Source organism: Streptomyces sp. NPDC039430 (assembly GCF_055639435.1).
In genome coordinates this window covers 57,672-115,342 of sequence record NZ_JBVKAK010000019.1, presented here as the reverse complement: position 1 = coordinate 115,342, position 57,671 = coordinate 57,672, and the positions used below count along the sequence as shown (strand labels likewise).

The following is a 57,671-nucleotide window of genomic DNA, read 5'->3' as shown; positions in this document are numbered from 1 at the left end:
CCGGCCACGTCCGGCAGCATCCCGGACTCGACGCCGAGGACATCGGATTCTCGCTGGCCACCACCAGGACGGCACTGGAACACCGCGCGGTGGTGGTCGCCGAGGACCGCGCCACCGCGGTCCGCGGCCTTTCCGCGATCGCGGACGGAACCGTGGCCACGGGCGTGGTCCGGGGCGAGGCGACCGCCGGAAAGCTGGCCATGATGTTCTCCGGCCAGGGTGCGCAGCGGGTGGGCATGGGCAGGGAGTTGTGCGGCGCGTTCCCTGTTTTCGCCGGGGCATTCGACGAGGTGTGCGGGCGGTTCGACGGGTGTGCGGGCGGGCCGCTTCGTGAGGTGGTGTTCGGTGGTCCGGGGTCGCTGGATGAGACCGCGTTCACCCAGGCGGGACTGTTCGCTTTTGAGGTGGCGCTTTTCCGCCTGATGGTGTCGTGGGGTGTGCGTCCGGATTTTCTGCTGGGGCATTCGGTGGGTGAGGTGGCGGCGGCTCATGTCGCCGGGGTGTTCTCGTTGGACGACGCGGTGGCGCTGGTGGCCGCGCGCGGGCGGTTGATGCAGGCGTTGCCCCGGGGCGGGGCGATGGTGGCGGTCGAGGCGAGTGAGGCGGAGGTTGTGCCCGGTCTCGGTGATCGTGTCGCGGTCGCGGCGGTCAACGGTCCGCGTGCGGTGGTTGTTTCGGGTGACGCGGACCGGGTGGAAGAGATCGCCGGGCACTGGGCGGCGCAAGGCCGCCGTACCCGGCGGTTGCCGGTTTCGCATGCTTTCCACTCGCCCCGGATGGATCCGATGCTGGACGGTTTCCGGGAGGTGGCCGCGGCGGTCGACTACGCCGAGCCGCGGATTCCGGTGGTGTCGAATCTGACGGGACGGCCGGCGGGTCCCGGTGAACTGGTCTCGCCGGAGTACTGGGTGCGTCATGTCCGTGAACCGGTCCGTTTCCACGACGGCGTGCAGTCCCTGCGCGAGCGGGGCGCCGACCGCTTCCTCGAACTCGGCCCCGACGGCACACTCACCGCACTCGTGCGCAACACCGCCGGCGGCCGGCCACCCGCCCTGGTGATCCCCGCCGTACGCCGCGACCGGCCCGAACCCCACGCGCTGCTGACCGCGATCGGCGAGCTGCACGCCCACGGCGTCCCGACCGACTGGGCCAAGGTGTTCGCCGGCCGCGACGCCCGGCGGGTCGCGCTGCCCACCTACGCCTTCCAGCGCCGGCGCCACTGGATCACCGGAACCACCCAGCGGCCGGCACCGCGAACACCCACGGCACAGCACAGCGCGGACACCGGGACGACGGACAGCCGCACCCCCCAGGAACTGGTGGACACCCATGTCGCCGCCGTGCTCGGCCACGCGCCGGGAACGGTGGTCCAGCGCACCTGGCCGTTCACCGAACTCGGCTTCGACTCCCTGTCCGCCGTGGAACTGCGCAACACCCTGAGCTCCGCCACCGGCCGCGACCTCCCGCAGACCCTGCTGTTCGACCACCCCACCCCCGCGGCCCTGGCCCGCTACCTCGCCGGGAAGGACGACGCCCGCGAACCGGCCCCGGCGGCCCCGGCCCTGGCAGCCCCGGCCCCGGTGGCCGACGAGCCGATCGCCGTCGTCGCCATGAGCTGCCGCCTGCCGGGCGGAGCGAACGACCCCGAAGGCCTGTGGGACCTGGTCGTCTCGGGAGGCAGCGGACTGTCCCCCTTCCCGGCCGACCGCGGCTGGGACCCCGACCCGCGGGCCTCCTACGCCAGGATCGGCGGCTTCCTGCACGACGCCGCCGACTTCGACGCCGGATTCTTCGGCATCTCGCCCCGCGAGGCCGCGGCGCTCGACCCCCAGCACCGCCTGCTGCTGGAAACCTCCTGGGAGGCGGTCGAACGGGCCGGCCTCGACCCGGACACCCTGCGCGGCGGACGCGGCGGGGTCTTCGTCGGCGTCACCTCACTGGACTACGGCCCACGCCTGCACGAGGCCCACGGCCGTGCCGAAGGCTTCGTACTGACCGGCACCACCGGCAGCACCGCCTCCGGCCGGATCGCCTACACCCTCGGGTGGGAGGGCCCCGCGATCACCGTGGACACGGCGTGCTCCTCCTCACTGGTCGGCCTGCACCTGGCCGTCCAGGCACTGCGCGCCGGCGACTGCGACCTGGCACTGGCCGGCGGAGCCGCGGTGATGGCCACCCCGGGCATGTTCACCGAGTTCAGCCGGCAGGGCGGCCTGGCCCCGGACGGGGTGTGCAAACCCTTCTCCGCCGAGGCGGACGGCACCGGCTGGTCGGAAGGCGCCGGGATGCTCCTGGTGGAACGGCTGTCCGACGCCCGGCGCCACGGACACCCGGTCCTGGCGGTGATCCGCGGCACGGCGGTGAACTCCGACGGCGCCTCGAACGGACTGACCGCACCCAACGGCCCCGCCCAGCAGCGCGTCATCCGGCAGGCACTGGCCGCCGCCGGCCTCGAACCCTCCGAAGTGGACGCCGTGGAGGCGCACGGCACGGGCACCGCACTGGGCGACCCGATCGAGGCACAGGCACTGCTCGCCACCTACGGACAGGACCGCGAACGCGACCTGTGGCTGGGCTCGCTGAAATCCAACCTCGGACACACACAGGCCGCCGCCGGGATCGCCGGAGTGATCAAAATGGTCATGGCGATCCGCCACGGCGTCCTGCCGAAAACCCTGCACGCGGACCGGCCGTCGCCCAAGGTGGACTGGCACTCCGGCGCCGTCTCGCTGCTGACCCGCAACGAGACCTGGCCGGACACCGGACGCCCGCGCCGGGCCGGGGTGTCCGCCTTCGGAATCTCCGGGACCAACGCCCACACCATCATCGAACAGGCCCCGGAAACCCCGGCGGCCGAGCCCCCGGCCGACCGCGCCACCCCCACGGCCTGGCTGCTGTCCGGCAAGAACCCGTCCGCGCTGCGGGACCAGGCACGCCGGCTGCTCGACAAGCTGACGGCGCGACCGGAACTGCCCACAGCCGACATCGCGCACTCCCTCGCGACCACCCGGACGGCTTTCGGCCACCGGACCGTCCTCATCGGACAGCGCGACGCACTGATCGAAGGGCTGCGCGCGACTGCCGAGCAGCGCCCCCACCCCACGGCGATCGACGGCATCGCCGCGGACGGCGGAAAGCTGGCCATGATGTTCTCGGGCCAGGGTGCGCAGCGGCCGGGTATGGGGCGTGAGTTGTATGAGTCGTTCCCGGTGTATGCCGGGGCGTTCGATGAGGTGTGTGCCGCGCTTGAGGCCGGGTGGGGGGAGTCTCTTCGCGAGGTGGTTCTCGGTGGCCGGGAGTCGCTGGAGGAGACGGTGTTCGCTCAGTGTGGTCTGTTCGCCATGGAGGTTGCTCTTTTCCGGTTGGTTTCCTCGTGGGGTGTGCGGCCGGATTTCGTGCTGGGTCATTCGGTGGGTGAGCTGGTGGCGGCTCATGTGGCGGGGGTGTGGTCGCTTCCTGATGCGGCTCGTCTGGTGGTGGCGAGGGGGAGGCTGATGCAGGCGTTGCCCCGGGGTGGGGCGATGGTGGCGGTCGAGGCGAGTGAGGCGGAGGTTGTGCCCGGTCTCGGTGATCGTGTCGCGGTCGCGGCGGTCAACGGTCCGCGTGCGGTGGTTGTTTCGGGTGACGCGGACCGGGTGGAAGAGATCGCCGGGCACTGGGCGGCGCAGGGCCGCCGTACCCGGCGGTTGCCGGTTTCGCATGCTTTCCACTCGCCCCGGATGGATCCGATGCTGGACGGTTTCCGGGAGGTGGCCGCGGCGGTCGACTACGCCGAGCCGCGGATTCCGGTGGTGTCGAATCTGACGGGACGGCCGGCGGGTCCCGGTGAACTGGTCTCGCCGGAGTACTGGGTGCGTCATGTCCGTGAACCGGTCCGTTTCCACGACGGCGTGCAGTCCCTGCGCGAGCGGGGCGCCGACCGCTTCCTCGAACTCGGCCCCGACGGCACACTCACCGCACTGGTCCGCCAGACCGACCCGGACAGCATCACGGTCCCGGCCACCCGCAAGGGCCGTCCCGAGACCGGCACGGCACTGGCGGCCGTCGCACGGCTGCACACCGAAGGCACCCCCGTCGACTGGCGGGCCGTACTCGCCGGCCACGGCCGCGTGACCGACCTGCCGACCTACGCCTTCCAACGGGAGCGGTACTGGCTCGAACCCGCGCCCGGACACCGGCAACCCGCGGCGGACGACCGGCACTACCGCGCCGTATGGCGCCCCGGCACCACACTGCCCCCACCGGCGCCCGGCGACCACTGGCTCCTGATCGCCCCGGACACCGGCCACCCCCTCGTGACCACCGTCGAACAGGCACTGGCCCACCACGGAGGCCAGGTACTCCGACTCGACGTGGACACCACCCGCCTCGACCGGCCCGCCCTCGCCCGGCTCCTGCGCACAACCGCGCCGACCCCGCCGACGGCCGTACTGTCCCTGCTGGCACTGGACGAACGCCACTTGCCGGACGAACCCGCGGTACCGGCCGCACTCGCCGCCACCACCGCACTGGTCCAGGCACTCGGCGACGCGGACATCGGCGCACCGCTGTGGTGCGCCACCCAGGGCGCGGTGTCGACCGGCACCACCGACAGCGCACCGAACCCGTCACAGACCCAGCTCTGGGGCTACGGCCGGGTAGCCGCGCTGGAACACCCCGAGCGCTGGGGCGGACTCGTCGACCTGCCCGCCGAACCGGACGAGAACACCGCGCACCCGCTCGCCTCGCTGCCGGCGTCCCAGGACGACCAGCTCGCCATCCGGGCATCCGGCGTGTACTCCCGCCGGATCGTGCGCACCCCCCGCGCCCGGCCCGCCGCGAAAAGCCGCCTGTTCGACGGCCTGACGCGGGGCACCGTCCTGGTGACCGGCGGCACAGGCGCCCTGGGCGGACACCTCGCCCGATGGCTGGTGGCCGGCGGCGTCCGCGACCTCCTGCTGACCGGACGGCGCGGCCCGGCCGCACCCGGAGCCACCGGACTCCAGGCCGAACTCGCCCGGTCCGGCGCCAGAGTCACCGTGGCGGCCTGCGACGCCGCGGACCGCCCCGCGCTCGCCGGCCTGCTCGGCAGTCTCCCCGAAGACCGGCCGCTGTGCGCCGTGTTCCACGCCGCGGGCGCGCTCGCCGACGGCATGGCCGGCGCGCTGACCCCGGCCCAGCTCGCCACAGCACTGCGGCCCAAGGCCCTGGCCGCACAGAACCTGCACGAGCTGACCGCCCACCAGGACCTCGCCGCCTTCGTACTGTTCTCCTCGGTCTCCGGCACCTTCGGACTGGCGGGCCAGGCCGCCTACGCCGCCGCGAACGCCCACCTCGACGGCCTCGCCGAGCAACGCCGCGCCGCCGGCCTGACCGCCACCTCGATCGCCTGGGGCCCCTGGGCCGGCAGCGGCATGGCCGCGGACGAACGAGCCGCGGCACGGATGCGCCGGGACGGCCTGCGGACGATCACGAGCACCACCGCGCTCGAAGCACTGCGGGAGGCGGTCGACTCCGGCGAGGCGACCGCCGTGGTGGCCGACGTGGACTGGCGGCGGTTCACGCGGACGGTCCGCTCCCCCCGGGCCGTCCGGGTATTCGGCGACCTCCCCGAGGCCGCCGGGCCGGCCGCCCCCGCGACGGGGACACACCCCCTCGCGTCCCGGCTCGCCGGACTCCCCGCGGCCGAACAGGACCGGACCGTAACGAAACTGACCCTCGATCAGATCGCGGCGGTGCTGGGACACGCCTCCGCGGCAGGCATCGACCCCACCGCGTCCTTCCGCGACCTGGGCTTCGACTCGCTGACAGCCGTCGAACTCCGCAACGCCCTCCAGGAACTGACCGGCACGCCCCTGCCCTCGACCGTCGTGTTCGACCACCCCTCACCGGGCGCGCTGGCAGGGTTCCTGCGGTCCGAGCTGACCGGCGGGGACGAACCGGCCGGTCCGCCCGGCCAACCGGCCGGCCAGCCCGGCCCGCCCGCCGCGGCCACCCCCGGGGACCCGGTGGTCATCGTCGGAATGGGCTGCCGCTTCCCCGGGGACATCCGGTCGCCGGAAGACCTGTGGGCGCTGGTCCAGGCGGCCGGCAACGGCATCACGGACTTCCCCCGGGACCGCGGCTGGGAGCCCGCCGCCGGCCCGGTGCCGCACCGGGGCGGATTCATCGAGGACGCCGCCGACTTCGACGCCGGATTCTTCGGCGTGTCACCACGCGAGGCCCTGGCGATGGACCCGCAGCAGCGCCTGCTCCTGGAGGTGTCGTGGGAAGCGCTGGAACGGGCCGGCATCGATCCGCTCTCCCTGAAGGGCAGCCGGACCGGCGTCTTCGCCGGGACGAACGGCCAGGACTACGCCTCGGTGCTGGCCGACGCGGCCGAGGACGTCCACGGTTACGTGATGACCGGCGTCGCGGCCAGCGTGCTGCCCGGCCGAGTGGCCTACGTACTCGGACTGCAGGGCCCGGTCGTCACCACCGATACCGCCTGCTCCGCCTCGCTGGTGGCACTGCACCAGGCCGTGCGGGCGCTGCAGGCGGGTGAATGCGATCTCGCGCTCGCCGGCGGCGTGACCGTGATGTCCACACCCGGCAACTTCGCCGAGTTCGCCCGGCAGGGCGCACTGGCACCGGACGGACTGTGCAAGGCGTTCTCCGCCGACGCCGACGGCACCGGCTGGTCCGAAGGCATCGGCGTGCTCGTCGTGGAACGGCTCTCGGACGCGCGACGCCACGACCACCCCGTGCTGGCGGTGGTCCGGGGCAGCGCGGTCAACTCCGACGGCGCCTCCAACGGACTGACCGCGCCGAACGGCCCCTCGCAGCAGCGGGTGATCCGGCAGGCCCTGACCGCCGCCGCTCTCGGACCCTCCGAGGTGGACGTGGTGGAGGCACACGGGACCGGCACCAAGCTCGGTGACCCCATCGAGGCACAGGCACTCCTGGCGGCCTACGGCCAGGGCCGGGACACCACGAACCCGCTGTGGCTCGGCTCGGTCAAGTCCAACATCGGCCATACCCAGGCCGCCGCCGGCGTGGCCGGCGTGATCAAGATGGTCATGGCGATGCGCCACGGGACCCTGCCGCGAACCCTGCACATCACGGCACCTTCGTCACACGTCGACTGGACCACCGGAGCGGTCGAGCTGCTGACCGAAGCCCGGCCCTGGCCCGCCACCGGGCGCCCGCGCCGCGCGGGCGTGTCCTCGTTCGGCATCGGCGGCACCAACGCCCACACGATCCTCGAACAGGCACCACCGGCAGCGGCCGTCCCCCCGAAGGCCCGCCCCCTGCCGTCCGTCCCGGTGACGGTGTCCGGCAAAACCGCGCCCGCGCTACGACACCAGGCGCGCCGCCTGCTGGAGGCCATGACGGCCGCGCCCGGCTGGGACCCGGCGGACATCGGCTTCTCCTCGGCCCGGCGCCCCGCACTTGAGCACCGGGCGGTACTCGTCGGCGGTTCACGCGCGGAACTGCTCGCCGGACTCACCGCCCTCGCCGCGGACGAACCCGCCCCCGGCGTCCGCTCCGGCACCGTCTCGCCCGGCCGCCTGGCCATGATGTTCTCGGGCCAGGGTGCGCAGCGGCCGGGTATGGGGCGTGAGTTGTATGAGATGTTCCCGGTGTATGCCGGGGCGTTCGATGAGGTGTGTGCCGCGGTTGAGGCCGGGTTGGGGGAGTCTCTTCGCGAGGTGGTTCTCGGTGGCCGGGAGTCGCTGGAGGAGACGGTGTTCGCTCAGTGTGGTCTGTTCGCCATGGAGGTCGCTCTTTTCCGGTTGGTTTCCTCGTGGGGTGTGCGGCCGGATTTCGTGCTGGGTCATTCGGTGGGTGAGCTGGTGGCGGCTCATGTGGCGGGGGTGTGGTCGCTTCCTGATGCGGCTCGTCTGGTGGTGGCGAGGGGGAGGCTGATGCAGGCGTTGCCCCGGGGCGGGGCGATGGTGGCGGTCGAGGCGAGTGAGGCGGAGGTTGTGCCCGGTCTCGGTGATCGTGTCGCGGTCGCGGCGGTCAACGGTCCGCGTGCGGTGGTCGTTTCCGGGGACGAGGCCGACGTTCTGCGACTGGCCGGGCACTGGGCGGCGCAAGGCCGCCGTACCCGGCGGCTGCCGGTTTCGCATGCTTTCCACTCGCCCCGGATGGATCCGATGCTGGACGCCTTCCACGACGTCGCCGCCACGATCGACTACGCCGAGCCCAGGATCCCGGTCGTGTCGAACGTGACCGGCCGGCCCACCCCCGACATCGCCTCCGCCGCGTACTGGGTCCGCCACGTCCGCGCGGCAGTCCGCTTCCACGACGGGATACGGCACCTCGCCGGCGAAGGCGTCGGCCGCTTCCTCGAACTGGGCCCGGACGCCGTCCTCACCGCCATGGTCGCCGATATCCAGGCAGAGGCGACGGCGGTCGCCGCCACCCGGCGCGGCCGCGCCGAATCCGAATCCGTACTTTCCGCGGTCGCCGCCCTGCACGTCGAGGGAACGGCCGTGGACTGGCCCGCGGTGTTCGCGGGCCGCGGCGCGCACCTGCTCGACCTGCCGACCACCGCGTTCCAGCGGAAACGCTACTGGCCGCGCACCGCGCCCCGGCGCGGGGACCCGGCAGCCTGGGGCCTGTCCGGTTCGACGCACCCGGTACTCGGCGCGGCCGTCGTACGGCCCGACGAGTCGGGCGTGGTGTGCACCGGCGTGCTGTCACTCGCCACGCAGCCCTGGACAGCCGGACACGTGGTGTTCGACTCGGTGACGGTGCCCGGCACCGCACTGGTCGAATGGGCCGTTCACGCCGGCGACCAGGTCGGCTGCGGCCGGATCGAGGAGCTGACCCTGACAGCTCCGCTGACGCTTCCCCAGCACGGCGCGGTACGGGTGCAGATCGGGGTCGGCGCCCCGGACGGGGACGGACGGCGCGCCGTGACCCTGCACTCGTGCCCCGACGGCACCGACGGGCCGTGGACCGAGCACGCCACCGGCCTGCTCGGCCCCGCCTCCGCCGTACCGCCGCGGCCGCTGACCAACTGGCCGCCGGCCGCGGCACACCCGGTTGACCTGGACGGCTTCTACGACCGGTTCGCCGGGACCGGGATCGCCTACGGCCCGCTGTTCCGCGGGGTACGCGCGATCTGGCGTTCGGAGACCGACGTCTACGCGGAGGTGGCACTGCCCGAGACGGACGACGCCGGCGCGTTCGCCCTGCACCCGGCCCTCTTCGACGCCGCCCTGCACCCGTCCCTCCTGCACGGACAGGAAGACGGGCGGGCCGCCCTGCCGTTCTCCTGGAGCGGGGTCCGCCTGTACGCCACCGGCGCCACCACCCTGCGCGTGCGGATCAGCCCGGCGGGCCCCGGCACCGTCAGCGTGCTGCTCGCCGGCCCCGACGGCAGTCCGGTGGCCACGGTGGACGGACTGACGCTCAGGCCGGCCACCCGCCCCGGGGGCGGCGGTCTCGGCTCGCTGTTCCAGCTCGACTGGATCCCGCTGCCCGCCGGACCTCCCGCCGGGCCTTCCGCCGGGGACGAACCGGTCCTCTACCGGGTGCCGTCCGTGCCGGCCGGGCAAGCGGACCGGCCGGCCGCCGTGCGCACGGTGCTGTCGCAGGTCCTGGCCGTGATCCAGGACTGGCTGTCCGCACCGGAACGGGCCACCGGACGTCTGGTGCTGGTCACCCGTGGCGCGGTGGCCGTGTCGCAGGGCGAGGACGTGCGCGACCTCGCGCAGGCAGCCGTCTGGGGGCTCGTGCGCTCGGCCCAGACGGAGAACCCGGACCGCTTCGTACTGGTGGACCTGGACGGGGGAGAGGAGCTGACGGCGCTCGCCGCGGCCTGCGGCGAGCCACAGGTGGCGGTGCGTGCCGGTGCCCTGCTGGTACCGAGGCTGGGCCGGGCGGCCGGCTCCGGCACGCTGGTACCGCCGCCCGGGCCGGCCTGGCGGCTCGCCGTGACCGAGCCGGGCACCCTGGAGAACCTCGTTCTCGCGCCGGCCCCGCAGGCCGGCACGCCGGCAGCGGGACAGGTCCGTATCTCCGTGCGGGCCGCCGGCCTCAACTTCCGCGATGTGCTGACAGCACTGGGGCAGTACCCCGGCCCGGCCGGACAGCTGGGAGCCGAGGCCGCCGGCGTGGTCACCGCGGTCGGCCCCGGGGTCGCCGGGCTGCGTGCCGGCGACCGGGTGACCGGAGTGTTCGAGGGCGCGTTCGGACCGGTGGCCGTCACCGACCAGCGGCTGCTGACCCGTATTCCGGAGGACTGGTCGTTCACCGAGGCCGCGTCCGTACCGATCGTGTACCTGACCGCCTACTACGCACTGGTCGATCTCGCCGGGCTGCGGGCGGGCGAGAAGGTGCTCATCCATTCCGCCGCGGGCGGGGTCGGCATGGCCGCGGTGCAGCTGGCACGGCACCTGGGCGCGGAGGTGTTCGCCACCGCCTCTCCCGCCAAACAGCGGGCCGTGGGGGAGATGGGCCTGCCGGAGGACCGGATCGCCTCCTCCCGGACCACCGGCTTCGAGGCCGCGTTCGGCGCCGTCACCGGCGGCCGCGGGGTCGACGTCGTACTCAACTCGCTGACCGGCGAAGCGCTGGACGCCTCGCTCCGGCTGCTCGGCACAGGCGGCCGGTTCATCGAGATGGGCAAGAACGACCTGCGCACCTCGGTGCGGCCGGACGTGTCGTACCGGGCCTTCGACCTGATGGACGCAGGCCCCGACCGCATCGCCGGACTGTTCGGCGCCGTGATGGACCTGTTCGCGCGCGGGGTGCTGCGGCTGCCGCCGGTCCGGGTGTGGGACGTCCGGCGGGCGCCGGAGGCCTTCCGGTTCGTCAGCCGGGCCCGTCACACCGGCAAGGTGGTACTGCGGATTCCGCGAGAGCCGGGCGACGGGGTCGTGCTGGTGACCGGCGCCTCGGGGGCACTGGGCGGGCTGGTGGCCGAACGCCTGGTGGCCGCGCACGGGATACGGCGGCTGGTGCTGGCGGGCCGTCGCGAGACGGCACTGCGGGAGACGGCGAAACGCCTGGCGGAGCTGGGCGCGACGGCGCACGTCGCGGTCTGTGACGTCGCCGACCGCGCCGCCGTGGCCGAGCTGGTGACCCGGGCGGGTGACGAGCTGACCGGGATCGTGCACGCCGCGGGGACGCTGGACGACGGGGTGGTCGAGACGCTGGACGGGGCCCGGCTTGAGCGGGTGCTGCGGCCCAAGGTGGACGCCGCGACCCATCTCGACGAGCTGACCCGCGGGCGGGATCTGGCCATGTTCGTGGTCTTCTCCTCGGTGTCGGGTGTGCTCGGCGGTGCGGGGCAGGCGAACTACGCGGCGGCGAACACCTACCTGGACGCGCTCATGACGCGGCGCCGGGCCGCCGGGCTGGCCGGGACGTCGCTCGCGTGGGGGCTGTGGGCGAACCGCGGCGGGATGGGCGAGACCCTCACCGGCGCGGACGCCGAGCGGCTGTCGCGCGGCGGTCTGCTCGCGCTGTCCGACGAGGACGGCCTGGCCCTGTTCGACACCGCCTGGGACAGCGCCGTCCCGGTCGTGGTGCCGATGCGCCTGAACACCCGGGCCGCGGACGCCGTGCAGCCGGTGCTGCGCGAGCTGGTGCGGCCCGCCCGCCCGGCCGTGCGCGAGAGCGCCGGGAGCGGGGATGACCCGGCGGACCGGCTCGCCGCCCTGCCCCCGGGGCGCCGCCACGGCCACCTCCTGGACCTCGTCCGGTTCCAGGTCGCGGCCGTCCTCGGCCACAACTCACCGGAGGCGGTGCCCCCGTCGGCCACCTTCAAGTCCCTCGGGTTCGACTCGCTGACCTCGGTCGAGCTGCGCAACCGGGTGCACAAGGCGACCGGCCGGCGGCTGCCGGCCACGGTCGTGTTCGACCACCCGACCCCCGACGCGCTGGTCCGCCGCCTGCTGAGCCTGTTCCCGTCGCAGGAGGAGGCCGGCGCGGGCGCCGAACCGGTCACCGCGGTGCTGCCGTTGCTGGGCGACATCGACCGGCTGCGGGCGTCACTCGCCACGACCGCGGCGGACCCCGACGACCGGTCGAGGATCACCGCCCGGCTGGAAGCCGTACTGGCCGAGTGGCGGAAGGCGGACGCGCCGCTCCTCGGCCCGGACGACGCCGCACTCGACTCGGTCACCGACGAGGAACTGTTCGAGGCCATCGACAACGAATTCAGACTGGCGTAAGCGACGGCCACCCTGCCCCGCGTCCAGGACCTGCCGATACCGCTTTTCCGTCCGAAACCCGGCCTCGCCCGATCCGCGATTTTGCGCCAGGCTGGTTGCGTCGCCCCAACAACCAAGGAGATACATATGGCAGAGACACCGGCGAACAACGCCGACGAGGGGTCGGCCCGCGACAAATTCCGTGAGGCGCTCGAACGCAAGAACAACATGCGCCAGGCCCAACACGCCCACGAAGAGGGCCGTATGAAGGTCAAAGGCATGAGCGGACCGGCGGGCAAGAAGCGGTACATCCGGAGGAAGACCGGCTGACCGGCCGATACGGAAACCTCTTTCCGTATCTGACGGAACAGCAATTCTCGGAGCGGGATCAACGGAACCCCGAATTATTCCCCGGAACCCGCTCCGAGAACACCGGAGGCCGAGTCGGGACCCGCTTCAATTCCACTTGAATCCCCCTCGAATCCGGCTCGAATCCCGCTTGAGGAGACCTGCGGGAAATCAGGGAGGCCGGCCGGCCCGGACACACCGGGACGCCCCGCACGCACCCGCCGCGGACCGCGTCCCCCATCCGCCGGGGTCCAGCCCCGCGCGGCTCCGGGAGGTGCGGGTCTTCCCCGGCGGCCGGCCACCGCCGGCCGCCGGGGAAGAAGGGCGCGGACCGGGAACGAGACCACCCCCGAACGGAAAGTACGCGAAAAGACCTGACGAAGAACTCAGGAAGTAAGGTTCGCGGGGGTGTTGGGGGTAGGGTCGGCGCGTGACCGGGGAGGTCTTCCATGTCCGAGCTGTTCGACGCCGTCGATGCCCTCATCGCGGGTCATGCCCCCCTGCCGCCCCCCGGGGAACGGGAACGGCTGCGCAAGGCACACGGCCTGACCCAGGAGCAGGTCGCCGCCGCGCTGGACGTGCGCCGCGCGACCGTGGTGAGCTGGGAGAACGGCAGGACGGAACCGCGCCCGCCGCAGCGCGAGGCCTACGCCCGGCTGCTGGACAAACTCGCCGAGCTGTACCCCGCCGCCCCCGCACCCCAGCCGGTGAGACCGGAGCCCGCCGCCGCCCCCGCCACCCCGCCCCCGCGGACAGCCGGGCCCGCCCCCCGCACCGCACTGCCCGCCCCCGCGACCGCCCCGGCAGCCGCCACCCGCGCCCCCGTCACCGCCGTGCGCCCCACGCCACCCGCCCCCGCCCGTCCCACGGACACGCCGGGCCCCTCCCCGGCGCCACGTCGCCCGGCCGGGAAGAAAACCGCGGCGAAACCGGCCACGCCACCCGCCGTCGCGGACCCGCGGTTCGAGAACGGGCCGCTCGCCGTCATCGACAGCGACGACGGGCAGGTGTCGGCGTACTGCGCCGGCGGCCTGGTCCTGGACGTACCCGCCACGTCCCTCCCCGCCCTGATCGGCTGGGCTCTCACCGAGGCACGGCTCGGCGCGCCCCGGCTCCACCCCAGCGGGCGGGACGCCGACCCGCTGCTCGTGCTCACCGAGTCCGCGTGCGAGCGCTACGGGCTGCCGGCACGGCTGAGCGACCAGGAACGGCTGTCCGGCCGGCTGCCGGAGGGACACAAGGTCCACAAGCAGCTGACACGGCGCACTGGCAGCTCACGAAGCGGGGCTTCGGCCCCTGGGCGAGGATCTACCGCCCGGCACAGGGCGCCCGGCGCGAGTGCGTCCAGCTGTGCGTCCCCTCCTGGAACGCACTCGACACCCGGCACTGGGGCAACGCCGCCCTGCTGGCGCCGGCCGAACTCGCCCGCCTGCTGGGCACCTACGCGACCCGCGTCGCGACTCCCTGCGGCTCCACCGCCGTGACCGGCCTGGAGCTGATGACGTCACTGCACCCGCCCACACGGGCGAGCGAGCCGGACGCGACGGGCAGACGCCACAGCGAGCACAACCCCGGCTCCCTCGGTAAACACGCGGTGGAGTGCGCGCCGTGCGAAGCGCCGGACGGCCACCCGCTCCTGGCCGGCCTGCCGCGCTTCCACCAGCGCACCCCGGCCGAGACGCTGGTCGAGGAGGCGTACGACTGGTCCCGCCCGCTCACCGATGACGAGTGCCTCCAGCGCCACCTGGTCGGCATCGACGTCAACATGGCCTTCGCCGCGGGGGCGAACGGCGCGATCGTCGGCCTCGGCGCCCCCGCACACGTCCAGCGCCCCGCGTTCGACCCGAAACTGCCCGGCTCCTGGCTGGTCGACCTCTCCCACGTCGAACTCGACCCGCGCCTGCCGTCCCCGTTCACCCCCCGCGGCAACCGGCCCGAGGGCCCGGCCTGGTACGCGACACCGACGGTGGCGTACGCGGTGGAGCTCGGCTACGACGTCGAACCGGCAGAGGCGTACGTCCGCTACGAGAACGGCCGCTTCCTGGACGGCTGGTACCAGCGGCTGCGCGACGCGTACGTCGCGACGATGGCCGACCTCGGCGTCACCGCCGGCCTGTCCCCGCAGGAGTTCCTGACAGCGATGGACGGCTGCCGGCAGCGCGACCCGCACCTGGCGATCGTCCTGTCGGCGGTGAAAGCGACCGTGAAGGGCGGTATCGGCAAGCTCCGCGAACGCCCCCGCGGCGGCGGCTGGCGCCCCGGCGAGCCCTGGCCCGCCCTCGGCCGCCCGACCTGGCGCCCCGACATCCGCGCCGCCGTCATCTCCAGAACCCGCGTCAACATGCACCGCAAAATGCTCAAACACGCCGCCGCCACAGGCCAGTTCCCCGTCGCGGTCCTCTCCGACTGCGCGGTCTACACGGCCGACGGACCGTCCCCGCTGGACTTCCTGCCCTACCGCGACGGCAAGCCCCTGCCGGGAGGCTTCCGCCTCGGCGTGAGCCCGGGAATGGTCAAGCACGAGGGCACCCGGACCACCCTGTGGGCCGAAGGCGTACGCGAGGAACACGGAGGCGAACTCAACCTCGCCCGCTACATCAAGGACGGCCGTGTCACCGCCGAGGACAGCGGGGAATAGCCGATGAGCATGTTCGCGGACAGCCTCGACAAAGCCGTCCAACGCGCCTTCACCCGCCCCATCCCCAAAACAGCCGGCGCCCGGATGCGCTACCTCGTCAGACAGCTCAAAGGCACCCGCGCGGTCGCCGGCCTGCTCGGAGTCTCCCAGCGCACCGTCGAACGGTATGTGAGGGAACAGATCAGAAAACCCCGCAAAGACCTCGCGGCCCGCCTGGAGCGCGAGGTGGCCAAACGCTGGCAGCCGCAGATCAGGGCGAAGGCCAGACAGACGGCGGCCACCAGCGGCGGCATCGTCATCGACACCCGCGCCCGCCTCGGCTACACCGCCGCCCCCGGCACCACCGACGACGCCCGCCTGCGGCACCTCACCGTCGCCCTCCCGCCCCACTACGCCGCCCGCCTCTTCACCGCACAGGAACAAGGCGCCCCGGACCAGCAGTTGCGGCAGATCGCCGCCGAAGCGCTCCAGGAGATCTACTTCAAGGACGGCGGCCGCCGCGCCGCCGGACTGCTCGTCGAGTACACCGACCTGGAGCACATCGAGTTCGACCTGTAAGCCCCCCGCGCCTCCCGGGGGGAGGCAGCCGCTCCCACTCCCGTGCGGAACCGGGCACAACCATCCGTGCCGTTCGCGGGTCACATCACGTGGGAGCAAACCACTCCCGGGGACACAAGGGGGAAATATGAGAATCGCACGTAATGTGGCGACTGTCGGGGCGTTGACCGCGCTGGCGACGGGCGCCGCGACCGCGTTCAGCACCACCGCCTCCGCCGCACCCAACGTCACACCGCAGGGCGTCTGCGGCAGCGCCTACAAGACCGTGAACTCGGCGCCCGTCGGCTCACTGGGCACCGTGTACCTGACGTACAACTCCAAGAACGGCAAGAACTGCGTCGCGACCATCCGCGCCAACCCCGGCGCGGCCACGTACGTGTCCGCGTACATCTACGTCCCCGACAGCGACGAGTGGGCCGGGGACTCCGGCGACTACACGTCGTACGCGGGGCCGGCCTACGTCTACGGCAAGGGCCACTGCGTGAGCTGGGGCGGCAGCATCAACAACGTGTACGTGTCGGTGGAGAACTCCAACTGCGCCGCCCTGAAGGAGCACCGGGTCACCGGAATCCGCTGATCCGCCTCATCACCCGGCCGCGAGTTCCCGCGCCGCCTCGCGCGGTTCGCCTTTACGGACCTTCCCGCTGACGCGTCACCGGGAAGGCGCCCACGGGCTGCGGCCGGCGCGGGATCCCGTGCGGGCCCGGCCCGCACGGGAGAACCGGCCCCGGGGCGGTGTCAGGCCGCCACGGCCCCGGGCGCCCCGAGCCCCCCGGCGAAGAAGCCGGTGAGCTTCCCGACTGCCAACGTGACGTACTCGTCCCTGTCGTAGAGGTCGACGTGGTCGGCGCCCTCGATCCAGAACAGCTCCTTGGGGTCACGCGCCTTCTCCATCGCCGCGACACTGAAGTAGTCGGAGACCGCCTCGGTCCCGGCGATCATCAGCAGCGGGCGCGGCGCGATGAGCGCGATCAGCCCGAACGCGTCGAACTGGGTGAGCAGGTCCAGACTGCGCAGCGCGAACCAGTTCTCCGTACGGGGATGGTGGGCCCGCTCGGTGCGGTAGTACTCCCAGCCCTCGTGGATGTGCCGGGTCAGGCTCTTCTTCACCTCACCGCGCTCGGGCGCGCTCCCGGGATGGATCTGCTGCCTGCGGACCGCGCCGCCGCGTGCCTCCTCGGTACGCGCCGCGGCGGACAGGTCCAGCATCGCTCCCAGTTCGCCGGGCGTCTGGGTGCCGCCGAGCCCGTCGCGGAACCAGGCACCCTCGTCGGCCGCGCTGACGGTCGCGACAGCCCTGATCCGGTGATCGGTCGCGGCGGCCGGGATGACGTAGCCGCCCGAGGCGCAGATGCCGAGCGCGCCGATCCGCCCGGGGTCGACCTCGTCGCGGACACTGAGGAAGGTGACGGCGTTCTTGATGTCCTCGACCCGCCGCGAGGGATCCTCCAGAAAACGCGGCAAACCCTCACTCGCGCCCCAGTGGGCCGCGTCGAAGGCCAGGGCCACGAAACCCGCCCGGGCCAGCCGCGCGGCGTAGAGGCCGGCGGTCTGCTCCTTCACGCCGGTCATCGGGTGCGACACGACGACCGCCGGACGCGGCCCGGCAGCGGGCGCGTCGGGCGTGTAGAGGTGTCCGGCAAGCGCGAGACCGGCACTGTCGAACGTCACATCGGTACGCATGAGCGGTGCTCCAACTCGGTGGGAAACGGGACCGCGGTACCCGGTGACCGCCGTGGCCACACACCCGACCCTCCACGCCGCCGGGCCCCCGGTGCCAGGGAGGACTCTGCCTGTGGAGCGCGGTACCAGGCACCCCGCCGCGTCCCGGAGGAGACTGGCCATATGGACCACCGCCGTGAACCCGCCGACGGCAACGAACTGGGCGAATTCCTCCGTACCCGGCGTGCCGGCCTCGACCCGCGCCAGGCCGGGCTGCCCCACTACGGCGGGCTGCGCCGCGTACCGGGGCTGCGCAGGGAAGAGCTGGCGCAACTCGCCCATGTGAGCTTCGACTACATCGTCCGGCTCGAACAGGGACGCACCCGCAGGGTCTCCCGCGCCGTCCTGGACGCTCTGGCGGACGCCCTGCAGATGACGCCGGACGAGCGCACCTATCTCTTCGGCCTCGCCGACATCTCCCCGCACAGGGCCGCCCGCGCACCGGGACGGCCGGAGGTGGCCCCGCGCCTGCGACAGCTCCTGGACGACATGCACGACGTCCCGGCGATGATCATCCACCGGCGTATGGACGTCCTGGCCTGGAACCGCGGGGCGGCCGCCCTGCTCACCGACTTCGGCGCGCTGCCCCCGGCCCGGCGCAACATCATCCGCCTGACCTTCCTCGACGACGCCTACCGGTCGCTGTACGCCGAATGGCCGGCGGTGGCCCGCGAGTGCGTCGCGGTCCTGCGCATGGAGTCCGGCCGGCACCCCGACGACCCGGACCTCAACGCCCTGATCGCCGAACTGAACGAGAACTCCGCCGACTTCCGTACCTGGTGGGCCGACTACCACGTCGCCGGAGCCCGGCAGCTGACCAAGCTCCTCCGCCACCCCACGGCAGGCGACCTGACCATGGACGTCCAGCAGCTCTCCGTCGACACCCACGCCGACCAGCTGCTGGCCGCCTACACCGCGCACGACGCGAAGTCCCGCGATGCGCTGGGCTTCCTCCTCCAGTGGTCCGGCCCATCCCGCCGTGTCCCCGCCCCGGACCGCGGCGGGGACACGGCCCCCGACGGCCGCTGACCCGCCGCCGCGGCCACCCGGACCCGTACGCGCGCCGCTACCGGTCCTCTGCCGGGCCGGCCACCGGCGCCCCCGCCCCGGCCTGATAGACCACCAGCTGCTGGTGCGGAGCCCCGTTGACCGTGAACGCCGCGCACTCGATGTACAGGTACCCGACCTGAGGATGCTTCAGGTGCTTGCTCTCCTGGGACTTGCTCTTGACCTCGTGCGTCTGCCAGAGCGCGGCGAACTCCTCGCTCCGGGCCGACAGTTCCGCCACCACACCGGCGATGCGCGCCGATTCGGGATCGTGGCCGTAGGCCGCCCTGATCCCGCGACACAGGAGTGCGCGGCCCGCTCCCATTCCTGGTAGAACTCGCGTCCGGCCGGGTCGGCGAACACCATGCGGGCGAGATTGCCGAACCGGCCGAACCCGCTGTGGAGGGCCTCGGCAAGGGAGTTGGCCGCCATGATGTCGAGGGCGGGGCCGACGACGAAGGCCGGGGTGTGCTCCCACCCGTCCATCAGCCGCAGCAGTTTTTCGCCGACCCCCGCTTCGCCCCGTCCCGCGGCCGCTGCGAGACGGTGAGGCAGAGGCGGTTGAGATGGCCGGCGGCTTCCGCGTCCAGTTTCAGCGCCTGCGCCACGGCCTCGACCACCTGCGGAGACGGACTGTCCTCGCGCCCCTGTTCCAGCCTGATGTAGTAGTCGGAGCTGACTCCGGCGAGCAGCGCGACTTCCTCACGGCGCAACGGCGCACGCCCCGACTACGCGGGCATCGGCGTGCTCACGGCCCGGGATCAGCTCCCTCCTGACCGGACTGACCATGAAAGGCACCGACGGCCACACCCGGACGGACACCGTGGTCACCGGCCCCATCCTGCTCGCACTCGTCCTCATGGTGCCGTTCGTCATGATCGAGAAACGGGCCGCCCAGCCGATCATGCCGATGGGCCTGTTCGCCAACCGCGCCTACACCCTGGCCAACACCGCCTCGTTCTTCTCCGCGTTCTGCCTCTTCGTGTCCGTGGTGTTCCTGCCCCGCTTCTTCCAGGAAGCACTCGGCCACACCGCCAGTTCCAGCGGCCTGCTCCTCTACCCCCTCATGATCGCCATGGTGGCCGGCAGCCTCCTCGCCGGCACGCTGATCAGCGGCACGGGCCGCTACAGGCCCTGGCTGCTCGGCGCGGCCGTCCTGGCCGCCGCGGGCTCCCTGCTGTTCACCCAACTCACCCTGGACACCGGCCCGTGGACGATGTCGGCCTGGATGATCCTCATCGGTCTGGGCATCGGCCCCATGCTCTCCGGCCTCAACCTCGTCATCCAGGCGACCGTCGACCCCGCCGACATCGGCACCGCCAGCTCCAACATCACCTTCTTCCGCCAGATCGGCGGCTCCATAGCCCTGGCCGTCGCCGGCACCCTCTACGCCGACACCCTCGCCGGCGACATGAGCCACGGACCGCACCAGGCACAGGCCGCCGCCACCGCCGGCGCCCTGCCCTGGCTCTCGGCCACAGGCGCGGCCGCCACCTTCCTCGCCGTGGCCTTCCTGCCCGCGCCCCGCCGCGGCCTCAAACACAACTCCGCCGGCAACTCACTCGGTGCGCTCGCCTGACACACCACCACACCCCTCCCGCCCCACCACGCATCCACCCGCACACCCCGTAACAGCACACCGGCGGCAGCCCGACTCCCGACAAGAAGGAACCATGACGCCCACCACGCGGAACACCACCGAACCGGGCAACCCGCCCTACCTCTTCGGGCACTACGCCCCGGTAGCCGACGAGACCGAAGGCTTCGGCCTCAAGGTCACCGGCACCCTGCCGCCCGAACTGAACGGCCGCTACCTGCGCAACGGCCCCAGCGCCCGCCCCGGCGAAGACCCCGGGCACCTGTTCACCGGCCACGGCGTGCTGCACGGCGTCCGGCTGCGCGACGGCCGCGCCGAGTGGTACCGCAACCGCTGGGTACGCACCAGCAAACTCGCGGGCGCACCCTACGCGCGCGCGGACGGAACCGTCGACCTCTCCGCGGTAGGCGCCAACACCCACGTGATCCCACACGCCGGCAGACTCCTCGCCCTGGTCGAGAACGGCCTGCCCTACGAGGTCACCGGTGAACTGGAGACGGCCGGCCCCTGCGACTTCGGCGGCCGGCTCACCACCGCCATGACAGCCCACCCCAAGGAGGACCCGGCCACCGGCGAACTCCTCTTCTTCGGCTACGGCGCCAGGCCCCCGTACCTCACCTACCACCGGCTGTCAGCCGCGGGAGAACTGGTGGAGAGCCGGGACGTAGCGGTCCCGGCGGGCACGATGATGCACGACTTCGCCATCACCGAGAACTACGTCGTCTGGCTCGACCTCCCCGTCGTCTTCGACCTCCGGCTGGCCGGCGGAGGCATGCCGCTGCGCTGGGACGACGCCTACGGCGCCCGGCTGGGCCTGATGCGCCGCGACGGCACAAGCGACGTGCGGTGGTCCGACATCGACCCCTGCTACATCTTCCACGTCGGCAACGCCCACGAGGACACGGCAGGACGGATCGTCCTGGACGCGGTCTGCTACTCCCGTTCGGCGTTCGACGCCATGTGGCAGACGATGGGCGGCCATGTCGACAACCCGGTGGCCGGCACCGGATGGACACTGGGGGAGACCCAGGGCGGCCGGATACACCGCTGGCACCTCGACCCGGCCACGGGCACAGCCAGCGAACAGGCCCTCGACGACCGGGGCGTGGAACTGCCCACCATCAACGACGATCTGACCGGGCGCCCCAGCCGGTACCTCTGCACGGTCACCGACGGCGCCATCATGAAGTACGACACCCTCTCGGGCACCTCACGGTCGTACGGCACCGGAGAAGACTCCTCACCGGGCGAAGCGGTCTTCGTACCCGCCGAAGCCGGGCCCGGCACGGAAGAAGACGCCGGATGGCTCCTGTCACTGGTGTCCCACGGCACCACCCGGGGATCGGAACTGCTGGTCCTGAACGCCCGGGACCTGACCCGGGCAGCCACCGTGGAGATGCCGCGTCGGGTTCCCGCCGGAGTCCACGGCAGCTGGATACCGGACCGGCAGGCATGACACCGCACGAGCCACACCACATGAGGGCCCGCCGGCACGGAAGACCCCGACCCCGGCAACCCTCCACCGGGCCGCACGGCAAAGGACCGCAGGGGCCGCCGGTAGCCGGCGCTGTCAGCCGGTTCCGCCGCCCGTGCCGGCCAGGGTGGCTCCCGCTCCTGTGCCTGTCAGGCTCCAGGACTTGTAGCCTGGATCCGGACCGACGCTGAGCAAAGTGCCGTCATCGAAGCCGGGAGACGGGATGCCGTGCCCGGTGACCTCGGCGTCGATGACGGTCTTGGCGAACAGACCGAAGAGCGGTGCCGGAGCCGTTCCCGTTCCTCTCCCGTTCCTCTCCCGTTCCTCGGGACACGCCCTGGGACCGGACAGGGCCTGAGCGGCCCAGGACGGCGAAAGCCTCACCACGGACACACCACCGCCAGTCCTCCGATCCTCGGCCCCGCCTCCGCCGGCTCCACGGACGGTGGCTGCTGGCCTCATGACCGTTTCGGTGGCCATGGAGCGTCCCGGCCTTCGGAGTTGGCGTGGCTTTCTCCCTCCTGCGGCCACGTCCTTCAGATGGCGCGGCGCTACAGGGCGAACGTTGGCTGATGCGGCACTAGAACACGTCGCGCAGGGTCTCCAGGAGGCGGGCGATGTTCGTCTCGTCGCGGCGGTAGTAGGTCCATTTGCCCCGCCGGGTGGCGACCACCAGCCCTGCTTGCCGCAGCATGGCGAGGTACTGCGAGGTGGTTGACTGCCCCAGGCCCGCGCGCTGCTGGATGTCGGTCACGCAGACACCGATCTCGACGTCGCCGGGCTCCTGGCCGGGGAAACTCATCGGCTCCTTGAGCCACACCAGCATCTGGCGGCGGGCCGGGTTGGACAGGGCCCGGAACACAGCCAGCAACTCCGCCTCCGAAAACACGCCGTGATCGTAACGCATGTACATATTGACGATTCGCGATATCTCGATCTAAGTTCACCGCATGTCGACTTCGATGCGTGTGATGGAACTCGTCCGCTTCGGTGACGCGGACACCGCGTTCGCCACCCGGGAGCTTCCAAGACCCGCTCCCGGACCCGGGCAGGTGCTGGTGCGCGTGCTGGCCACGTCCGTGAACCCTCTGGACCTGCAGACCCGGCGCGGCGACTACCGCGACCAGGTGGCGCTGCCTGCGGTGATCGGTAATGACGTGTCCGGCGTGGTGGTCGAGAGCGGCCCCGGGGCAGGCGACTTCCAGCCGGGCGACGAGGTCTGGTACCTGGCGCCGGTGTTCGCCGGGCAGGGAACCTACGCCGAGTTCCACGTGGTCGACCAGGCCCTGGTTGCCCGCAAGCCCGCACGGTTGTCGCACGTCGAGGCCGCCGGTCTCGCGCTCGTGGGCGTGACGGTGTGGGAGGCGCTGGTCGAACGCGCCGGGGTGCGGGTCGGGGAACGGGTCCTGGTGCACGGTGGAGCGGGCGGGGTCGGCTCGGCCGCGATCCAGGTCGCCGGCGCGCTGGGAGCCGAGGTGGTGACCACCGCGCGGGCAAGGGATCACGAGTTCGTCACCGGACTGGGAGCCGACATCGCGATCGACTTCTCGGCCGGTGACTACGTGCCGCAGGTCCGCGCGCTGGGTGGGGTGGACGTCGTGCTGGACACGGTGGGCGGGGACACCCTCGCCCGCAGCCCGGAGGTCCTCGCCGACCGAGGCCGCGTGGTGTCCATCGTGGACATCCCCGAACCTCAGAACCTGCTCGCCGCGTGGGGCGTGAACGCGACCTACCACTTCCTCTTCGTCAGCCCCGGCCGGGCGAAGCTCGCGGCCCTCGGCCGGCTGGTCGACCAGGGCAAACTCCGGCCGGTGATCGGCACCGTGCTACCGCTGGCCGACATCGCACAGGCGCACACGCTGTTGGAAGGCGGCTCCGCCGGCGAGGGCCGCGGACGCCCACGTGGCAAGATCGCCATCGCTGTGCACGTGTGAGCGTGTGGGGTGGTGTCAGCGGGGTGCATTGAGCCGGGGTTCTGCTGATCCGGCCGGGGGTTTGCCGTCTGTCACGGGGTGACCGGCCGCGCAGGAGGCGGCAGCTGACACCCGGACCTCGGCATGGGCAGGGCCGGCCGCTGGACACCGCCCAATCCACACGGGCCTGGCCATTCACCCGTGCGGGATCGCCGGGGCCCTCTCGGTGAGTGGGCGCCCCGGTGCCGGCTCAGTGAACGGAGAACCCGCCGTCGACGAAGACCGCCTGCCCTGTGACATAGGCGGAGGCCCGGCTCGCCAGGAACACCGCTGCGCCCGCGAAGTCCTCTGCCAGACCGTTGCGTCCCACCATCGTGCGCGCGGCCAGCGCCGCTGCCCTCTCGGGATCGGACGACAGCCGTGCGTTGAGCGGCGTCATGACGAACCCCGGCACAAGGGTGTTGCAGGTGACGCCATACGGCGACCAGGCCTCGGCCTGCGACCGGGCCAGTGACTCCAGCGCCCCTTTGGAGACGCCGTAGGCGCCGCTCTGGACGAACGCCCTGTGCGCCTGCTGGGAGGTGATGTGGATGATCCGCCCGAAACCCCGCTCCGCCATGCGGGGCCCGAACCGCTGCCCCAGCAGATAGGGCGCCTCCAGGTTCACCGCCATCGTGGTGTCCCACACCTCCTCGCCCAGCTCGTCCAGCGGGGGCCGCAGGTTGACGCCGGCGGAGTTGACGAGGATGTCGGGCTCCCCGAATGCCTCCGACGCCTCCTCGGCCGCTGCCCGCACGCCCTCGCGGGTGCCCAGGTCGGCGCTCACCCAGGCGGACCGGCAGCCGTCGGCCGCCAACTCGCCGACCGTCGAGACCAGTTCCTCCTTTGTGCGCGCCACGACCACGACGCTCGCCCCCGCACGCGCGAGGGCTCCGGCGATGGCACGGCCGATGCCGGAACTGCCGCCGGTCACCACGGCGGTCCGTCCGTCCAGCGAGAACAGCTCCGAGAGATAAGTCTGCGAGGTCATGCCCGGACCCTAGACGGCAGGTCCCCGGCGACAGCGGTCGGGGCAGAGCGGTCCCGGCGGGGCTCCACGGCCGGTCCCTGCGGAACGCGTCTGCGCCTTCGCGCCGCAGAACCGTCATCAGCTCGGCAAGGCGCGCGGGCTCGGCCCGGTGAACGGGGCTGTCCACGAGGACTCCGACGCTGGGATCGCACCAGCCATACGACGGATCATTTCAGTTGCCGCCATGTCTCCCCGCGACTGATCCTGGGCATCGGGCAAGCAAGGAGGAACAGGATGGGGCTCATGCTCTCCCCCGGAGACGATGACGCGACCAGCCCAGACGTCTCCTGGTCCTATACCGGCTTCCACATGTTCAGGGAGTGGCTGGCCCAGGCGGAGGGTTTCACCCTTGCGGAGATGACCGGATTCGGTGGGGACCGCGTGTGGAGCAGCGTCTCCACCACGCTGGCACCGCTGCTCGACCATCCAGACGACGACGGCTCTCTCGCGCCCGCACAATGCGCGGCCATGCTGCCCAGGCTGGAGGCGATCACCGACCAGCGGCAGCACGAGGACGGGGACCCCGTCCTTGAGCGACGCGTCGACGACGTGCGTCAACTGGTCACCGTCATGAAGTACTGCTTGGAGAAGGAAGCCGAGCTCATCTTCTGCTGATCCGCCGCGGGCTGTCTCCCGCCGGAGATGAACAGCAGTTACGGGACAGCACTTAGCCGCTCTGACGGGTCGGGCTTTGCACAGCCCACTACGACCAGCTCCTGCGGCTCCGCCGCGACCGCCCCACACCCTGAAGGAGAACAGCGTGTCCATGCCCCGCCGGCGAGGACTCACCGGGCAGGCCGCTCGGCCGCGATCGACCAGGCATGCCGGATGCTGAGGCTGCCCACCATCCGGTCCCGGTTCCCCGAGCTCGCCGAAACCGCCGGCCGCGAGCCGATGTCCTACCCCGGCTTCCTCTCCGAGCTTCTCCTGGCCGAGTGCGACGACCGGGCCCGCCGCCGGTCCGAGCGGCGTATCAAGGCAGCTGGCTTCCCTCGCGACAAGTCCCTGCGCAAGTTCGACTTCGACGCCAACCCCCAGCATCGCCCCTGCCATGGTCCTCCTCGCCAAGTGCGAATGGATCAAGAAGGGACTGCCCTACTGCCCGCCGCCGCTCGACGCCAACCCCGGACACCTTGAAACCGGTGCGGAAAGGTCCCGTTCCATGCCCGACCAAGCGGTCCGCCCGCTCAGCGGCCTACAGGCCGGCGCACGAGTCCAGGCCACGGTCACCAGCCGCCGGCCGTGGGGCATCACAGCGAAGATCGACGGATACGAACCGGTCGGTGCCTCGCCGGACGTCATCCGCCGCGGCAGCGAACCCGGCGTGAGCCAACTCGCCCAAGACCTACCGCCGGTGGGCAGCACGAGCGAGCTGGTAATCGGCGAAGTGCGCAAATGGCACAGGGCGCCCTGGGTGTGGGTGGACCTTACGAGCAACTGACCGGTCATCGCTCCTGAGAGCAGGGCCTTGATGGTGAGGTGGTGTCGCGGCTGTCGCCGTGGTCCGTGCGGAGGATGAGGTGAAGCCGGGCAAGGGGCTGGTTCCCTCGGTGAGCAGTCCGGCCTCGCCGGTGACATAGGCGCGTTCCCTCGCCGTCCTGGTAGCGGATGAGCAGCGTGGTCTCGCCCGTCTTGCGCTCCTCGCCCATCAGGCCGGGGAACTGGAACCGGCTGTTGCTGTAGGCGTGCCACTGCGGGCGGGTGGTCTCGACGACGGCGTACTCGCGGGCGCATCGGTTGCACAGCGGCTCGTCGTCGGCGTCGATGACGGTGGCGAAGGTGTCGACGCAGGAGAAGCAGAGGAAGCCGTGGATGTCCCGGTCCCAGCGGGGGATCGGGCTGCACGCCAGGACCAGGTTGCCCCAGGAACCGACGGTCGCGGTGACGATGCTCTGACGGCGGCCGGGTACTCGGTGCAGACGGAGGCGGCGCGGTCGTAGCCGTGCACGGAGATCAGGGCGCGGGCCACGCCTGCTGGAGCACCTTCGCCTCCTCGGTCATGCCGGGGCGGCCGCTGTAGGGGACCAGGGCGCCGAGACCGGCTTCGTCGGCGAACAGGCGCTCCATCTCGGCGAGCAGCCGGTCGCGGGCGGTCTGCTGTGTCTGGAGGGTCGGTGACATGGTGAACTCCTTCTGGTCAGTGGAGGAACTCGCTCGCTGCTTCACCGGCTGCTGCCGGTGGTGGCCAGGCGCAGCGTCTCGGCGGCCAGCTCCATGCGGCGCTCGTGGGCCTGGTCGAGATTGGCGCGCAGCTGCTCGGCGGTCTGCGCCGGCGCCTGGTCGAGGTCGGCCGGCGCCTCCTCCAGCGCGGGGTGACCGGCCTCCTGGATCTGCCGGTAGGCGGCCTCATCCCTGGCGGAAAAGCAGAAGAACGGGCGGCGGCGGGCGGCCTCGGCGCGCTCGCGCCACATGTCGACGGCGATGCGCGCCTCGTCGACCGCGAGGACGTAGGCATGGTGGGCGGCCAGCCACGCGGCGGCGCTGCTCAGCGCCTCCCAGCACAGTTCCACCTGGTGCGGCAGGCGGTCACGCTCGGCGCGGGCGACCTGCTCGTGGGCCAGTCGGTCGCGGACGTCGGCGTAGCGGACGGTGGTGTCCATCAGCCCGACCAGCCTCATGCCCTCGGTGTGGCGGTCGGAACCTTGAGTTCGGGCTGTCGATCGACAGCGGTGGGTCAGGGGCGGCGACGCTGAATGTCAGTCGCCGGTGACTTCAGGAATGCTGCAGTGGCCGCTCGCCTGGTAATCCAAGGTGGATAGCTGTCGGGAAGTGCGGAACCGCTGCCGTGTCGGTGAGCGCGTTGGTGTGTTGCTTCCTTGAGCCGCAGCCGCGCTGGTCGACGAGGACGACCCGAAACTGCGGCGAGAGTGTCGCCTGTACGGGTGCCAAACCCCCGCCGGTGTCGGATCGGCCCTGTTGTCTGCTACAAGGCGTTGTCCGATGTTGCACTTGGTTGTCAGGAGGTCTGGAAATGGGCGAGCTGTACCCGCAGGTGGAGCCGTACGAGAAGGGGATGCTCGATGTCGGCGACGGCAACGTCGTGTACTGGGAGGCCTGCGGAAATCCGGATGGAAAGCCCGCGCTCGTCGTCCACGGTGGTCCGGGATCGGGGTGCGGGCCCGGCGCTCGCCGGTACTTCGATCCGGAGCGTTACCGGGTCGTCCTGTTCGACCAGCGCGGTTGCGGTCGCAGCACCCCGCACGCGAGCGATCCCGCGACCGATATGCGGCACAACACTACCCAGCACCTGATCGCCGACATGGAACTGCTGCGCGAACACCTGGGGATTGACCGCTGGCTGCTGTACGGCGGCTCGTGGGGGTCCACGCTGATCCTGGCCTACGCCGAGACCTACCCGGAGCGGGTGTCGGATATCGTCATCTCTGCCGTTACCACCACCCGGCGCTCAGAGACCGACTGGCTGTACCGGGGCGTGGGGCGGTTCTTCCCCGAGCAGTGGGAACGCTTCCTTGCCGGAGCTCCCGGCACACCGCGCGACGGCGACATCGTCGCGGCGTACGCGCGCTTGATGGAACACTCGGACGCCGCCGTGCGGGAGAGGGCCACGGCCGACTGGTGCGCCTGGGAGGATGCGGTTCTGTCCGGGGAGACGAACGGTGCCTCCAACCCTTACGGCGACCGCCCGCCGGCCGCACAACTGGCCTTCGTCCGCATCTGTGCCCACTACTTCTCCCACGGCGTGTGGCTGGAGGAAGGTGCCCTGCTCCGCGATGCCCACCGGCTCACCGGGATTCCCGGCGTGCTGGTCCATGGCAGGCTCGACATGGGCGGCCCGCTCGACACAGCCTGGGAACTGGCCCGCGCATGGTCGGACGCGGAGTTGATCGTCGTAGGTGACGCGGGTCATCTGGGTAGCGACACGACACGTACGCATGTGCTCCGTGCCCTCGACCGATTCGCCCGCCAGGAATGAGACGGGGCCACCCGGGATTCAGGTAGTCGCTGACGCCTCACGTGCCGTCGACCGCTGGCGTTCTCATGGTGCCCGACACGGCTCCTGGCCGGTCGGCTCGTTGAGGCGTTGGCGGGCGAGGGGCGCGTACTTCACTGCGGTGGTCTCGGAGAGGCCGAAGATCGCGGTCAGGCGCAGCGGGTCGGCTCCGGTGGCCAGGGCTTCCCCGAGGACGCGGTCGGCGCGGACCCTGTCGGGGCTGACGCCGTGCGGGGTGAGCTGCCGATTGAGGAAGTACGCGCTGACGGGGCTGGTGCCGTTCGCCGTTTGCCGGGAGAGCAGGACATACCGGTTGAGGGTGTGGGGCCAGCGTGTTCGTCGCTCGGTGAGCCAGGACCGGAGGGCGGCGCGGGTGATCGCACCCATGGCAGGACGTTACCGTCGATGGTGATGCGTTCTTTGGAGAAGTCCACATCCTCCAGCCGCAGGGTTCGGATCGTCTCGCCCCGGTCCGCGTGGACTGCGGCGAGGGCGACGGCCAGTCGGGCGGCTGATGTCCCGGCGGTTATCTGGACGTGGGTGATCTCGGCGTCGGACATGGGCATCACGGGCCCTGTCGGGCGGCGCCCGACTCGGATGCCCCGCGCGGGGTTGGTGACGCGCCCATACCTCTTGGCGTGGTGAAAGAGAGACCGCAGGGCGATCACGCGGATCGCGTACTGGCTCCCGCGGAGGCCGGCACGTGCCGGAGGGCGTTTCCGGCCCGGGGAGGCCGCGTCCGACGATGCGTCGGCCCCGGTCGGGACAGCTGGCACGGAGCGGGCCCCGGCGCCGGACAGCCGCAATATCGTGGGGGTCCCTTGATACCGCCCCCGTGCACTGAACCACCCGGGACTGGCATCGGTCTTGTCCATCGAGTGGGCATCCATACGTTCCCTCAGGCCTCAATCATCATCGACGACACGATCCCCGAGCGGAGCTGAGGGCCCGTCAGCGGACGCGGCGGTGTTCGTAGACGGTGAGGGACAGCGCGTCCAGGCCCCGGGGCGTGCCTCTCAGAACTTTCTGATCGTCTCGCCTGCCTGCGACGGTGAGGTGCGCCAGGGGGCGCCGTGGCCGGGAAGTACCCAGGACGCCTGCAGTGCGGCAATCTTGTCGAGCGATGCGAGTGCTTGGGCCTGGTCGTCCGTGAAGGGTGCCGGCTGTGGTCCGGTGCGGCCGGTGAGGACGTGCCGGGTGGTCAGGGCGTCCCCGACGAAGACCGCGTCGGCGAGGGGGACATGTACGGCCACGCTTCCCGGGGAGTGTCCCGGCATACCCACAATCGACGGGTTGCCGGGCAGGTCCAGGACGTCGCCGTCGTGGACCTCGGTGGCCTCTGCGACGTATCGGGTCCGGAGGCCGTTCTTGCTCAACAAGTAGCCGAAGAAGCGCAGCGTGGGGCCAGGTCGCAGGGGGCCGACCGTGCTCTTGGGCTTGTCTCCGGTGCGCGCGCGGGCGGCATCGGCGGCGTGGATGAACACCGGCACGCCGTGCTCGCTGCGGAGACGTTCGGCGAAGCCGATGTGGTCGGAGTCGCCGTGGGTCAGGACGAGTCCGCGGATGTCGTCGACGGACTTGCCCAGGGAGCTCAGTTCGCGCTGCAGATCGCGCCAGTGGCCAGGCAGGCCCGCGTCGATGAGCGTGATGCCGTCGGGGGTGTCGATGAGGTAGCACGCCACCACGTCGTTGCCGAGCCGGTGCAAATGAGGTGCGAGCTTCATGGAGACTCTCTCTGGGATAAGGACTGCAGGTCCGATAGCTAATTTACGTAGCTATGATGGCTTCGGTCAATAGCCTTCAGGGAGGAAGTGCGGAGCATGCCGACTCCGGAGAAGACCTCGCTCAGCCAGATCGTCGCCGCCGGCCGTGAGCTGCTGGAGACGGGCGGTCAGCAGGGACTGACCATGCAGAGCGTCGCCAATCGAGTGGGCGTGCGGGCCCCTTCGCTGTACAAGCACGTCGACAACCGTGACGCTCTCCTGGCCGCCGTGGCCGAGGCCACCGTCGCCGACATGACCACTCACCTGGAGGCGACTGACGGCACCCTTGAGGACCTGGCACACTGCTACCGACGGCACGCCCTGAAGTGGCCCGAGGGCTTCCGGCTCATGCATTCGCCGCACGCACCCCCCGAGGCACTCGCCCGCCTGGCCGGCCCGGTATTGCGCATTGCCGGGGAACTCGTCGGCGAGCAGGAGGCACTTGAGGCCGCGCGCATGCTGACCGCTTGGGTCACCGGCTTCATCGAGATGGAGATCAACGGCGCCTTCCGGCTCGGGGGCGACATCGACCGTGCCTTCGAGTACGGCCTGAGCGGCATGCGCCGAGCCCTCACTTGACGTTCGGAGGCGGCTTGTTGGTGTACGGGGCGGAGGCCGACCTGGTGCTTTGCCGGTTTTGGGATTCCGGGGCCAGAATCTGGACTGCGGCCGAGCGCCAGGCCTACGCCAACGATCTCGACGGCGAGCGCTCGGTGCTCGCCGTCCACGACAGAGCCGACCAGGACTCGTCGCTGTATCCCCCCTACCGGATCGACGCCTGGGCAGCGTCCCGTAGTACACACCCCGGCCCAGGTACTGCTCCTCGCCGGCACAGCCGAGCCGGCGGCACTCCGGCGTGCGCATCGAGGAGCTGTGCGAGCTCACCCACCTGAGCATCCGGCAATACCAGCGTCCTGGTGGCGAGGTCATTGCGCTGCTGGTCATCGCACCTTCGAAGACCGACCGCGAGCGCGTGATCCCGATGTCCGCCGAGCCCTTCCACGTGGTCGCCTCGATCATCCGCCGACACGCCCGCACCGGGCGGCCGATCCCGCTGGTGACGCGCTACGACCCGCACGACAAGGTCTGGAGTCCTCCGATGCCGTTCCTGTTCCCGCGGCAGAACGGCACGGTTCCCGCGGTCTTCAACCCCGGCACAATCCAGAAGATGATCGAGCGGCGCTGCCTCGCCCTCGCTGAAGTACATCCCGGCTTCAAGGGGTTGAAGTTCACCCCGCACGACTTCCGCCGGATCTTCATCACGGAACTCGTCAACAGCGGCCTGCCGATCCACATCGCCGCCGCCCTGCCTGGACACCTGAATGTCCAGACCACTCGCGGCTACGTCGCGGTGTTCGACGAAGACGTGATCCGCCACTACCAGGAACACCAGGAACACCAGGAGCATCGGCGCCAGATCCGACCTCTCGGCGAATACCGGGACTCCACGTCCGACGAGTGGGCCGAGTTCGAGGAGCACTTCGACCGCCGCAAGGTCGAATCCGGCGCCTGCGGAAGCCCCTACGGAACACCCTGTCAGCACGAAAATGCTTGTTTGCGATGTCCCATGCTCAACATCAACCCCCAAGATGCTGTCTCGCCTTGACGAGATCGAGACCGATCTCTCGGATCGCCGGGTCCGCGCCGAGCAGGAGGGCCGGCTCGGAGAGATCGAGGGGATCGACCTCATCCTCGCCTTCCTCCGTCAGAAACGCGAAGAGAGCCGGCGGCTGCCTCGCGTCGCGCCGGTCAACCTCGGCATGCCGGGTCTCCGGCCCGCAGGGTCGTGAGCCCCGCTCCGGGGCTTATCGGGGGGTCAGCACACAGAACTCGTGACCGTCGGGGTCGGCCATCACCACCCAGTTGACGTCCCCTTGGCCGATGTCGATGCGCGTTGCCCCGAGGGAGACGAGCCGGTCGACCTCCGTCTGCTGGTCACTGCCGGCCGGTGGAGCGAGGTCGAAGTGCAGCCGTTCCTTCCCCGTCTTCGGCATCAGGGGTGGACCACCCCACGTGACCTTCGGACCACCGTGCGGTGAGCGGATCGCGGTCTCCTGGTCCTGGTCCCAGACCAAGGGCCAGCCCAGCGCTCGGCTCCAGAAGTACCCGGTCTCCTGCGAACCATCGCCCGCCAGCGCTCCGATGAATCCGCACTCGGCGAGGAAGCTGTTGCCCGGCTCGATGACACAGAACTCATTGCCCTCGGGGTCGGCGAGAACCACATGCCCCTCCTCCGGGCGTTGCCCGATGTCGATCTGCCGGGCACCGAGTTGGAGCGCCCTCTCCACCACCTGCTTCTGGTCGTCGAGGGACGTGCTCGTCAGATCGAAGTGCATGTGGTTCTGGCCTGTCTTCCGCTCCTGGGTCGGGAGGAAGCGGAGCCGGAACCCGGTGTCATCGCTGGGAAGCAGTGTGATGCCGTCGGAGGAGTCCTCGGACGTCTCCCAGCAGAGAAAGTCCGCCCAGAAACGCGCGAGACGGGGCGCGTCGTGCGCGTCGAAGCAGAGCGCGTGCAGGTGAGAAGTCATCCGTAGGTCTCCCGGTAGGGGCAGGCGGGCCGTGCTGGAGCCTGCCCAGCCGGTGCCACCCGGTCAACTGATTAACGCCCCGCGCTCGTCCGCTGTCGAGCACGCCCGAAACGGCAGCCCGTCTACGACCTCACAGGCTCGCGAGGAGGCCGTCGAGCGGGGGCGGTGTCCGGTCCGGTGCGAGAGCCTCCACAAGGAGACGGCCGTAGCGGATCTTGCGGCCCTTCTTTGTGCCGAGGAAGCGCCGCACCTGCTGATGCCGGCGCCGGTCGTGCTGTGCGGGCTGGCGCTGGAAGGTCTGCCAGGCGCGGAAGTCGCCCTCGGCGCGGAGGATCTCCTCGACTCCTGCCGTGCCGAGCGCGCGGATGAGTTCGTCCTCCAGATCCGCGGTGCATACGTAGATGTCCTGGAGCGGTGCCTGGGCCCGCGTCAGGCCGCGCTCGTAGAAGCCCTGTTCGCCCTCGTCGCAGAGTCCTGTCAGGCGCAGACCGAGGCCGGGTGGCCCGAGGAGACCGGCATAGCGGCCGACGCTCATCGCCCCGCCCATCGGCACGACACAAACTCCCTCGGCGGCCAGGTCCCGGCCACGTCGGGCGGCCAGCGCCTCGACAGCCGCGAGATCGCTCAGCCCTTCCAGGAGTACCGCGGTCCGTGCCCCCAGGCTTTCCGCCAGATCGCGCGCCGGCCCGTCGGGACCGCCCGCCGCCCAGCTGGTGACCGCATCCTGGAACGCCCTCATGTCCGCCATGGGGCGAGTCTGCATGTCCACCGGTGGCACGGCACGGGATTATTGGACGGCCTCAGGAGCTGCGACGGTCCTCAGGCCCGGTTAGCACCACCCCAAAGCGGAGTGTGATCCGCTACACCACTCGGCCGGACACGACCTGCGTGGCTTCGTTCACGTTCAGCAGCAGCGTTTGTTCACTGGTTGCGGCAGCAGTTGGTGATCAGCAGGCTCGTAGATGTTCACGAGAAATGGTTCTGGCTCAGGTTTTGTGGCGGGTGACGCACTGTCATTGCTCGACATCGAACAGCGGGATGGACGGTGATGGCGGAGCAAGGACTGTGCGAAGGCGGTTGAGGTCGGCTCGCCACTGCTTCCAGTCTTCCGGATCGGCCCAGTTCGAGGCCGGCCCGGCCTCGTCGCTGATGATGCGAGCGAGGGCCTTGTCCGCGAGCGTCCGGAGATCGTCAGGGAAGGCGGGCATGGGTTCTTCAGGGCCGTAAGGTGTGTCGATTGGGCCGCCGCCAGGGCATTGCGCCGCAATCAGTGCGGCTGCGGCCACCGCTTCTTCTCCTTCGATGAGCCAGCCGGTGGCATCGACGGTGCGCGTGAGGACGCCACGGATCAGTGCCTCGCGTTCCTCGGATTTAGCGTCGTCGAGAGCGTTGGCGAAGTCCGCGGCCGTGTCGTTGTCGAACGGGTCAGTGTCCCAGGTGCCCATGTTGATCTCCTCGTGTAGTTGCGCCGGGATCTTCGCATCAGCCGCTGACATTGCGATCACTGTGCGAGCAATACGCGCTTCCGTGGAAGGGCGAAGCCAGCACGCCCGGACATCTGACGCTTGAGCATCTTGATCCGGTTGACATGCCCCTCGACCGCGCCCGAGCTTCAGGGCAGGGTGAGTCCAGCGGTGACGGCATTGAGGTCGTGGTCGATGCCGGCGGCGAGGGTGTGGAGGCTGGGCAGGTCGTCCTGCCGGACAGCGTCGAGCCAGGCTGGCAAGTGTTCGCCCTGGCGCTGGGTGAGCATGACCGCGAAGGAGCGGACGTGTCGGGTGAGGGCGTCGAGCTCAGGACAGTGGGTGCGGACGGTCTTGAGCTGGAGCTGTTCGGGCTCGGTGAGGGTCTCCGGGCGGCTGAGGATCCATCCGGAAACCGTCCGGGGCGACGGTGGCCGGGCGGTCACCGGTCGCGGTGAGGTGCGCTTCTTGTGCAGGTAGGCACGGACGCGCTGGTAGCTGCCTTTGTAGCCGAGCGGCACGATCTCCTCCCACAGCTTCCAGGCGTTGGTGAAACCTTCGTTCCACCGGTCGTCCAGGTAGGGCTTGTAGTCATCGAGGACCGAAGGTCGGTTCTGCCACTGGCCAGTGAACAGTTCCTCCGGGGCCGCAGCCTCGGCGAGCTGCTTGACGGTCCGCCAGGTCATGCCGAGCTGACGCTGGATCGAGCGACGGCTGTGCCCGGCCTCCAGCAGTGCGTGGACGGCGGCGTGCCGGGCCCTGGTGCGGTCGGCGAACCGGTGGCCGGTCGGCCAGGGTGAGCCGGGCGGCTCCTCTTCTGTGGCAGGTTCCGGCTCGGGTTCGGGGGCGGCGGGGACCAGGGCTCGCAGGCAGCGACGGTGCTGGGCGACGGCCCGTTCGGTGGCTTCGCTCAGGTTGTGCCAGAGGTGCCACCGGTCCGCGACCTGGACAGCCTGCGGGGCGCCGGCGGAGGCGCCTTCGGCGAAGAAGGGCGCTCGGTCTCGGCAGATGACCTCAACGCCTGGCCGTTCGGCGAGCCAGGCCGCCAGGCTGGATGCCTCCCGGTCCGGAAGCAGGTCGATGGGGCGGCGGGTTTCGATGTCGACCAGGACGGTGCCGTAGTGGCGGCCCTTGCGGGTGGCGTACTCGTCGACGCCGACCACACGCGGGGCGGCTACCTCGGGCTCGGGATGAGCGTCGACCAGCCGAAGCACCGTGCTGCGGCTGACGGACACCCCGAGAACGCGGGCGATGCGGGCCCCGGCCCGGCCCGCGAGGGCCGGCCCGACTGCGGCCAGGGTGGAGCGCAACCGCTCGGTCCGCTGGCCGTGCCGACGTGTCAGGCCGGGTATCTGCTCGACGAAGGTACGGCGTGCGCAGCCCGAGGTCCCGCAGGCGAACCGACGGACCCTCAGCTGGAGGACAACGCTTCTGCCACCGCTCGGAACATCAGCGGGAAACCGCAGGTAGGAACCATGAACCCGGTTCGACCAGACTCCGCAGACCGGGCACACGGCGCCGTCCGTGATGCATTGCGCATCAACGCGCACGTTCTCGATCTCACGTCCACCGACACCACCGCGACGTCCGTGATAGACGGGAACAACAACTCCTTCAGCCGGAGTGCGACCTCTTCCACGGCTCCGAACTGTCGGCCCAACTGCCCTGTCCACGGACCAGTTTCGGGCGACTTCGCGTACGAGTCGAAGAGGCTCGACTGTCACTCAGAGTGGCCGCGTCACAGAAGTTGAGCCAGAGCCCCTTTAGATCAACGAGGCCAATCGCCGAAGCCGACACCAGCGGACCGCACTTCACCGCCGAAGCCATCCTCGACGCCATCGACCGTGGCACCCGCGACGACGACACCGTCTTTTCGCTTGAGTGGACCTCCGCCGAGATGCTCCGCGACCGGCTCACGATCGCCCGCGCGCGCTCCCTGTTCTACTCCGCCGCCGGAGGGCTCGGCTGGGGTCTTCCTGCCGCGATCGGCCTCAAGCTCGGCCGGCCCGACCGGCCCGTGGTCTGCCTCCTCGGCGACGGCTCCCCGCACTACAGCGTCGCCGGCCTGTGGACCGCGGCCCGCCACGAAGTCCCGGTGACCTTCGTGGTGTGCACCAACACGAAATACCGCGCGCTGGAGGAATTCGCCGAAGAACTGCATGTCCCCAAGGGCGAATACCTCCACATCCCCGACCTTGGCATCCTCGACATCGCCTGCGGCTACGGCCTTGAAGTCCACCGAGCCGAAACCCTTGAGGACCTCACCGAGTACCTCAAGAAGGGCCCCGACGCCACCGGACCGCGCCTCGTCGAGATCCTCCACCGCTGACCCGCCAGCGGTCGGCGCGTCACGGCTTCATCATGTCCGGAGACGATGAAGCCCTCGCCCATGAAGACCATGACCTCTCCACAGGCGACGAGGTCGTCTTCCGTGTCGGAATGGATGTCGTCGGTGCTGAGCGACGACAACGGCTTGCCCGCGCCCGCTGAGCCGTAGAGCGCGATGTGCGCCAGGGCCCGGTGAGCGGTGGAGGACGCGAGCTCGGGCCGTCGGCGTTCCTTCGGCCGGCGGGAGGCCACCTACCTCGTGTACCTCGTGGTCCTCACCGTGGAGACGTGCATCGTCGGCCAGCCGCGCCAGCGACTGATCAACCGTCCGCGCAGCCTCCCGACCAGACGTCCGGGCCGGCCCGGGCCCGCCCCGGCCGCAAGTAGTCCCTATGCTCTCTGAGGCTCAGCCCCTGCTGGTCGCCCCGCTGGCCGGAGAGGGCTGGCCGGACACTGATACAGGAATATGGCTTAATCGAGCCTATTTCTGTCACGTGTTGCCGAAACACGGGAATCTTTGATTCCGCCTAGTACCTGCCGCCCCTTCAACATCTGCCGGCGGGCTAGTTTCAGCCATCAACTGTCGTGCCCAGCCGGGTTGCCGGGCGAGCTCAAGGGTCATATTCACCAAGCGCACGAGCCCATCGAGTGGTGTCCGTGTGGTCGATGAGGATTGTGATGGTTATCGGTCAAGCGAGGCTGTTGGTCAGATATTTCGTTGACGTTTCCCTGGGCGTGACATTAGATCTTCTTTACCGAGAGCGACCCGGCGGATACGCAAGAAACTGGAGGATTCAATTCCGGAATCCAGGTGTCCGGGTTGCCTGTGACAACTCAACGGAGGGGTATTCCATGCGTAAGATCGCTCTCTCGCTCGGGCTGACGGCTGTGTTCGGTGCCAGCCTTGTAGCGACGGCGCCGGTGGCCACCGCGTCCGAAAGCCGTGTGCAGGCGGCGTGTTTCACGCTCTGGCAGACCAACGGCTACAACGACGGTTCGCGCACGTTCTCCGGAAACGACCACGACTTCGGAAACAATAACTGGTCGAACGGTCGCGCCTCAAACAACGACGCGAACTCCGGAAAGAACACGTGTGGCTTCCGCGTGTTCATGTATGACGGCGTCAGCTACGGTGGACAGTCCTACTACCTGCAGGCGAACAGCAACGACTCCGATTTCGGAAACAACAGCTTCTCCAACAAGGCTACGTCCCTCAACGGATTCTAGGGATTAATGCCGGCCGGGGCTGATCGCTGACTCAGCCCCGGCCGGCGGTTCCATTTACGAAGGACAATCCGATGTCTCGCCGGTTTTTACCACTCGCCTCCATAGTTTTTCTTATCTCCGGTTGCTCCGAAACTCCCACAAGAATCGATCGAGCCGAAATCCCGGCACCGACTACGGAGGCTCTGAGGCTCGTATTCCCGTTCGACTCCTATGTGCTGTCGGACAGTGAGACACATGTGACATACGAGGCCGGTGACGTTCTGATGCGCACCTGTATGCGTCAACAGGGACACGACTGGAAAATCGTGAGGACGCCCAAGGGGTTTACGGACTGGCGCAATCGTCTTCATTATGGGCTTATCGAGCCCGGTGTCGCCGCCAGATTCGGATATCACGTTCCCTCAGACCTACAGGCTCCGCCGGAAGTGAGAGAAGTTCTCGCGAAGATTAAGACGCGCCAATCGGCCTTGACGAAGGATGAGGCGCAGGCCGCACAGAAATGCAGGAAAGCTGCAGACGGTCAGCTCACACGTAATGCCAAAGCGCCATTCGCACGCTTCAACGACTTCAAGTCGAAGACCTACGACGAAGCGCAACGCGAACCAGTAGTCCGGCGCGCTATGGCTGCGTGGAGCGCCTGTATGCGGGACAAAAATTTCTCATATCCGACACCCATCGCTGCTGGGGAAGACTCCGCTTGGTGGGCGAAAGACATAAGAGAAGCCTCGGGCAAAGAGATCGCCACTGCTAAAGCCGACGTCGCGTGCAAGAAGAAGACAGGCCTGGTGGCCCGCTGGTTTGACACTGAGAGGTCCCTGGAACAGGAAACGATCCGATCCAATCAGGAGTACTTCACAAAGTTGAAGGCTGCGAATGACCGCTACCTGGAGAATGCCCGACGCGTTCTGCGGGAGCAGTGAGTAAGCGCGGCATCATACATAAACGGCCTGCTCGACAGGGCGCATCGCGTCGTGTCGCTCCGGGAAGGCCAGGCCGCGCGGACCTGGCCCCAGCGAGGGGACACTCGGGGATCCTCAGCACCCCGCGGACTGCGCGCTGCCGGCTCCTCCGAAGACCATAGCCGTGCCCCCTGCTGCCGCAAGGGCGCACTGCGGCGATATGCGGGACAATGCCGCAGTCAATGCAGAACCTCACTGAGTCATTCACCGCGCCCCGGTTTCGAAGCATCGCCGCCTTTCATTGACAGCAGATGCCGAACTGAACACACATGGGGCCCGCTCAGTGCTGTCAGCAGTTCCCCGAGCGTGCATAGACTACGACTTTCGCCCTTCCTACCGTACGGCTGTCGCACTCGACGAAGTACTTATTCAGCGTCGCCCGCTTCGCTTTCTCCTGCCTAGTCTCTTCGACTTCTTCCCTATGAGGTTCCCGCAGAACAATAATTCTCTCCTCCGAGAGCATTCGACTGCGAATCTCTCCTGGAGCGACTTCCTTGCCGTACAACGTATCCGACGTCTGCAGATTTCCGTTGAGCGTGACATCCGAAAAATTAATCTCGGGCGATCCAGGGCCGAGTGTCCACGCTCGCCTGCTGGCAGGGATGAAAACTATTCCATCACCGTTCCTGCCGAGTTCAGCAGCGATTTCCACTACTCCCGTCGCGTTATCACTGCGGCTCCCCGGATTCCTCAAGTCGACTCCGGTAGACATGATGGTGACAGCGCACGCGGTAGCGGTGATTGCACCCGCCCCCCATCGCCATTCCCTGACGCTCCATACCCAGTTGAGCACGACACCGAGCAGTAAAGCCACACCGAGCTGCGAGAAAAGAACATATCGGTCGACATATAAGGGCTTGAAGAAGGAAATAGCCCGCAGCGTCGCTGCGGGAAGAATCATTATGGGGAGCGCAAGCTGCCAGGGAGCAATAGAAGCGCAGCGCTCGACGGGAATCCTGGCACAGCAGAAAGCAGCCACGGTTAGAACCAGGGGAGCAGTCAGATCCCCCCACCGAGTAGGAGAGATCCAGGAAACCTGGTCGGATTGAAGAACGCTCAGCGCAAGAAGGGGAATGATCCCCACAGAAACAAACATTGCAGCCTTTAACCATGCGGCGAGCACCCAGCGACCGGCCTGTGCCAAAAATAGCGTTACACCATGCGCCGCTACTGCGAGAATGGCGAACTCGTGGAGCAGACAGGCCACCAGCGAAGCCACGGCGTACCCACACCAGATTTTCCTTGCACGCCGTTCAACCGCCACCACAAGTAAATACGTCGCCCACACCACCGAGGCACACACCATGGCGTAAGAACGCCCCTCTTGTGAGTAACGCTGAACCATGGGAAGGACAGGAAATACAAGACCGGAAATTATCCCGACGCGAGGTCCGCCAAGCTTGCTCCCCAGTAAAGCGACCCCGCAGGCGGCGAGCGCAGTAGCCATAACCGACGGCAGTCGCAGAGTCAGCAACCCGTCGCCAAACATATAAACGATGTGCATGATGAGGTAGTAGAAACCGTGAACCGCATCAATGTTGGCCAGGGTCTGCCAAATCTCGGAGAAGCTGCGGCGCGCAACTTCGTAAGTGATCGCCTCGTCTTGCCAGACAGTTCCTTCGCGGCGAATCCCCCATAATCCCAGCGTCAACGCAAGAAGGAATGGCGCCCAGACCAATGTGTGACGTGGGGGCTGCCAGCTCTTGGTGACACCTGGCCGCGAGGGTAACCCTGTCATTAGAATGATGCACTCCACTTAGCAGTGAGGAGAGGCGCCCGCCCTAACGGGTTCAGAGCACAAAGGCGACTCAACTGTCCGAACAATAATCTGATTCCACCTCACATGGGATGCAATATGGCGTAAAGTAGATCCTTCCAGCCTTCCAGAGCTCCCAGCAGCCGACATCGCAGCTTTTCGACATCCGCTGGCGCGGCGGAACTTCTTGCCCTAAGGACTCCTGCAGAATGCGGTCCTTGACGTGCTGCTATCCCCACCTACCGCCGGTGCGACGACGAGGCCCGGCTGGACACCGGCAGCGAGTCCGGGAACCGCGGCACAGCGCCCCAACGTCGGCTGTTTTTGGTGCGGTGCCCGGCCCTTGCTTGCGTATAGGGATGGCCCCGACCACGTCTGGTCGGGGCCATCGCGCGTGAGGGGGTCAGTTTCCGGTGCGGAGGTGTTCCTGCCGGGCCCGGACAGGTCGCGCCATGCGGAGCGGACGTCGTCGTCGTTCTTGGTCCAGCGGGTGGCCGCGGGTTCCGGCAGGGGCAGGCCGGCCATGAAGTGGGCGATGTCGGTGAAGTAGGCGAAGTCGCCGGTGGCGGTGAGTTCGCGCAGGCGGCCGATGGTGGCTGCCAGGTCCTGGTCCTCGCCGCGGACGGCGTGGTGGAAGGCGAGTGTGACGTAGCTGTTGTGCATGCTTATTGATCTTGGTTGTGACCTGCCGTTGCTCAGTTGTACTGAGCGGTGTGTCTGTTCCGTGGGGGAGGCTTACGCGGGGTTGAGGCGCCGGGGCGGGTGATTGTGTGGGCTGAGCTGGCTGTTTATCGCTGCGCAGTGATGCTGGGTGTGGTGGCGGTTTTTGCGCAGGGTAGTTGGCGCGCCTTATAGGTGCCGGTGTTGTCGGCTGGTCTTGTGCGGTGGTGTGGGCTGGTTCAGTGGGTGGTCAGGCGTTTCCAGAGCAGGTCATGGTCGGCGGGTGCGAGGCGGGGCAGTTGGAGGCGGCCGGCGAGTTGGTGGAGGAAGGCGGTCTGCTGTGTGCGTGTCAGGGGGTGCGGGGGCAGGCGGTCGAGGGCCGTGGCGAGGGTGAGGGTCTCGGGGTAGGTGATCAGTTCGCGGCAGGTCAGGGTGGGGGAGGCCGGGCCTGGCGACATGCGGGGGTTGGCGGCGGTAAGCCGGTGCAGGCGTGTGTGCCAGCGTTCGTGTACGTGCTGTTGGTGGTCGTACCAGCGTGTCGTGATCGTCGATGCCCAGCTCAGGGAGGTCGGTGTCGGCGGGCGGCGCGCGCGAAGGTGGGCTTGGGTGAGTTCGGGGACGGCTCGGATGTCGAGGGGCGCGGGATGCCTGGGGTCGCTTGAGGCCTGGTGGTGGCGGGTGCAGATCATGATCCGGGGCAGGCCCGGCGACGGGTGGATCCACGCGGAGGCTGCCGTGTGCGGGCTGCGGCCGATGGTGCAGGCGGTGCACGCCGGCAGCGGCTGCAGGGCGGGATCGACCGCGTGCCAGTGGGCGGTGGCCGTGCCGTGCGCGCCGGTGTGGGCCAACGAGGGCGAGGGCGGGCGCAGATGGGGCAGGGCACGGGTGAGGTGTGTGATGGGGATGCGTGCGAAGCCGGACAGGCGGCGGGCGGCTTCGGCGCTCAGGCGGATCTCGGCGGCGGGCGGGGCGTGCTCGGTGCCGGTGACGGTGATGCAGAGACCGTCGAGGAGCTGGGCGGGGGTGAGACGGTAGGTGGCGGCGAGGCGGGTGAGGTAGGAGGCGGTGGCCTCGCCGGGCAGCGGCCGTACGCGTAGAGGGCCCGGCACGGATGGCCACATGGTGGCGGCCCGCACCGGGGGCGATGGCTTGGTTGCGGCCGGGGAGGTCACCGGTTGCTGGGGCGGGTACGGCGGGGGGCGGGGTTGCGGGGCCGGTAGTGCTCTTCGGCGAGATGGTCGAGGGCGATGCCGTCCAGCAGCCCTTTGGCGATGCGTTCGCTGCTGTCGAGGATGGCTTCGATGGCGGCTTGGCGGATCAGGCGGGAGAGGCTGCCGATCCGTCCGGCGGTCCGCTCGTGCAGGTAGGGGGCCAGTTTCGGCAGGCTGCCTGCCCGGTGGGAGTGCAGGTCGAGGGCCTGCTCGAGGGCGGCGATAAGTTCCCGGAACGGTTCGCGCGATCCGGCCCGGGCGGGCAGCGCCCCGCAGTCGATCAGGGAGGCGCGCCCGGCCAGCTGCGCGCCGCGCACCCCGGTGAACACGGCGCTGTCGGTGACGTCGATGCCCGCGTAGACGAACGTGGCCCGCACGCGTTCGGTGAGGTCTTTGAGCCAGTCGGCGGCCTCGGCGCCGCTGGAGGTGCGCGGGTTGAGCCGATGGATCTCGTCGATCAGCACCAGCTTGACCCCGGCCGCGGTGTAGGTGTGGCAGACGGCGGTCGTAATCTGCGTGGTGGTCATGCGTGCGGTGACGGGGATGCCGAGGTAGCGGGCGAACTCCACGGCCAGTGTCTTGGCGGTGGCGCCGGGCGGCACCAGCACGTAGGCGATGGGCACGCTGGTGTCGCCGGGCGCGGCACGGCGGGTGTGGGCCAGGTGGCAGGTCCGGCCCACTTCGAGCAGCGCGGTCGTCTTGCCGGTCGTGGCCGGCCCGGTGACGATCAGGGACGGGCGTGCGGTCACCTGCTGGTGGCGGCCGAGGATCATCAGGGTGCGCACACTGCGCGAGAGGGTTTCGATGGCCGGGGTGCGCACGGTGACGAACTGCGAGTGGTAGGCCAGGCGTTCCTCCGGCGAGCGGGGTGCCTGGCCCGGCTGCGGCGGTGTGGGCGGTGCGGTGGCGGCGAACCGGGCGAAGGCGTCGAAGGTGGTGACTGCCCCTGCGGACGTCTCCTCGGCGGGGGGCGTGGTGTCGGGGCTGATCACCAGTGTTCGGCCTCCTCGAAGGCGTCGTACAGCGCGAATCGGGCCGGCGGTGGGTACTCTTCGCCACCGGCTTGGCTGTCGTCATCGTCATCGTCGTGTGCGCTGGCTTCGATGGCGTCGAGACTGTGCTCGGGGGCCTGGGCGGGATGCTGAGCCGGCGGTGTCTCCGGCGGGGAGTCCGCCGTCTGGGACGGGGTGGCAGCCGCTGCTGCGCTCCCGGTCAGGGGGCGGCTGCGGCGCAGGACCTGGTCGGCGGCGTCGGCGAGGGCGGCCTCGTGGCGCTCGCGGTCGCCGCGCCGGTTGAGGGCGGCGCGGATGTGACGCCAGACGGTCTCGCCCATCGGGGCGTGGACGTGGTCGCGGTGGATCCACGGGACCTCGTGCAGGTGCCCGTCGGGCAGCCGGATATAGACCTGCCGCACGTCGTGCGGGTTGAGGTGGACCTCCCACTTGCCGCCGGGGCCGCTGGGGGAGGGGCGGCCGCGGTGTTCATTCAGGCAGGCGTGGTCGTAGGTGCGGTGGTTGATGCGGATGCCGCGGCCGGTTATGGGGTGGAAGCGCACGGGCAGCAGTTCCAGGTAGTCGGCGCCGGCCAGCGGTAGCGGCACGTACCCGGACGCGCCCAGCAGCGTGCCCCACATCTCGTTCGGGGTGAGGGCCTTCTTCGCAGGACCGGATGGCGCAGGCCCTCGTGGGGGCGGTGCTGCCAGCGGGCGGTGATCCACTCGTCCAGCAGCTCCTGCAACTGGGCCACGGTGAACCGCGCTTCGTCCTCCACAGCCTCGCCGCGTTCCAGGATGTGGGAGCCGGTGTAGCCGGCGATGTGCTGCGCGAACAGGGTGTTGATACTGCCGAAGGTCCGCTCGACGGCGCCTTTGGCGGCCGGCGAGCGGGGCGGCGTCGGCTGCACGCTCGCCCCCAGGGTCTCGCAGGCGGCGAGGAAAGCGGCGGAGACGAAGATGGCCCCGCGGTCGATGACGATCGTCTCCGGCACCACCACCGGCCGCGCCGCCGCTTGCTCCAGCCGCGCGTCGAGGGCGAGCAGCCGGTCATAGGGGACGGCGGCGTGGGCCAGGCGCAGATGGTCGGGCCAGCCGGGCCGTGCGGGATGGGGCACGGCCATCTCCGCCAGCAGCAGGGCGGCGTCCACGGCCTTGGTGCCCTCCTCGCGCAGCACGGCCGCCACCACCGAGCGGGTTGCCACATCGAGAGCGATCGTCAGCTCCGGGCGCACCGGCTTCCCGTCCTCGCCGACGGCTATCACGTCGAGGCGGGTGGTGTCGACCTGCACCAGCTCGCCCGGCCGCAGCGCCACCGTCGGCGTGTACGGCCGCACCGGCGTGGTGGTGGCGGTGCGGGCCGGCCGTCCGGGATGCTCCAGAGGGTCGGCGAGCACGCGCACCAGCCGGTTGAACGTCGATGGCGGCGGCAACTCCATTGCACCCGGCCCGTGGGTGTCGGCCAAAATCTGCCCGGTCAGCTCCCGCAGCCCCTTCAGCGTGCCGGTGGAGCGGCCGCGCTGGCGGCGCAGTGCCTCCAGCACGGCGGCCACCACCCGCTCATCGGCCCGCCCTGTCGCACGCGACGGCTTGCGGCGGGGAATCAGCCCGAGCAGGCCGCTTGCGTGGTAGCGGGCGCGCATGCGTCGCACGGTGGCCCGGCTGACCTGCGGCCAGCCCAGCCGGGCGAGTTCGTCGGCCTTGGCCTGCTCCCGCTCGGCCATCGACCACCGTGCCGGGTCGTATTCGGGCCGGGGCGTCCCCCCGCTTGCCGGGCCGCCGGGCAGCCCGGTCTCGACTTCGCGGATGTGTCGCTGCCAGGCCAGGGCTCGCTCGCGTTCCCGTTCGGGCACCGCTTCCATGAGCCCCCACGGCGGCACCGCGGCGGCGGGGGAGTCCACCACGGCGAAGGCGGGGTCGGCGAACAGGAAGGAGGCGAGCACGGAGGCGGTCTGCCCGTGCTCGTCGACGAGGCGCACCGACGTCCCGGCCACGGCGGCCACCTGCCAGGCGCGGCCCTCGAACGTCACGTACACGCCAAGCTTGACCTGCCGGTGCCGGGCGCCGGCCACCGGGCGGCCGCCGTGTGCGCTCACCACAGCTCGGCCTCCGCCTGCGGGTCGTACACCCCGCACCCGGCGGTATCCCGGGCAACGCGGCCACCGGCACCGCCGCCATCAGCGTCGTGCACCGTCATGGTGTCGGCGATCCCCTCCACGGCCGCGACGTCTCCACTGCGCCCTGCCTCACCGAAACCGTCGGTCGTCTCGCTGCCCGGCTGTGCGCCCGCCCCGCGGAGCGCAAGGACGCCGCCGGTGCGGCGCCGGGCCATCTCGTCGAACGGGCGCAAGGTGTGCTCGCCCTGCACCCACCCGACCGCGTGGAGCAGGCCATCTGGCAGCCGGACGAAGACCTGCCGCGGGTCGTGGGGATGGTGGTGGACCTCCCACCGCTGACCGCGGCCTCGGTGTTTGTCCAGACACGCATCGTCGTAGCGGCGCCCGCCCAGCCGGATCCCGGAATCGGTGAGGGCGCACCGGCGCGCTGGCAGCAGTTCGCCGTAGTGCTGCCCGGCCAGCGGCAGCGGCACCATCCCGGCCACGCCCAGCAGCACCTCCCACATCTCCTTGGGGGCGAGCCCCGCCCGGGGCAGCAGTGGATGGCGCAGCTGCTCTTGGGGGCGCTGGTGCCACCTGACGGTGATCCATTCGTCCAGCAGGTCCTGCAGCTGCGGCATGCTCCAGTACGCCCCGACCGCCTCTCCCGCTGCGCATGCTTCTTCCGCCGTGGTGGCGTGCCGCGCGAACAGGCTGGCGAGGACCTCCAGCGTGCGCACGGCGCCGCGCTTTGCGCCCGCCGTCCGCAGCGGGGCTGGCTCCATGCTGATGCCCAGGCTCTCGCACACGGCCAGGACAGCGGAGGTGACGGCGGCTGTGGACTGGTCGACGATGAGCGTCTCGGGCACGGCCGCCGGACGCGCCGCCGTGGCCTCGATCCGTGCGGGCAGTGACACCAGGCGCCGGGCAGGCCCGCCCGCATGAGCCTGCTCCAGCAGGGCCGGCCAGCCCGGGCGCTGCGGCCTGGGCACGGCCATCTCGGCCAGCAGCACCGACAACTGGACCGGCCCGTCCTGCTGCGGGTGCAGCACGGCGGCCAGCACGCAGCCGCTCGCCGCGTCCAGTGCCGCCGTCACCGCCACCGGCATCACTCCCCCGTCCTCGCCCACCGCCCGCAGACCCAGGCGGGCGGTGGCGATGTGGACCCGCTCGGCGGGCCGCAGCGCAGGCGGCGGGCCGCCCGAGCGGGCCGGGCCGGTGGCGGTGCGCGCCGCACTGCCCGGTGGCTCGGCCGGATCCGCCAGCGCCTTCACCAGCGGGTACAGCGACGAGCGGCCGGGCAGCTTCACCCGGGCCGGCCCGTAGGTGTCCGCCACGATCTGCTCGGCCAGCTCGATGACCTGCAAGGTGGTGGTCTTCGACCGGCCGCGGCGCCGGCGCAAGGCCTCCAGCACGGCGGCCACCACCCGCTCGTCGGTACGCCCGGTGGGCGAGAAGGTGCGCAGGTGGCGCTTGTCAACCAGCCCCCACAGCCCCTGCCGCTGGTAGACCAGCCGCATCCGCTGCACCGTGGTCCGGCTGGCCCTGGTCCAGCCCAGCGCGGCCAGTTCACGCGCTTTGACCTCTTCCCGCTCGGCGAGGGTGAAGCGCTGCGGGTCGTATTCGGGCCGGGGCGCGCCGCCGCTTGCCGGGTCGCCGGGCAGCCCGGTCTCGACCTCGCGGATGTGCCGCAGCCAGGCCAGGGCCCGCTCCTGCGCGGCCAGCGGCACCGTCTCCCACAGCGCCGGGGCCGGCGGCTCCGTGGCCGCGGGACCGGTCACCGAGAAGCCGGGCGCGGACATCAGATGGGGGGCCAGCACACACCCGGTGGCCCCGTCCTCGGCGGCCAGGTGCACCCGCCCGTCGACCAGGCCGGTCACCTGCCAGGTGCGGCCCTCGAACGTGACCTGAGCGCCCACCTCAACACACCGCCTGCCAGGGGCGGTCACCACGCGCTTGCTCAACTCTCCTGCTGCTCCCGCCGTTTCCCGTCGCCTGCGGCCGGGCCGGGCGTCACGAGGGTGTGCTCGCCCAGCGGCCGTGTCAGGTCCGCGGCCAGCCGACCGCTCCACAGCGCGTGGTAGAGCACCGGCAGAGCAGTGAGGACCTCGCCCGCCGCCGCGGCCCCGGCCATCAGCGGCCGTTCAGCCGCGAACGCCTTGAGCACCGCCTGCTCAAGGCCGCCTGCGTCACGGTGGCGGGGATGTCGGTAGCCGGCCAGCCACCGCACGTTCGCCGCCGCCACCTTCTCGGGCGGCGCCAGACGCCGGTAGGTGAACCCCACCGCCCTACACGCCGCTTCAAGCACCGCAGCGGCGCGCTCCGCCCGGCCGGCGGCGGGAGCCGTCGCGGCGGGGCAGTCGGCGAGCAGCGCGCTCCCGTCGGCGTAGCGGGCGAACAACTGCGGCACCCACGTCAGCGTCCGCCCGCTGTCCGGATCCCGCCAGATCAGCCGCACCGGCCGCGCCGACAGCGACACCACTTGCGGATCACGGTCCAGGAGCATCAGCTGCATGCACATCGCCTGCGATCCGTGCATCACATGCCGCCCGGTCGTGGCCGACCACCACCAGCCTGGCCCCCATCGTCGCCCCGGAACCACCGGGAACGCCGCCACCGGCGCCAGCCGCTCGAACCTGAACGCGACGGCGGCCTCCACCCAGCGGCGCTGCACCAGCGCGCCGTCCGCCCCGGCGAACTCCGCCTCCACCGTGCCCGGCTCCGGAACCCGGCAGGCATTGCCCGCGATGGCGGGTAAGTCGTCCTGGCTGCTGTCGGTGATCACGAACTCCACATAACGTCATGTCTGTCCTGCCGCGCAGGCGAACCAGTCGGTAACCCCAACAGTGGTGTGCAGTAAGCCCGTTGGGGTGCGAGCGGGGTCCGGATGCACTGGGGTCAGTGCGAACTCCTGCACTTTCCGGCTGCCTGGCCGGCCTCCTTCGGCACCACTCGCCGAACCCGGAGTGGACCGTGCTGCCAGGGCCGTTGCCCGGCCGCCGCCGGAGACCGCGGTCCTTCAGCACAGCAGCCGCGTTTTCGGCACCAGCGACCCCGAGGAAGCCCGAAAACTCCTGGACGCCGAACTCGCCCAGTCGGTCGCCGCCCGCCTGTGGCTGATCGTGCTCTCGGACAAGCAGGAAACCCTCCTGCCGCTCAAGGACTGGGCAGCCATCGTCGCCGCCGAACTCACCCGCAGAGAGGGCTCGTGGTGAACATCGTCGAACAGTCGATCTCCCAGGCCATGGACGAGCCCGACGACCGGACGATGTTCACCCGGGTCAAAGACATCGTCGCCCGCCACCTGCGCCGCATGGACCCCGGCGCCACCATCACCAAGACCGAGTTCTTCAACCACACCCATGTCCCCGACATGGTCCTCGAATGGCCCGGCAGACCCCGCACACCGCGCCGGTTCATCTACCTGCGCACCACATCCGACCGGCGCGAACTCGAGGACGACCTGCAGCGCCTTCCCCGTGCCGACCGGCCGGTGCTCCTGGCGCTCGGCCAACTGCCCACCGCCCGGCAACAAGGAGATCTTCCCCCGCTGCCCAGCAGCAGCACCGCGCTGCTCCTCGACGCTTCCGCGCTCGGCGCACTCCAGCCGGCCGACGACTCTCCCGGCATCCCCCGTCTGGTGTCCCGCTCCGTCCTCGAAGGCGGCCGCGGCACCCTCGACAAAGCGGCGACCGAGGAGTTCCTGAACACGGTCGTCCAGGGCGCCGAGGCCGCCCGTGCGGGAGAACGCGTTCCCACCCGCGACGCCGTCAACGCCCTCACCGCACGGATGACCACCGACGTCGCCGACCGGATGTCAACCTTCCTCGCCGCGCTCTGGCAGGGCGGCGGATCCACCCTCGCCAGCTTCCCCGCACCCCAGCGAGGCGTCGGCCATCTCGACGAGACGGCCCTGATGTACCTCCTGGAATCCGAGGACATCGCCGACACCGCGTTCTGGAACCGGGTCGTCCGCATGATCAGCCTCCCTATCCTGCTGCGCACCCCAGCCGCCGGCACCGGCAACCTTCAGCACCTGATGCGTGAGGCGATCCAGCTCTGGACCAGCCGCGTCTGCATGATCGTGCCCGGCGCGGCAGACGCGGACATCAGCCCGTGGCGCTGGGCGGTGAAAGCCGGCCAGCTGATCCTGCAGACCCCGCGTTTCCATGTGCTCGTTGCCCAGTCCCGACGCCAGCTCCCGCAGGGACAGGAGCACGACCTGCCCCGCCTCGACGAGGTGAGGAACAGGGCCGACCGCTTCTGCATCCCGCTGACCTCTCTTCGCATGGTCGTCACGGACCGCCACGTCGGATACGGCGGCCCCGGCGACGACATCTCCCACGACGCCCAACTCGACGGCATTAGCGACGCACTGGGATAGGCCGAGGGAGTCATCGAAGCCGATGCCCGCATCCCCTCCGGCGAGACTCTCCAGTGCCTGTTCGGCACCGGAATCGCCAGCGCCCCCGGCGCACGTACCCAGGTACCGCTGGACGCCCTCCTCGGCACAACGACGCGCCTGCTCTCCGATCTCTCAAACGATGAAGCCGAGAAGATCACCCAGCTCCTCGGCGCGCAAGGTCCACCTCCCGACCAACCATGGAGTCAGCCCAGCTTCGACGACGTATAGGACTTACGCGAGGTCTCCGACAGGGCTGCGGGCTCTGACAGAACCCGGTGAGGGCAGGCAACGGCACCGGACTCGTGCTCGCTTCGGCTGCGTCCCGTCTGTCGGCGCCTCCGACGACGGACGCCCGCCCGGCATCGCTGTCCGCCTGTCGGCCGAGTACGCCCGGCGTCTGTTCGACGCCCAGCAGAGCGATGCTGCGCAGAGCTCAAAAGAGGTCGTCGCTGCGGGCATCCAGGAGGTGTGCTTGAAGTACCGCGGGCACCGTGCCGAACAGCTTGAGGTCGAGTTCACCGACATCGACTACATCGACGTGTCGTTCTGATCTCGCAGGGCACCTGAGCGGTGGTCGGCCTGCGGCATATGGTCTGGAGGCGTCGCGCGGGGTCCTGGTGATTTCCGGGCGGTATCAGCTTGCCGGGGCTCTGCTCTCGCTCTGCCGATTGTCAGTGCTCCGTGGGATTCTTTGAGTACGCCAGTGACGGACCGAGTGGAGAGCGTTGAGGTGCGTGCCATGGCCGTGCGTGTTCGGCATACAGATCCACCCGCGCCGTCCGGCTGCCGGTGGTGTGGTGAGGAAAAGAGCAGACACGGCCGACGGTGGGTGGCTTCTGCGGGAGTGCACTCATGGGAGGCGCCTACCCGTGAGCAGCGTCTGAGCAGGATGAAAGCCCGCCGTTCAGCGCGGCTGGCTCATTCGTCCTCGGACCAGTGACGCAGCCCGGCCTCGCTGGCCACCTTGATCGCGTCATTGAACGACTTCACCAGGGCCGGCGGAACATCTGAGGGCTGCCGCAGTCGCTGTGCCAGCTTGACGACCATGCTCTCCTTTTTGCGCGGAGCCTGCTCGGAATGCTGGTACAGCAGGCTGTGAAGCGACTTGCTGAACTTGCCGCTGCTGCGCAGGTCTGCGACATCCTTGGGTGTCCACTGCTGCTCGTCCTTGCGAGGCCATTCGGCGTTCATGGTGTCGGCCCACTGATCGTCGCTGAAGACGTCCTCCAGTTCGTTCGGGTCTCCGAGGAAGAGGCAGTCCTTCTCGGCGAAACCGTACTTCTCCAGACGATTGAGGCTGAACTCCTTTTCCTTGTCGCGGATCGAGTCGCCGTCGACCAGGAACATGACGGTGCGCTTGTGCTTCTTGAGGAATTTGGCGAAGTTGAGGGCGCCGTCGTTGCCGCCGCAGTCCCACAGTGCGATGCCCGCGGACTGGATCGGGTAGCCGAACGCCAGCTTGAACAGTGCCGGCAGTGCCGCGTACTCGGTGGGGCCCTCCACGCCGACGAAACACCGTTCGTGCAGGAGGACACTGTTGCGGAAGCCCAGGGAAACCGCCATGTTCGACAGAAAGCGCCGGGTGTCCTCGTCGGTGTCCTCTGCGCCGAGCGACTGTACGTAGGCTCGTCCGTCCCTGCTGTTGAGATGCACGATGTCCTGGATGTCGACACCGTCGATCAGGTTCAGGGAGTGAGTGGCAACGATCACGGTGGACTGCGCGGCGGACGCCGACACCTTGATCATGTCCATGATGCGACGCTGGTGCTCATAGTCGAGGTGCGTGTCGGGCTCGTCATAGGCGATGATCACACCGCCTGTGACGCCGTCCTCCGCTGCTTCCGACAGAAGCTGCTGGCTGGCCTCCCACAGCGCCAGCGAAATCCGGCGGGACCGGCCCGCCCCGGCCGCAGCCAGTGACACGGCCCGCTGGCCCGGTGCCGCAGCGGTCATCGAGACGCCACTCACAGTCGGCCGGAACTGCACGGTCGGTTCCAGCGAGAAGGAGTCGAAGCCGCACCGTTCCTCGACCAATTTCTGCAGGCGGGCGGCATCGTCCTTGAGTAGGCCGGAAAAATCGGTCTCCAGATCGGTGATCTTCTGCCGGGTCTCCTCACGCAGGGTGTACTCGCGCAACTTCGCCGTCAGGATGCTGCGGACCACGGTGTCGGGAGTCTCCGCGGCATCGCCCCGGAAATAAAGGAGCTGCGGCAGGGCGCTGACGACATGCTCGGGCGCCTGCGCCCAACCGGCAACCGTCGGGGCTGAGGCCGCATGCTCCTCGAGAACCTCGGTCCAGCTCGCTTTGACGTTCGGCTGACCCTCACGCAACTTGACGCCTACATCGGAGGCGAGGCTGCGGAGCTCAGGCACCTTCAGGGAGGAGATGTTCCGTAGTGCGGGGTTCTGCGGTACCTGCGCCAGCCACTCAAGTGAGACGCCTTCGCCTTCGATGTGCCGACGGCGCACCTGGATGGAAGAGGCGAGACCCAGGGCCTTCTTCTCGGCGTCGGACAGGTCGAACCGGCCTTCCACCGTCACCGCGATCGGCTCCGCTGCGTCATCGTCCGATGGCAGGGCAGCGCGCGCGGGTTCACTCTCGGCAAACTGAGAGATGTCACTGTCTGCAAGAGGGCGCTCGCCGAGCAGGAAAGCGATCGCGTCCAGGGTCGCTGTCTTACCGCAATCGTTGTGCCCCGTCAGGATGGTCTGCTTGTGGATCGGGATGCCCTGGACGTCGCCCAGCGAGCGGAAGTTGATGACGCTGAGTTCGACGAGTCGCACAATGCTCCCTTGCTGTACGGCACGGACACGCGGGTGGCCAGCTCTGCAGCCGTCAACGCGCCGTTGAAACACGCCACTTCGGGACGAGGTGGGAAAACTCTAGCGTCTGATGAGGCATGGGAGAGCTGGGATCCCAACGTTGCAGAGGGCGCGTCAGCGTACGAGAGAGACCGAAGATCCCATCCCGGACGACGGGAGCGTCTCTGGCCGCGATGGGAGGGCGGGTCTGAGGCCTTTGGCAGCGGTGCGGCCCGGGAACCGAGGCGAAACTTCGCCGCCCGGAATCCTCTGGGGGGAGTTGAGCAGTCCATCCTCAGGCGGCCTTTCAGGAACACGGTGATGGCGTGACTGCCTGAGGATGGAACTGGTGCGCGGGTGCGGTTGCTCAGTCCTGGTCGCCGTTCAGGCCGCTGCGGTTGGTGATGGTCGCGACGATGGCGCGGGCGTGGTTGGCGATGGCGCGCAGGTGTTCGGTGACCGTGGCAGCCGGCCTATCGGCGCGCGTGCCGCAGGGCCCGGTGGTGTTCGAGGCCAGTGCGACGAGTCCGATGCATCCGAGGAGCGTGGGCAGGAAGCTGCCGATGGTGTTGAGCACGGGGGTTATCCCCTCCAGCTTGACGTGATGTTGGGGCGTGCCGGGCGCCGCGGCACGTCGTCAAGACTGGTTGGAACTCGTGGAGATGGGCAACTTGCATTCTTGCAGGTCATGCCCTTAACGCGAGGGGGTGGGCACGCCGCACTGAAAAATGTGTGATGCAGTTCACAGCGCGAGTTGATGGCTGGTCATACATCGTCGCTGACCGGCTTGTTGGACGCGATCTCATCCGGTGATGCCGGTGTGGGCGAGGAGTCGTTGTTGGCCGGGGTGGAGGGTGCTCCAGTGACTGCGTTGGGCGTTGGCCCAGTGTTGGAGTGTGTCGGGGACGGGTTCGTTCCCGCTGATCGTGGCGCGGTATTGCTGCCAGGTGCGGTGCCAGGTGTAGGGCCAGGGTGGGTTCCACCACGGGTCCAGGGCGGTGAGCGCCTCAATGGTGGTGGTGGAGAGGACACCGGCGCGGGCTTTGCGGCGTTGCTGGCCCAGCCATCTGCCGAGGAGGAAGCCGTCGTGCTGGGTGTGTTTGTCCGGGGTGAGGTGGCCGTGTTGGGCGGCGTAGGCGCGTGCGTGGTCGAGTCCGGGGCTGGCGGGGTAGGAGCGTGTGGCCGGGGCGGGTCGTTCGCCTACGACTGTGTGGGGTGTGATGCCGAGGGCGGTCAGGAGGTTCTGCTGGCCGGGGTGGAGGTGCGCCCAGGACTCCTGCTGGACACGGATCCAGCGGCCAAGGCCTCGGGGGAGGTTCGTGGCCGGTACGCCGTCGGCACCCGCGGTTGCTGTGCGGAGGCGGTGGTAAGCCTGCTGCCATTGCAGGGGCCAGGGCGGATTCCACCACGGATCGATCAGGGTCAGGGCTTCGGCCCGGGTGGGGGAGAGGCGGTCCTGACGGGGGCGTCGTCGTTGCCAGGCCAGCCATTTCCCCAGCGGGAACCCGTCGAGGACGGTGCTGGCGGGCGCGGCGATATGGCCGTATTCGGCCGCGTAGGCGCGAGCTTGTGCGATCGCGGTGTCCAGAAGACCGGGCTCGGCGCGGGGAGCCCGTGGCTGGGCGGCGTGGGCTGTTTCGGCGGTGATACCGATTTTGGTCAGCAGGCGGTGCTGTTCGGGGTGGAGTGTGCCGTAGCCGGTGCACTGACGCCTCAGCCAGCCGACCAGCTCCTCCTCAAGGCCCGGTATGCCGCTACCGCCGTCGTCGGCTGCGGACGCGGATTCTGACCGCTCGCGTACGCGGCTCCAATTGCGTTGCCACTCCAAGGACCAGGTCGGGTTCCACCAGGGGTCGAGCCTCGAGAGGAGCGTGCTGACCGGCCATGTCCCGCCTGCACTGCGATGGTGCTCCCGCGCCTGGTGGCGCTGTTCGCTCAGCCACCGGCCCAGCGGAAACCCCTCAAGACAAGCTTGCAGGGGCGTGGCGAGGTGACCGTGTGCGGCGGCGTACGTGCGCGCGTGGGCCAGCCCGGGGCCCGTACCGCAGTGCTGGGCGATGATCTCGTGGGGGCGAGCGGCGGCGGTCTCGGCGGTGATGCCGATCTCCGCCAGCAGATGCTGCTGCTGCGGATGCAACTGCTTGTAGCCGGTGCACTGTACGGACAGCCACGTGGCCCAGCCGTCACTGCCGTCCGGCCAGTTCCCTTCTGCGGCCCCTTGGTGCCGGTCTCGGGCATGAGCGCGGATCCGGTGCCAGGTGCGCTGCCACGCCAAAGGCCACGGCGGGTTCCACCACACGTCGATCGCGTCGAGCACCTGGAGGTGCGCGGCGGGTTCGTCCTGGCGGCAGGCGAGGCAACGCTGGGCAGTGAGCCACTTCCCGAGCAAAAACCCCTGGTACGAGATGTTCTTGGTGGCCAGGGCCAGACATCCGTGTTCGGCGACGAAGGCGCGCGCACAGGCAACAGCCGTATCGATGCCCGCTGTCCGGCTCGTTCGGCGCGGGCGTGCGCTACAGGCGGCCTGGGCCGTGAGGCCGATGTCGGCCAGCAGACGGCGCTGTTCGGGGTGGAGCGAGCTGTAGTCGCTGCACTGCAAATACAGCCATTCCCCGGTCAGTACGTGGGTGTCGGGGAAGCCGGCGGCGGCGTTGAGGGGGCCGTGGCGCCTGACGTGGTCGCGGGCGCGGTAGTAGGAGCGCTGCCACTTCACCGACCAGGGGATGTTCCACCACGGATCCACCTCCTTCAGGGCGGCGGCCTTTTCTTCAGGCAGGGCCAAGGCGTGGGTCTGCTGGTTGTGCACCCATTTCCCCAGGGAGAAGGAACCGACTCGGGTGTCGCGTTGGGTGGCAAGGTGGCCGTGCTGGGCGGCGTAGGTGCGCGCGTGGGTCAGGCCGGCGGCGAAGGCGCCGTCGGCATGCACGCTGTGGCCCCGCAGCCGTTTCTGAGCCGGCAGACCCTCTGTGTCCGCGGTCTGCTGACGCTGGTAGCCCGCGAGAACGTCGGAGAGAGGCCGGGGCCGGAGCGCCAAGGGGACCTGCCACAGCCGCTGTTCGTCGTCTCCACTGCCGCCCTTGGTACGGATGCACTGGTACGTCCAGGCAAACAGCGGTCCGTGGGTACAGGCGGCCAGACGCTCGGTGAGCCACGGTCGCCGCAAGCGATGGCCCAGCTCGCTGGGCTGCTTGTCTGCGGGGGAGTGTCAGTTGGACCTCGTCATCTGAGCGTCAGCGGTACAGGCTTACTGGCCTGGCGCTTGGCACTGACAGATGGTGCTTACGTGTTGCTGACATGAGTGACGAAAGCTCAGGTCGTTCTCGCGCCGACTGCTATAGCGGGTGTGGAGTTTTCCCTGGCCAGGAGCGTGGCACCGGCGGACACGGCCGAAGTTGAGGAGACTTCGCGGCCATTGGACTGCTTGGCTGGGAGCGGAGCTGCCGGAGTATGGTCCCGGCATGGATTGGGGAGAGGTGCCGGCTTGGGCGGCGTTGGTACTGGCGGCTGGTGCTTTCGTCGTGAGTGTCAAGGCTCGCCAGGACGGGCGGTGATCTGCGGATGCATCAGCCAAATCGGCTGATGCAGCGGTCCGTTCCGCAGAGGTTGCTGAGGCCACGCTGGCTGATCAGCGACGGGCGGCAGAGGAGGAACGTCGAGCGGGGCTCGAGGCCGAGCGTCCTTGCCTGGATGTTCGCGTCGAGTACGTAGGCGGGGATACATGGGCGCTGCGTAACGCAGGGTCCGCTCCTGCCGCCGTTGTGACGGTCGCGGAGCGTGACTGGCCACCAGGCACGGAGCGGCCGGTGGATTGGGAGCTCGCCTGCGGTGAGGCCCGGGTGTTCGTGATGACGGAGGACATGGCGCACTCAGTGCCCACGCAGCTGTGGCGGACGTGGTCCGGCCAGCAGGAACCGGAAGCCCGCCAGGTTCCGCGCCGCCCCGCGTGAGTCCGTGAGGGGTGATGAGTTGCTCGGCCATTCGGTTGGATGGCCGAGTGCAGAGCCTGGCCTCCTGCCGTAGGAAGATGATGGGGACTGGCTCGGACAGTTCGTCAACGGCGGTATCCGCGCTTGAAGTCGGCCTCCTGCCTGGCGTCCTCGTCCTCGATGGCGTCAAGGCGACGCAGGGCATCCGAGGCGAAGGCCCGCACCGCCGCGTTCGCATCGGTCACAAGCGGAGCCAGGGCCGTGCGGCGGGATTCTGGGTCGTTGGGGAGATCGGTGTCCAGGCCGGGCAGAACGATGCCCGCCAGTATCGCGTCCCGGCTGGCAACGTCGATGTCTGTGGCCAGCAGGCTGGAGACGGTTTCTGCCCACAGCGGTGTCTGCCATGCGTGTTGGATGGCGGCAGCGGCCTGCTGGCGTTGGGCCGGTGCCCCCGATGCCCACTGCCGTACGCGCCCTGCCCATTGCTCCGTGCCGCGCCCGAGAGCTGACAGCAGCCGCGCGGCTGCCAGTTCGGTGCGTTCACTGACCTCTGCTTCGGAGCGGGCCCGGTCCAGCTGTCCGAGATAGGCGCTGACCAGCTGCTCGCGCACGGGCGGTGTGAGCCTGGCAAGCGACCGCGCCCAGGCACCGGGCAGCTCATATCCGCCGCCGACGGCCAGCAGCTGTTCAACGAGGACGGCGGCGAACTGCTCGGGGAGGGAAGAAGCGATCGCGACGGCGCCGGAGGCCGTTTCCTCGTCGAAGTGCACCGTATGGGGGATCTGGTCGGCGTGGCCGAGCCGGCGGCGCAGCGCTTCAGCGAACAGGCCCGCCACTTCACTTTCGACGGGGACACTGTCCTTGCCTGCCTCCTGAAGCAGGAAGCCGATGACCTGAAGAGTATTGGGAAGGGCCGCGGGTGGACACTGCGATGCCAGGGAGGCGAGGACCTTCATGCGCTGTGCGAGTGGCTGCTTGCACGGCACCAGATGCCAGTTCAAGATCCACGCCAGTCGGGACGCCACCTCATCACCTGCCGCCGATCCCTCTGCAGCGGATTCCAGGAGCAGGGGGAGCAGCCGCAACTCACGGTTGGGGTGCTCGTCG

41 protein-coding genes and 5 pseudogenes (2 of these 46 cut by a window edge) are annotated in these 57,671 nt (G+C 69.8%); 21 read left to right on the top strand and 25 right to left on the bottom strand.

Annotated elements, in window-relative coordinates:
• From ACZ7LS_RS32260 to ACZ7LS_RS32240, 5 genes and pseudogenes are all read left to right on the top strand, one after another.
• Window positions 1-12,152 carry the 3' portion of an SDR family NAD(P)-dependent oxidoreductase gene (locus tag ACZ7LS_RS32260; RefSeq protein ID WP_385133912.1) on the top strand. It extends 1,417 nt beyond the left edge of the window, so the window shows 12,152 of its 13,569 coding nt (coding positions 1,418-13,569); its start codon lies beyond the left edge, outside the window; the stop codon is at window positions 12,150-12,152.
• 126 nt (window positions 12,153-12,278) lie between these two features.
• The gene (locus tag ACZ7LS_RS32255) at window positions 12,279-12,461 is read left to right on the top strand and encodes a DUF5302 domain-containing protein (RefSeq protein WP_382527957.1); all 183 of its coding nucleotides are present in this window, start codon (window positions 12,279-12,281) and stop codon (window positions 12,459-12,461) included.
• A gap of 467 nt (window positions 12,462-12,928) precedes the next feature.
• Window positions 12,929-15,117, top strand: a pseudogene (gene tap / locus ACZ7LS_RS32250) (telomere-associated protein Tap).
• Window positions 15,118-15,120: 3 nt separating this feature from the next.
• The gene (tpg, locus tag ACZ7LS_RS32245; protein WP_382527961.1) at window positions 15,121-15,675 is read left to right on the top strand and encodes a telomere-protecting terminal protein Tpg; all 555 of its coding nucleotides are present in this window, start codon (window positions 15,121-15,123) and stop codon (window positions 15,673-15,675) included.
• A gap of 127 nt (window positions 15,676-15,802) precedes the next feature.
• A complete protein-coding gene (locus ACZ7LS_RS32240; RefSeq protein WP_382871278.1) occupies window positions 15,803-16,252 on the top strand; it encodes a spore-associated protein in 450 nt (149 codons plus the stop codon).
• A gap of 161 nt (window positions 16,253-16,413) precedes the next feature.
• On the opposite strand, the gene ACZ7LS_RS32235 is transcribed toward ACZ7LS_RS32240, so the two are convergent.
• Window positions 16,414-17,358, bottom strand: coding sequence for an alpha/beta hydrolase (locus ACZ7LS_RS32235; protein ID WP_385133907.1), 945 nt, complete (start codon window positions 17,356-17,358; stop codon window positions 16,414-16,416).
• 162 nt (window positions 17,359-17,520) lie between these two features.
• Here ACZ7LS_RS32235 and ACZ7LS_RS32230 point away from each other — a divergent pair, with 162 nt between their 5' ends.
• Window positions 17,521-18,426, top strand: coding sequence for a helix-turn-helix domain-containing protein (locus ACZ7LS_RS32230; RefSeq protein WP_385133904.1), 906 nt, complete (start codon window positions 17,521-17,523; stop codon window positions 18,424-18,426).
• A 37-nt stretch (window positions 18,427-18,463) separates the two neighbouring features.
• Here the strand turns inward: ACZ7LS_RS32230 and ACZ7LS_RS32225 are convergent.
• Both ACZ7LS_RS32225 and ACZ7LS_RS32220 read right to left on the bottom strand, forming a co-directional pair.
• Window positions 18,464-18,930 (bottom strand): annotated as a pseudogene (locus tag ACZ7LS_RS32225) (MmyB family transcriptional regulator).
• On the bottom strand, window positions 18,930-19,157 hold the full coding sequence (locus ACZ7LS_RS32220) for a helix-turn-helix domain-containing protein (protein WP_385133901.1): 228 nt from the start codon (window positions 19,155-19,157) through the stop codon (window positions 18,930-18,932). The pseudogene ACZ7LS_RS32225 and the gene ACZ7LS_RS32220 overlap by 1 nt, the downstream one beginning before the upstream one ends.
• A 74-nt stretch (window positions 19,158-19,231) precedes the next feature.
• On the opposite strand from ACZ7LS_RS32220, the gene ACZ7LS_RS32215 reads away from it, so the two are divergent.
• Together ACZ7LS_RS32215 and ACZ7LS_RS32210 are read left to right on the top strand one after the other, a co-directional pair.
• Entirely contained in the window at window positions 19,232-20,023 is a 792-nt protein-coding gene (locus ACZ7LS_RS32215; RefSeq protein ID WP_385133898.1) for an MFS transporter, read from the top strand.
• A 94-nt stretch (window positions 20,024-20,117) separates the two neighbouring features.
• Window positions 20,118-21,497: a carotenoid oxygenase family protein gene (locus ACZ7LS_RS32210; protein WP_385133895.1), complete on the top strand. Its 1,380-nt coding sequence runs from the start codon at window positions 20,118-20,120 to the stop codon at window positions 21,495-21,497.
• A gap of 114 nt (window positions 21,498-21,611) precedes the next feature.
• Here ACZ7LS_RS32210 and ACZ7LS_RS32205 read toward each other — a convergent pair whose 3' ends face one another.
• Together ACZ7LS_RS32205 and ACZ7LS_RS32200 are read right to left on the bottom strand one after the other, a co-directional pair.
• Window positions 21,612-21,902, bottom strand: coding sequence for a DUF6188 family protein (locus ACZ7LS_RS32205; RefSeq protein ID WP_385133892.1), 291 nt, complete (start codon window positions 21,900-21,902; stop codon window positions 21,612-21,614).
• A 193-nt stretch (window positions 21,903-22,095) separates the two neighbouring features.
• Window positions 22,096-22,404 carry an ArsR/SmtB family transcription factor gene (locus ACZ7LS_RS32200; RefSeq protein WP_129771975.1) on the bottom strand — a complete coding sequence of 103 codons (309 nt, stop codon included), beginning with the start codon at window positions 22,402-22,404 and terminating at the stop codon, window positions 22,096-22,098.
• Between the two features lie 61 nt (window positions 22,405-22,465).
• On the opposite strand from ACZ7LS_RS32200, the gene ACZ7LS_RS32195 reads away from it, so the two are divergent.
• Window positions 22,466-23,449, top strand: a complete 984-nt coding sequence (locus ACZ7LS_RS32195) for a zinc-binding dehydrogenase (RefSeq protein ID WP_382527987.1) — start codon at window positions 22,466-22,468, stop codon at window positions 23,447-23,449.
• 229 nt (window positions 23,450-23,678) lie between these two features.
• Here the strand turns inward: ACZ7LS_RS32195 and ACZ7LS_RS32190 are convergent, their stop codons facing one another.
• Window positions 23,679-24,458: an SDR family NAD(P)-dependent oxidoreductase gene (locus tag ACZ7LS_RS32190; RefSeq protein ID WP_382527990.1), complete on the bottom strand. Its 780-nt coding sequence runs from the start codon at window positions 24,456-24,458 to the stop codon at window positions 23,679-23,681.
• Between the two features lie 273 nt (window positions 24,459-24,731).
• On the opposite strand from ACZ7LS_RS32190, the gene ACZ7LS_RS32185 reads away from it, so the two are divergent.
• The 3 genes and pseudogenes from ACZ7LS_RS32185 (at window position 24,732) to ACZ7LS_RS32175 (ending at window position 26,393) form a co-directional block, all read left to right on the top strand.
• On the top strand, window positions 24,732-25,112 hold the full coding sequence (locus tag ACZ7LS_RS32185) for a hypothetical protein (RefSeq protein WP_385133887.1): 381 nt from the start codon (window positions 24,732-24,734) through the stop codon (window positions 25,110-25,112).
• Between the two features lie 151 nt (window positions 25,113-25,263).
• Window positions 25,264-25,599: pseudogene (locus ACZ7LS_RS32180) on the top strand (ATP-binding protein); the annotation flags it as partial.
• A 599-nt stretch (window positions 25,600-26,198) separates the two neighbouring features.
• Window positions 26,199-26,393, top strand: coding sequence for a hypothetical protein (locus ACZ7LS_RS32175; RefSeq protein WP_382527996.1), 195 nt, complete (start codon window positions 26,199-26,201; stop codon window positions 26,391-26,393).
• A gap of 57 nt (window positions 26,394-26,450) precedes the next feature.
• Here the strand turns inward: ACZ7LS_RS32175 and ACZ7LS_RS32170 are convergent, their stop codons facing one another.
• Window positions 26,451-26,618 carry a hypothetical protein gene (locus ACZ7LS_RS32170; protein WP_382527999.1) on the bottom strand — a complete coding sequence of 56 codons (168 nt, stop codon included), beginning with the start codon at window positions 26,616-26,618 and terminating at the stop codon, window positions 26,451-26,453.
• Between the two features lie 41 nt (window positions 26,619-26,659).
• On the bottom strand, window positions 26,660-27,115 hold the full coding sequence (locus tag ACZ7LS_RS32165) for a hypothetical protein (RefSeq protein ID WP_385133883.1): 456 nt from the start codon (window positions 27,113-27,115) through the stop codon (window positions 26,660-26,662).
• Between the two features lie 353 nt (window positions 27,116-27,468).
• Between ACZ7LS_RS32165 and pip the strand changes: the two genes are divergently transcribed.
• Window positions 27,469-28,431, top strand: coding sequence for a prolyl aminopeptidase (pip, locus tag ACZ7LS_RS32160; RefSeq protein WP_382871300.1), 963 nt, complete (start codon window positions 27,469-27,471; stop codon window positions 28,429-28,431).
• Window positions 28,432-28,494: 63 nt separating this feature from the next.
• Here the strand turns inward: pip and ACZ7LS_RS32155 are convergent, their stop codons facing one another.
• Both ACZ7LS_RS32155 and ACZ7LS_RS32150 read right to left on the bottom strand, forming a co-directional pair.
• The gene (locus ACZ7LS_RS32155; protein ID WP_385133880.1) at window positions 28,495-28,836 is read right to left on the bottom strand and encodes a hypothetical protein; all 342 of its coding nucleotides are present in this window, start codon (window positions 28,834-28,836) and stop codon (window positions 28,495-28,497) included.
• A gap of 629 nt (window positions 28,837-29,465) precedes the next feature.
• Window positions 29,466-30,173, bottom strand: a complete 708-nt coding sequence (locus tag ACZ7LS_RS32150) for an MBL fold metallo-hydrolase (RefSeq protein ID WP_382871306.1) — start codon at window positions 30,171-30,173, stop codon at window positions 29,466-29,468.
• A gap of 96 nt (window positions 30,174-30,269) precedes the next feature.
• On the opposite strand from ACZ7LS_RS32150, the gene ACZ7LS_RS32145 reads away from it, so the two are divergent.
• The 3 genes from ACZ7LS_RS32145 to ACZ7LS_RS32135 all read left to right on the top strand — a co-directional run bounded on the left by ACZ7LS_RS32145 (window position 30,270) and on the right by ACZ7LS_RS32135 (window position 32,002).
• Window positions 30,270-30,791 carry a TetR/AcrR family transcriptional regulator gene (locus tag ACZ7LS_RS32145; RefSeq protein WP_385133877.1) on the top strand — a complete coding sequence of 174 codons (522 nt, stop codon included), beginning with the start codon at window positions 30,270-30,272 and terminating at the stop codon, window positions 30,789-30,791.
• A gap of 277 nt (window positions 30,792-31,068) precedes the next feature.
• Window positions 31,069-31,818 (top strand): tyrosine-type recombinase/integrase, encoded by a 750-nt coding sequence (locus tag ACZ7LS_RS32140; protein WP_385133874.1) that lies wholly within the window; start codon window positions 31,069-31,071, stop codon window positions 31,816-31,818.
• On the top strand, window positions 31,802-32,002 hold the full coding sequence (locus ACZ7LS_RS32135) for a recombinase (protein WP_385133871.1): 201 nt from the start codon (window positions 31,802-31,804) through the stop codon (window positions 32,000-32,002). Before ACZ7LS_RS32140 ends, ACZ7LS_RS32135 begins: the two co-directional genes overlap by 17 nt.
• Window positions 32,003-32,017: 15 nt before the next feature.
• Here the strand turns inward: ACZ7LS_RS32135 and ACZ7LS_RS32130 are convergent, their stop codons facing one another.
• From ACZ7LS_RS32130 to ACZ7LS_RS32115, 4 genes and pseudogenes are all read right to left on the bottom strand, one after another.
• Complete coding sequence (locus ACZ7LS_RS32130; RefSeq protein ID WP_382672931.1) at window positions 32,018-32,740, bottom strand: VOC family protein; 723 nt, start codon at window positions 32,738-32,740, stop codon at window positions 32,018-32,020.
• A 130-nt stretch (window positions 32,741-32,870) separates the two neighbouring features.
• Window positions 32,871-33,488, bottom strand: coding sequence for a TOPRIM nucleotidyl transferase/hydrolase domain-containing protein (locus ACZ7LS_RS32125; RefSeq protein ID WP_382528020.1), 618 nt, complete (start codon window positions 33,486-33,488; stop codon window positions 32,871-32,873).
• A gap of 265 nt (window positions 33,489-33,753) precedes the next feature.
• The gene (locus tag ACZ7LS_RS32120) at window positions 33,754-34,185 is read right to left on the bottom strand and encodes a DUF4259 domain-containing protein (RefSeq protein WP_385133919.1); all 432 of its coding nucleotides are present in this window, start codon (window positions 34,183-34,185) and stop codon (window positions 33,754-33,756) included.
• Between the two features lie 68 nt (window positions 34,186-34,253).
• A pseudogene (locus tag ACZ7LS_RS32115) lies at window positions 34,254-35,717 on the bottom strand (ISL3 family transposase); the annotation flags it as partial.
• A gap of 215 nt (window positions 35,718-35,932) precedes the next feature.
• Here ACZ7LS_RS32115 and ACZ7LS_RS32110 point away from each other — a divergent pair.
• From ACZ7LS_RS32110 to ACZ7LS_RS32100, 3 genes are all read left to right on the top strand, one after another.
• A complete protein-coding gene (locus ACZ7LS_RS32110; RefSeq protein WP_385341651.1) occupies window positions 35,933-36,532 on the top strand; it encodes a thiamine pyrophosphate-dependent enzyme in 600 nt (199 codons plus the stop codon).
• 851 nt (window positions 36,533-37,383) lie between these two features.
• A complete protein-coding gene (locus ACZ7LS_RS32105; protein ID WP_382672948.1) occupies window positions 37,384-37,758 on the top strand; it encodes a hypothetical protein in 375 nt (124 codons plus the stop codon).
• A gap of 236 nt (window positions 37,759-37,994) precedes the next feature.
• Entirely contained in the window at window positions 37,995-38,678 is a 684-nt protein-coding gene (locus tag ACZ7LS_RS32100; RefSeq protein WP_382672951.1) for a hypothetical protein, read from the top strand.
• A gap of 328 nt (window positions 38,679-39,006) precedes the next feature.
• Here the strand turns inward: ACZ7LS_RS32100 and ACZ7LS_RS32095 are convergent, their stop codons facing one another.
• From ACZ7LS_RS32095 to ACZ7LS_RS32065, 7 genes and pseudogenes are all read right to left on the bottom strand, one after another.
• Window positions 39,007-40,368, bottom strand: coding sequence for a glycosyltransferase family 39 protein (locus tag ACZ7LS_RS32095; protein ID WP_385133863.1), 1,362 nt, complete (start codon window positions 40,366-40,368; stop codon window positions 39,007-39,009).
• Window positions 40,369-40,665: 297 nt separating this feature from the next.
• Entirely contained in the window at window positions 40,666-41,136 is a 471-nt protein-coding gene (locus ACZ7LS_RS32090) for a hypothetical protein (RefSeq protein ID WP_382871332.1), read from the bottom strand.
• 236 nt (window positions 41,137-41,372) lie between these two features.
• Window positions 41,373-42,242 carry a TniQ family protein gene (locus ACZ7LS_RS32085; RefSeq protein WP_382871335.1) on the bottom strand — a complete coding sequence of 290 codons (870 nt, stop codon included), beginning with the start codon at window positions 42,240-42,242 and terminating at the stop codon, window positions 41,373-41,375.
• A 59-nt stretch (window positions 42,243-42,301) separates the two neighbouring features.
• Complete coding sequence (locus ACZ7LS_RS32080) at window positions 42,302-43,336, bottom strand: TniB family NTP-binding protein (RefSeq protein ID WP_382871338.1); 1,035 nt, start codon at window positions 43,334-43,336, stop codon at window positions 42,302-42,304.
• Window positions 43,333-45,434 (bottom strand): annotated as a pseudogene (locus ACZ7LS_RS32075) (transposase family protein). The gene ACZ7LS_RS32080 and the pseudogene ACZ7LS_RS32075 overlap by 4 nt, the downstream one beginning before the upstream one ends.
• Window positions 45,428-47,395, bottom strand: a complete 1,968-nt coding sequence (locus ACZ7LS_RS32070) for a Mu transposase C-terminal domain-containing protein (RefSeq protein WP_385133858.1) — start codon at window positions 47,393-47,395, stop codon at window positions 45,428-45,430. Before ACZ7LS_RS32070 ends, ACZ7LS_RS32075 begins: the two are co-directional and overlap by 7 nt.
• Window positions 47,392-48,216 carry a TnsA-like heteromeric transposase endonuclease subunit gene (locus ACZ7LS_RS32065; protein ID WP_385133855.1) on the bottom strand — a complete coding sequence of 275 codons (825 nt, stop codon included), beginning with the start codon at window positions 48,214-48,216 and terminating at the stop codon, window positions 47,392-47,394. The genes ACZ7LS_RS32070 and ACZ7LS_RS32065 overlap by 4 nt, the downstream gene beginning before the upstream one ends.
• A 181-nt stretch (window positions 48,217-48,397) precedes the next feature.
• Between ACZ7LS_RS32065 and ACZ7LS_RS32060 the strand changes: the two genes are divergently transcribed.
• Window positions 48,398-48,646 (top strand): hypothetical protein, encoded by a 249-nt coding sequence (locus ACZ7LS_RS32060; RefSeq protein WP_382871347.1) that lies wholly within the window; start codon window positions 48,398-48,400, stop codon window positions 48,644-48,646.
• Window positions 48,643-49,815: a hypothetical protein gene (locus ACZ7LS_RS32055; RefSeq protein ID WP_385133852.1), complete on the top strand. Its 1,173-nt coding sequence runs from the start codon at window positions 48,643-48,645 to the stop codon at window positions 49,813-49,815. The genes ACZ7LS_RS32060 and ACZ7LS_RS32055 overlap by 4 nt, the downstream gene beginning before the upstream one ends.
• 939 nt (window positions 49,816-50,754) lie before the next feature.
• Here ACZ7LS_RS32055 and ACZ7LS_RS32050 read toward each other — a convergent pair.
• The 4 genes from ACZ7LS_RS32050 to ACZ7LS_RS32035 form a co-directional block, all read right to left on the bottom strand.
• Window positions 50,755-52,620: an ATP-dependent nuclease gene (locus tag ACZ7LS_RS32050; RefSeq protein ID WP_385133849.1), complete on the bottom strand. Its 1,866-nt coding sequence runs from the start codon at window positions 52,618-52,620 to the stop codon at window positions 50,755-50,757.
• Window positions 52,621-53,005: 385 nt separating this feature from the next.
• Entirely contained in the window at window positions 53,006-53,215 is a 210-nt protein-coding gene (locus ACZ7LS_RS32045; protein WP_382871356.1) for a hypothetical protein, read from the bottom strand.
• A gap of 225 nt (window positions 53,216-53,440) precedes the next feature.
• On the bottom strand, window positions 53,441-55,801 hold the full coding sequence (locus ACZ7LS_RS32040; RefSeq protein ID WP_385133846.1) for a helicase associated domain-containing protein: 2,361 nt from the start codon (window positions 55,799-55,801) through the stop codon (window positions 53,441-53,443).
• Between the two features lie 888 nt (window positions 55,802-56,689).
• Window positions 56,690-57,671 carry the final stretch of a hypothetical protein gene (locus ACZ7LS_RS32035; RefSeq protein WP_385133843.1) on the bottom strand. Its footprint extends 2,927 nt past the window's final position, so only the last 982 of its 3,909 coding nucleotides appear in the window; its start codon lies off the right edge, out of view; it ends in the stop codon at window positions 56,690-56,692.

Coding starts and splice junctions, on each gene's coding strand:
- ACZ7LS_RS32130 (WP_382672931.1), bottom strand. CDS start 32,740: ATGACTTCTCACCTGCACGCGCTCTGCTTCGACGCGCACGACGCGCCC.
- ACZ7LS_RS32105 (WP_382672948.1), top strand. CDS start 37,384: ATGCGTAAGATCGCTCTCTCGCTCGGGCTGACGGCTGTGTTCGGTGCC.
- ACZ7LS_RS32135 (WP_385133871.1), top strand. CDS start 31,802: ATGCTGTCTCGCCTTGACGAGATCGAGACCGATCTCTCGGATCGCCGG.
- ACZ7LS_RS32215 (WP_385133898.1), top strand. CDS start 19,232: ATGAAAGGCACCGACGGCCACACCCGGACGGACACCGTGGTCACCGGC.
- ACZ7LS_RS32255 (WP_382527957.1), top strand. CDS start 12,279: ATGGCAGAGACACCGGCGAACAACGCCGACGAGGGGTCGGCCCGCGAC.
- ACZ7LS_RS32150 (WP_382871306.1), bottom strand. CDS start 30,173: ATGAAGCTCGCACCTCATTTGCACCGGCTCGGCAACGACGTGGTGGCG.
- ACZ7LS_RS32195 (WP_382527987.1), top strand. CDS start 22,466: ATGTCGACTTCGATGCGTGTGATGGAACTCGTCCGCTTCGGTGACGCG.
- tpg (WP_382527961.1), top strand. CDS start 15,121: ATGAGCATGTTCGCGGACAGCCTCGACAAAGCCGTCCAACGCGCCTTC.
- ACZ7LS_RS32240 (WP_382871278.1), top strand. CDS start 15,803: ATGAGAATCGCACGTAATGTGGCGACTGTCGGGGCGTTGACCGCGCTG.
- ACZ7LS_RS32210 (WP_385133895.1), top strand. CDS start 20,118: ATGACGCCCACCACGCGGAACACCACCGAACCGGGCAACCCGCCCTAC.
- ACZ7LS_RS32120 (WP_385133919.1), bottom strand. CDS start 34,185: ATGGGCACCTGGGACACTGACCCGTTCGACAACGACACGGCCGCGGAC.
- ACZ7LS_RS32185 (WP_385133887.1), top strand. CDS start 24,732: ATGGGGCTCATGCTCTCCCCCGGAGACGATGACGCGACCAGCCCAGAC.
- ACZ7LS_RS32165 (WP_385133883.1), bottom strand. CDS start 27,115: ATGAGGCTGGTCGGGCTGATGGACACCACCGTCCGCTACGCCGACGTC.
- ACZ7LS_RS32125 (WP_382528020.1), bottom strand. CDS start 33,488: ATGGCGGACATGAGGGCGTTCCAGGATGCGGTCACCAGCTGGGCGGCG.
- ACZ7LS_RS32145 (WP_385133877.1), top strand. CDS start 30,270: ATGCCGACTCCGGAGAAGACCTCGCTCAGCCAGATCGTCGCCGCCGGC.
- ACZ7LS_RS32170 (WP_382527999.1), bottom strand. CDS start 26,618: ATGTCACCGACCCTCCAGACACAGCAGACCGCCCGCGACCGGCTGCTC.
- pip (WP_382871300.1), top strand. CDS start 27,469: ATGGGCGAGCTGTACCCGCAGGTGGAGCCGTACGAGAAGGGGATGCTC.
- ACZ7LS_RS32090 (WP_382871332.1), bottom strand. CDS start 41,136: ATGCACAACAGCTACGTCACACTCGCCTTCCACCACGCCGTCCGCGGC.
- ACZ7LS_RS32155 (WP_385133880.1), bottom strand. CDS start 28,836: ATGGGTGCGATCACCCGCGCCGCCCTCCGGTCCTGGCTCACCGAGCGA.
- ACZ7LS_RS32235 (WP_385133907.1), bottom strand. CDS start 17,358: ATGCGTACCGATGTGACGTTCGACAGTGCCGGTCTCGCGCTTGCCGGA.
- ACZ7LS_RS32190 (WP_382527990.1), bottom strand. CDS start 24,458: ATGACCTCGCAGACTTATCTCTCGGAGCTGTTCTCGCTGGACGGACGG.
- ACZ7LS_RS32230 (WP_385133904.1), top strand. CDS start 17,521: ATGGACCACCGCCGTGAACCCGCCGACGGCAACGAACTGGGCGAATTC.